Here is a 57,671-nt window from a genome sequence, read left to right as displayed (position 1 = left end):
AACTATCAGCACATCTAAACCAACGACATTAGATAAAAACATGATGTATCAGTCCCCTCCCTTATTATGCTCGTAATGATCAGAGATTCACCACCAACGAAAAAAATTACACAGGGCGGCGAGCATATTTCTTATCTGAACACTCGCTTAAATCGTGGTCATCCGCTCAAAACGACCCTACTTTTGTTGATGCCACCTCCTAAATTATAGCAAAAACATGCAGTGTGTGAAGGCGACTATGTACTTGGTACGATGAATGCCGTGTTTATATGTTATAGAACGCAGACATATAAATTCCGCAAACGGAATCGGCCACAACAGAGCAGTCCATCACTATCAAGGCTTGCATCCGGATCTTATGTTTTAGACTATCCCAAAAATCGAGTAGGAGGGGGCGGCTAACCCCCGTCCTCACACACCACCGTACATGCGGGTCCGCATACGGCGGTTCCAAAAGGTTAACAAAGCTCCAGATAACGAGAAAGTAAACTTTTCAGCCCTTTCGCTTCCCAATAAGAAGTTGGAAGGGCGTTATTTGTGTTCCGAGACATTTCCCAGGCACCTCGGCGGGAATTTGCCATCTTGAAAGCTGCCCAGTCCGGTACGCCAAGGGCCCGTAGTTCGCGCAGACGCGTCCGCACTCGTTTCCATTGTTTCCACAAGCACATTCGAAGTCTTCTGCGAATCCACTGGTCGAATCTCTCGCAGTGCCTCTTGGCAGAAGCTGTCCCGAAATAGCCCATCCAGCCCATCAGGTATCGGTTCAATCGGGAGATTCGCTCTTCCATCGATATGGACCGACTACGATTCGTTAGTTCTCGGACTTTCTCCTTAAACCGGGAGATCGTCTTTGGGGCCAGGCGAATCGTTGCCTGTCTGTTCGACAGGAAGCTAAAACCAAGAAGTCTCCGGTTCCACGGCCTATCCACTGCGCTTTTGTCCCGATTTACTTTCAGTTTCAACTTTCCTTCTACAAAGTGAGTTATCGATTTCAGTACACGTTCCCCTGCTCGCTTGCTTGCGACAAAGATATGGCAGTCGTCCGCGTAGCGAACGAATCGCAGTCCACGCTGGGTAAGTTCTTTATCCAGATCATCCAGCAGGATGTTCGCCAGAAGCGGACTTAACGGGCCGCCTTGCGGCGTTCCTTCCTCTGTCTTCTGGCAAACTCCACCCTCCATGACTCCAGCGTTCAAATAGGCGCGGATCAGTTTCAGGACGCGCTTATCTGTTACCTTCCTTGCCACTCTAGCCATGAGGATGTCATGGTTCACCCGGTCAAAGAACTTTTCCAAGTCCATATCCACGACCCATCTCAAACCGCTTTGGATATAGCGCTGAGCTTGCTTTACCGCATCTTGCGCTCGCTTTCCCGGTCTAAAACCATAACTGTACCAGGAAAAGGTCGCATCCAAGATCGGATTCATCACTTGCAGAAGTGCTTGTTGGAGAAAACGGTCCATCACGGTCGGGATTCCCAGCAGCCGCACTCCGCCTCCGGGTTTGGGGATTTCCACCCGTTTGACTGGCGCAGGTCTGTAAGCTCCCGTCAGAAGTTCGGTTTCCACCGTCCCCCAGTGTGTTTTCAGGTAAGCTTGTAGCTCATCTACTGTTACACTGTCCACACCGGGGGCTCCTCCGTTTTGAACCACTCGTTTGTAGGCAAGTCGAAGATTACCGCCTTCGAGCATTCGTTCCAACAAGTCATTCTGTGCTTCGCGAGAGGAAATGGCGACTTGTGCCGACGAAGAACTCGGCACTCCGGCATACCCTGACGGCTTCACCGCTTCTCTTTGCCGTAAGCTCTCTTCCGAGATATTCTGCTGTCGTTGCTCTTCATGCGAACGCATCGGTTTCCTCTCTCCTTTCGGTTCAGCCCTTCCGGTTTCCGGCGTCCCGTACTCCCGTACTATGGCTTCTGCTGACTCCTGCGGGTTCAGCGTAACCTCTCGGTTACGGTTACGAAGTGACTTCGCGTTTTTTTTCTCCCGCAGGCCTCCCCAGATAAGGACGTCATCTTTCCGCCCGCGCTTGCCCAAGTTTACGGCTGCAGCCCTTGGCAGCTTTGGATTTCGTCATGTTTAGGTGACTCATCCGACCGCAACCGCCTCAAATTGGATTCGTGTACCTCAAGCCGTGCTTTTGCCTCCAGCTTNCACCCTTGCTCTTTGGTAGGCGCTTGCCAGCCCCCATTCCGGACTTTCACCGTATAGATGACGCCCATGCTGGGCGTACCAACAAAAAGGGAAGCCGTACGTATACGGCTTCCCTTTATAAACTCATCTATTACAGTTTCACGATTTTTCCTGTATCTTGAGATTCGAATGCACCCAGGATAACATTCAAGGAGCGCAGACCTTCCTCACCGGAAATGCTAGGTGGCGTGCTTGTAAGAATGGATTCGACAAAATCGTCGATGACGCCGCTCGGAACCTGCTTCTCATTCGTAGCCATGGCACCAACCTTGTAGGTTTCTACCGTACCATCTGTCAGTTCCACGATTACCTCGTCGCCGTTTACGGTACCGATCTGCATGGCACCTTTTTCGCACCATAATACCGTACCATTATCGCCTGCTCTGTAATGCGTCCAACTTGCCATCAGCGTGCCCACGGCTCCGCTCTTCATGCGAACGATGCATGTTGCGTTGTCGTCCACGTCAGTTCCCTCTTTATGAACTGTGCTGATGAAACCGGCCACTTCTACGATTTCATCGTTCAGCAAGTAACGAATAAAGTCTGATTTATGAACGCCCAGATCTCCCATGGCACCCATAATCGCTTCTTCTTTACGGAAGAACCAGCTGTCCCGGCCATCCAAGCTCCAGCCCTCCGGACCGCCATGACCAAAAGATGTACGGAAGGTAAGCACCTTGCCAAGCTTGCCGGAATCCAGAATTTCCTTTGCTTTCACGTGCGGAGGCATCAGGCGCTGATTGTGTCCAACCATCAGGTAAACGCCATTTTTGCGGGCTGCCTCGATCATTTGCTCTCCTTCTTCAGCCGTTGTTGCCATTGGCTTCTCAACCAGCACATGAAGGCCGGCATTCGCTGCCGCGATAGTCATTGGAGCATGCAGATAGTTCGGCGTACACACACTAACAGCGTCCAGTTTCTCATTCTTCAACAAATCTTCGTAATCCGCATAGGCTTTACCGCCATACTGGGCTGCCATCTCTTCTGCGCGTTCCTTCACCGGATCGGCAAAGGCAACCAGTTCTACGTTAGCATTGTCCGCATACTCAGGAATATGTCTACGCTGGGCGATGGCGCCGCAGCCAAATACAGCCACTTTAATTTTGCTCATGGAAAATCTCCTTTTGTGTTGAATTTTTTAGAATTGGTTCAGGTAATTCTGCTTCAGCCAGTTCATGCTGTTCTCCACGCTTTGCAGCGGCGGATTCTGGCATACATCCTGCTCCACGATCAGCCATTCCGTGCCTGCATCGGATGCAGCCTGAATAACTCCCGGCAGGTTAACCGAGCCTTGGCTCAATTCCAATGTCTTCATGTTGCCCTCAGCATCCTTGCTGAAATCCTTCAGGTGAAGCAGCGGCAGTCGTCCTGCGTATTTCGGAATGTAGGCAAGCGGATCTTGTCCGGCAAATTGTACCCAGCACACGTCCATCTCAACTTGTACAGCTTCCGGAGTTGTCGCGGAATACATCGCATCAAATACGAACTGACCATCGACATCTGCTTCGAATTCAAATGCATGATTATGGTAACCAAAAATCAATCCCTGCTTGCGAGCTTCGGTTCCTACTTCCTCCAGGAACGAGAAGAGGTTCTTCCAATCTTCCGCATCTTTACGGTCCTCTTCTGCCACATAAGGGCACATCATATATTTAGCGCCAATGGTTTTTAGGTAGTCGATCTCCTTCTGCAGATCAGCACGAAGAAGATGCAGGCCCACGTGGCTTCCAATCGCCTTCAGGCCAAGCTCTTGAAGAAGCGTTTTCATTTCCTCGGCTGGAATGTCTCCATAACCTGCGAATTCGACTCCTTCATAACCCAGTTCAGCCACTTTGCGAAGCGTGCCACGGAAATCCTGTGCCGTCTCATCGCGCAACGTATACATCTGCAAACCAATGTTCATTCTTCTCATTATAGCGCACCTCGATTCAAAAAATGAGTTATTGCTCTATCTGCTACTATCATACATGCGAATAGGCTAAAATGAACATAAACAATATGGCTGCAACATGAACTATCTGCTTACTTTTTTACTGGGGGTTATTACCATGATGGAAGCAAAGCTGCTGATCTGCGACTATTCCTATCACTTTCAGCAATTTAGCAACAGTCACCGGGGCGGCTTAACCACATATCTGTTCCGTCTTCAAACTGAAGGCTCTTGTGAGATTTACTGCAACGGCATCGAGCATCATGTGCAAGCAGGCGATCTGCTGCTGCTGAGGCCTGGTGATTCATACGAGCTGCGGATAAAGGAAGACGGCGAGGATGGCCGCGTGTCCAGCGGGGATTATTTTATTTTTTGCGACGGCTCCTGGATTGATGATTGGTGGGAACGGACCCACCGTCCGGTCGTGAGTCATATTGGACTCGACGATCATTTGCTGGGTCTGTGGAGACAGATGCTGCTGGAGAAGCGGCGTGGACTTGAAGGAGAAATCGAGGAGCTGACTGACTATCTGCTGCGCAGTCTCTGCCTGTGTCTGGACCGTGCCATTACCGATATTAAGCCGACCGATCGTCTGGCTTTCACTGCTCTACGTTTGAAGCGATTCGTTGAGGAACATGCCACCATCACCTTCAAGCTGGAGGAGGCTGCTTCTCATGTCGGTCTCAGCTTATCCCGGGCAGTTAAACTGTTCAAAGAATATTACGGAAAAACGATGATTCAATATGCTCTGGAGATCCGGCTGAACGCAGCCGTCGAGCGGATGAAATACAGCACCATGACGCTGGAGGAAATTGCGGAAACCTGCGGTTTTGCTAGCTACTCCTATTTTCACCGGGTATTCCGGGCCAACTACGGCGTATCTCCGGTAAAATTTCGGGAACAGGCAACGGTACCTGCCAGGCCCGAACGAGAGAAAGACCCTCGCTGATTTTTTTCTACATTAATATAGAAGGAACCTGCATATAAAAATAACAAACACCCCCTCCGATTCAAACGGAAGGGGTGTTCACTTAACCTTTGATCGATCCTGCCACCATGCCCTTCATAATCTGCTCCTGCAAGATCAAGTAGGCCACGATCGTTGGAATGACGGCAATTGCCATCGCACCCATCGTCAGGCTGTAATCCGTGCCAAAGCCGTCGGAGAATAAGGACAGACTAAGCGGCAGCGTCTTCAAAGCCTGCGTATTGATAAATACGAGGGCGAAGGAGAAGTCATTCCAGAATCGAAGAAATGCCAGAATCGATATCGTTGCGATGATCGGCGTGCAGAGCGGAAGGATCATTCTTCCGAAGATTCCCCACCAACCGCTGCCATCAATCATAGCGGCCTCTTCAATCTCTCTAGGAATCGATGACATGTAGGCCATCGCCAGGAAGATCGCGATCGGAAGCTCAAACGCCGTATAGGGCAGAATGAGCGCACCGTACGTATCAAGCAAGCCGATATTCTTCATCATAATAAACAGAGGTACCAGCGTACTGTGGATCGGAATCAGCAGCCCGGTCGTAAACAGCACAACCACTATTTTCTTGAACCGAAACTCGAATCTGGACAACACATAGGCCGCAAGCACACTGAGCAAAATGGTGAGCACAACAGCGGTTATTGTCACCACCGTTGAGTTCAACATGGCTCTTCCCATATTTCCAAGCTCCCATGCCCGGAATAAATTCTCCGTCATCCACGTCTTCGGCAAGCCGTAGGGATTCGTAAAGAAGTCTTGGTTCGACTTAAACGCGCTTGTAAAAAGCCAATACAAGGGATAGAGCGTAAGAAGCGCATAACCAATCAGCAGCAATTTTACGAATCCGGACAGTCCCTTCTTGATGACACGGCTCCCGGCAGCACTTCCGTTTTCGGTCGTCTGTATATTCACATCGCTCCCTCCTTCATGCTAGCTTGGCTTTCTGCGCGTTGCGAAATAGTTAAGTGCAATAAGAATGGCGCTGACAATCATGATCATTGTGGATACAGCAGAGCCGTAACCATAGCGGTAGACGCTGAACGTACTGTTGTACATATAAGTGGCAAGCAGCTCGGTCGATTGAGCCGGGCCGCCGCCTGTCATGACAATGACATGGTCAAAAGCCTTCAGGCTCCCCGAGATACAGAGCACAATGGTCACAACCACCGTATTCCAGACCATTGGCAGCGTAATCTGCGTCAGCTTGTTCCAGCCTGTGGATCCATCAATTTGGGCTGCGTCGTGGATCTCCGGCGAAATATTTTGCAGTGCGGCAATAAAAATCACCAGATACGGACCAACGTTCGCCCAGTTAATCGGGATCGAGATGGCCAGCATATTTACTTTTGGATCTGACAGCCAGGGACGGGTCCAGGACTCCAGACCGAGCATCTCAAGCACATAGTTGGCAATCCCAAACTGCGGGTGGTAAATATAACCCCAGATGAGACCGACGACAACCGTGGAGAGAACCATCGGCATGAAGACCGCAGACCGGATGAACCTGGAGAAGAACGAATTCTTGAACAATACGATGGCAATTATTAAAGCGATGGGGATCTGACCAATAATGGATGATCCCACCAGAATCAAGTTATTGCGTAGTGCCCGCCAGAATATCGGATCCTTAAACATCTCTATATAATTATCGAATCCGATAAACTTGGCGTCTCCGAATCCCTTCCAACTAAAAAATCCATAGTAGGCGGACCAGAATACTGGAATAATGACAAACACCAGGAACAACAGAAGCGCAGGAAGAAGAGCTATTGCTATAAATCCTTTGCTTCTTACCGCTGTAGGCATGGCAGCCTCCTCCCTCCTAATCCTTATGCAATGATGTACTGTTTCTTATGGAGTAGCGGATCTTGCTTGCGCGTCCTGAAGTTTCTGGGCAACGCCTTCGATGGAACCGCCCATCATGATCTCCTGCAGGCCGTTATTGATAACATCAGCCGCCTCTGCAGACAGATAAGCATCGTATACCGGCGTAATGCCGGTGGTTTTTACCAGATTAAAAGCTTTATAGTACAGAGACGTAACTTTAGACTCATCAATGTCGGTATCGTACATAACCATGGAGTTGCTTTCAGCAATTGCCTTTTGCGCTTCCGGTCCACTCACGGCATAAATCAGTTCAAGCGCCAATTCTTTCGCTTTCCCTTCTGTTCTGCTGCTAAGGGCCAGACCGCCGCCAGCTCCACCAGAGATGGTGCCTGCTTCCCCTTTACCTCCAGGGATTGAAGGCAATGTAGTTACCTCGATATCCTTCATTTGCTCTTCCGATGAGGAAGCCGCAAGGTTTGTCAGTGTCCAGGCACCGCTGATCATCATCGCTGCATTGCCTTGAATGAAATACTGCTCGGCTTGCGTATTGTCGATGCTGTTCGCGCCTTCCTGGAAGGCTTTGTTGTCAACCAGTTCTTTGAAATAACCAAGTGCTTCGATAAACTCAGGATCGGTGAATTTCGCGCCATCCTGTGCTGCCGCTTTTTTGAACCATTCGGTGCCCGTCACGCGGTCGGCAATCGATCCGATAATGGTGGACTGCGCAACCCATGGCGCTTTGTTTCCGAGGGCGATCGGCGTAATGCCGTTATCGTTGAACGTTTTAACCGCCGTCATCATTTCTTCCCAAGTCGTTGGAACTTTTACATTATGTTTGTCAAACAGCGCTTTGTTGTAGTACAAAATCGAAGTGGCGGACATGCCGACTGGTGCAGAGTAGATCTGACCTTCTTCGAACTGGTATGGATCAAATGCTCCTGGCAGGAACTTATCCTTCCAATCGGAATGCGCATCGAGCACCTCCGTAATCGGTTGAAGCAGCTTCGCCTGATGAAGCTCGGCGGAATGGCTTCCTGCATACACGAAGAATACATCCGGCATTTCATTCGCAGCCGCTACTGTACTCAGACGCTGACGGTAACCATCCGGTGGAATGGCTTGCGCATCCAGCGTAACTTCCGGATGATCCTGAGCGAATTGATCGATAAAGCTTCTGACAGACTTCGCACGCAGGTCATCACCGGCAAAGTTATGCCAGATTGTAAGCTTGACCTTCTCCTGGCTACCTTCTTTTCCTCCCCCTGCCTGCTCTTTGCTTTGCCCGCCTCCGCAAGCTGCGAGGACCAGTGTCATCATCAGCAGTACAAGACCTATTTTCCGTTTTGATCTCATGGTCAATCCCCCTTTTAATTTACGAAAATGAAGCATATTGAGATGATTAGCCTAAGTATAAAAGAGGAGATAGCGCTTACATAGGGGATATACTTCAGTCCATAGAGGGACAAAATTCAGGATTTGCCCGATATTCCGACGGCGTTTGCCCGGTCCATTTCTTAAACAAGCGGTTAAAATACTTAATATCCTCATACCCGATTTCATTTGCAATTTCACTAATCTTGGCAGGCGTTTCCCTGAGCAGATTCATCGCTTTTTGCAGCTTGGCCTGCGTCACAAACTCAATGTAATTCTGTCCGGTTTCCTTCTTAAACATCTCGCTAAAATAGTTGGGGTTCATATGAACATGCTTAGCCACTTGTTGAAGCGACAGGCTCTGTCCGAGATGTTCATGGATAAAAGATATCGCCCGCTGGACGGGACTCGTGGTTGACACCATATCGTGGTACTGCTTCATGATCACTCCCAGAGATTCCATCAGCACTTTCTCCGGTGTCCTCGTCAGCTCACGGATATCATATGTCTCTTCCACGGTAACCGGACTGGTGTAGCCGATCGATGTCGCCGATCGTATCAACCAGCGCTGTGCCGAAACGATCAAAGAGTGCAGGTAGGACTGAACCGAGGCAGGCGTAGCCTGGCTTTGACTCCGGATCCGTCTCAATAAGTCGGCAATCCAAGTCTGCAGCTCGGGAGATTGTCCTGAACGCAGGAGAGAAGATAGCTTGGTTTCTTCCTCTATTGAGCAAACTGTCCGGATTCCATGGCGTCCTTTGATCTCTTCATAACGGATAATCTGATCCGAATGCAGCAGCCACTCGTAAGAGCTGGCTTCTAATGCGGTACTAAGTGCAATATGCAGCTCTTGCACACTGGAAACCGTCCGGCCGCAAGCCGCTATTATTCGACAACCTTGCTTGGATTCTATATTCCGTATTGCGGAAGCTACCCGATCCCACTCGCGGTTCGGTTCTGTTCGTCTCAATAGAAGCAGGGAGCCATGCCACTCCAGCCATGCTCCGCCAACTTCTTCAGTCAGTTCCGTCCCGAGTACGCTGTGCTGCTCCCCAATTGTCAGTTCCCCCTTCTCCTCAAACGGATACACAGACAGTATCCAAATCTGAAGTGCCGAGCCCATCAATTCCAGGCACAGCTCAGGGTACCGCTCCCACAATTCATTACTGGCGGAGTCATCCAGCGATTTTCCGGAAGCAAGCAGCCTTCTCAGAAACCCTCGATTAACCACTTTCTCCTGCTCTTCTTGCTTGGCTTGGTTTAGCTTTTGCAGCAGCAGCCGCTCTCTCGCTTGGACAGCAGCCTCGATAATTTCCCCGGGTCTGCTCGTCTTTAGCAAATAATCGCTCACGCCTTCCCGCATCGCCTGCTGTGCATATACAAATTCGTCGTATCCCGAGATGACAATGACCTCGATCTCGGGATACTGCTGCTTGACTTCACGCGCCATATCCAGCCCGCTCAGGCCCGTCATGCGTATGTCCGTAAATATAATGTCAGGCATTTCAACCGGAATACGCTGAAGGGCTTCCTCCGCTGAAGCCGCAGGTGCCAGCACAGTAAAACCGTTATCTGCCCAATTGATCACTGTACTCAGGCCATTCCGAATGATCACTTCATCATCAACGATCAGTACCTTCAATGTCGCCATCCCCTTTGTCGGAAATTTCCGATTGTTGAATTTCAGGTAAATCAGGTATTGTAAACATCACCCGCGTTCCGGCATCCTCCGTGCTCTCCACACGCAATCCCGCATCCTTGCCGTAATGAAGGAGCAGCCGTTTATGGACATTACGCAGTCCATAGCTTCCGCGTTTAGTTTGGCCCTTCTCATACTGGAGCGGATTTTCAACCAACTGCTCCTGAAGCCAATCCAGGCGCTCCGCCGACATTCCGATGCCATCATCCTCCACCATAAAGTGGATTCCATCCTGTTCGCGGTGGCCGCGAATCGTAATCGTTCCCATTCCGTCACGGCTCAGAATGCCATGCAGCATGGAATTTTCGACCAGTGGCTGCAGCAGCAGCTTCAGCATGGTGTGCTGATACAGTCCCTCCTCCACATGAACCTCAAACTTGAATTTATCCGGATAGCGGATGGTCTGGATATTTACATAATGTCGGACATGCATGATCTCCTGCTGAATCGTGCAGTATTCCTGACCATTATTCAGGCTGAATCTCAGAAAATCGCTGAGCGATCCCACCATCTCGGCAATCTTCACATCCTGATTCATCAGTGCCAGCCAATGGATCGAAGAGAGCGTATTATAGAGAAAATGCGGATTGATCTGTACTTGCAGCGCATGCATATCCGCTTCCTTCTTCAGCGATTCGTTCCATTTCACTTCGTCCGTGAGCTTCACAATCCGGGAGCTGAGCCGGTTATAGCTGATGATCAGCTGACCAACCTCATCAATGGTTTTGACCGGCAGTGCAGGCAGGGGCTCTTCCGGGCTTGCGTTCTTGAGGAACTTTGTTAATACAGACAAAGGATTCGTTATTTTCTGGATCAGGAAAAGAACCAGAATAATGACAAGCAGAATGGCTACACTTACAGCAACCACAGTTAATTTGATGAAATACTGGTTCTGGGAGCGATATTCCTGAGAGGGAATAATACCGACCAACTTCCAGTTTACGCTGGACATTTTCTTATATAGAATGGTTTTCTTATTGCTTCCCTCGCCATAATCCATATTTCCGCTAAGTCCGTTAAACTCTTGAATCGAAGGATAGTAATCCGCCAGCGTCATATTGGTCTCCATATCGGGCGGTCCTGCAATAATCCGATTGTTCTCGTCCAGAAGAAGGACAAAACCCGTTTTCTCCAGTACAGCCTGCCTGAATTGATTGGCAATAACGGCTTGATCGAGATTGATCTGCAGATTCCCGATTGGCTTGTATTTATCCGTGCTCCGAATCGGTCTGGCCAGCGTGATGACCTTCCTTACCCCTTCAAAGGTCCACTGCCGATGAACGAAGGACCACCATTTCGGGTGCTGGTCATAATAATCCGGGATCTCCTCGGTAATATTTCTGAATTCGGAGCGCACTAACGACTTGTGCGAGATATGATCTTTACTGCCAAGCGGCTCAATAATGATGTTGGCAATATAGTCCTTGGAAAAAGCCAAGTTCGTGAGGAAATTGATAATAGTCGTCTGCTGGACGTAATTACTCTCTTCCGTCTTGAGATAGGCTTGCACACCGGTATGACCAATGAGAAACAGCGACATATTCTCTACATCCTTGACCATGGTGTCCAGGTAAGCTTCCAGCTGACGGAGAGTGTTCATCCCTGTGATCTTCGCCTTTTCCTCAGTTAGGCTCTTCGCTATGTTAAAAGAGAAAATCCCCAGAAACAGCAGCGGCACCAGCGTAGCAATAATAATCAATATGGATAATTTATGCTTCAGCGATTTCCCAAGCCATTGTTGCATACACGCTCCCCCGTTCAATGTCCATATGGTATGGGCTTGTCATATTTGTTAACATTGAATGCGTTTACTTTTTTGATTTTTTTGATCCAAAGTGAAAAAGGTGTCAGATTTATTAACTATCTTAGAGGAATCTTTAGACTCAAGTAAATGGTAATAAAGGCCTATAGAGAGGGATGAAATTGTTCAAATCCAGGTTGGTTGCACAGCTTGTCATCTATTGAATTTCGAGCTTTAGAAAATGGGAAAATAACGTTTATTTTCAAATATGGACAACGAAAAAAAGGCGCTGCAGCGCCCTTTTTGTTCATGAGACATGTCATTCTACCAAAATACGTTTTCTTCTTATATACTTTATAAAATATTATTCATGACGAAAAACTCAAATGCATGTATGTGTAGTTCTCATGATTCATGGTATAAACCGTTATCGCCCTTCATCTAATGGACTGTATTCCATGGTATCCACCACAAACCGGTTCAGATCCTCCTGATACCGATAGGTCATCTTAAGATCGCCTGCAAAAGTGCCAATGCTTACATTGACCGCGGCCCTTGTCTGAAGCTTCCCGTTTACTAGACTATGATCAATCACGGCCCCATAACCAATCTTGTCAAATATATAGCTCTTATCTTCGGAGTCATCCTCAAATTTTTCGAAACTTTCCTTCCCGTCAACCGTTATCTTAACAATGAAGTGATCAGCATACTTCTCGATGCTGGATTGCACATAAGTCGATACGGCCTGCTCTAATGATTCAACAGGAATTTCCTTCAGCGTCTCTGCGTCTACAATGTGCATTTCCCCAAGATATAGGCCCGTTCCAGTCCCATTTACATAGAACACAACCACTTCCGGCTTGCCATCGCCCGTAACATCCTGGTAATGAACGATAGGTTTACGTGTACCGTCTCCCCCATGCCATTCTTTAAATACCCGCTTCCTCCCTTCTACCTCGACCACCATGCCTTCATATCTTCCATATTTAGTGACCTTGAAAGGGTAAAGCTTCACATAACCATTCTCCTCCGAGGTCGATACGTCGACCTTCGGCGTATAGAGGTAGACCATGCTCTCCTGCTCATCCCATCCTGCCTGTGCATCATACAAATCCGCTATAAATCGAATAGGAACCATAACATGCCCGTCCTTCAAGTACGCGGGAGTGGATAGTGAATATACCTTGCTGTCTCCCTTCGCCTTCCGGCTTCCCATTTCTAACACGACTTGATCGGCACCCGTGCTGATGGTTACCGTCTTGGTTTTGTTGTTCCAATGCAGCCCCATGGATTTCAGGTAATACTTCATAGCTTGCAAAGGAACCAATGTGGTCTGGTCCTTGATGACGTAATCGACATCGAGCGTAACCATCCAATGATTAATATTTAGTTGTATTTCCTGCTTCGGCGCTGCACTGGCCTGAGCCTGCACCATTGTACTCATTAGCATGGTGAATACTACAGCACTGCTTGCGACCTTTTTTGTCCATTTCCTTGTTCTCATAATCTCTGATTCTCCTTGGGGATCCAAATATATATCTAACTATAACTTAGACGTATCGCGACTGGGAGAAGTTTGTCGATTATTCAGAGAAATGGGCAAAAAATAAATCTCCTTGTAACTGTAACTTTTCTGACATGTGCCTGGTTTGAATAGTTTATGTTGCAATAACAAATCATCACATAATTTCTTTTGTTATGTTAAGGTTGTTATATTATGGAATTTCAGCATGGAAGCGAAGCTGGCGTTCATCCCGGATGGACACTATGGATATGTCCTGGATCAGGATGAGCCAGCCCCTGTATCCGGGCTCCTGAATAAGACCATGCTGTCGCTTGATCTTAAAGCTGAGGCAGCAAGAATGTTTGCTATCGGTTTGCAGTAAGAATAAAGCCTTGGAGGGAGGTGAGCTACATGATGAGCACGGGGAGTTCCATATTCAGCATATGGCCCATGTTGTTTTTCATCATCAATGGACTATTCATGCTGCTTGGATTATATGCATTGTATCTGCTTATCAAATTGATGATTCGAGCCATAACTGCACTGGAAATTTATATTGATGAGAAAAGAAATCGGCGATTATGAAGATGGACTTAGTTTGGGCCACTAAGGAATGGCAATCAGCAAAGGCCCCGGCTAAGTCAGAAGGTGCTTGCGGCCAACAGCCATCCGAGTATGCACCGAACCACGCACCGTACACACAGGGCATATTGCTCACAGTTTACAGAATCAGACGTCTCCTGTTCCAGTCCTTCGGAATGGGAGACTTTTGCGTGTTGTGATATGCAGCAATTGTTTCCATGACCCTTCCTCCCCAAGTTCGGCTTTACCTCTGACCTTATGATCCACTTGGACATCCAACATGATCCAAAAGCCGGCTTGCCGGCACAAGATCTCCTGCTTGTTTCTTCATCTATAGGAATGTGATAGATTAAATGGATACTCAGAATTATTTTCTCTTAGGAGACAACCAATAATGAATCCAAACCTAACTTTAGATGATATACAATGGCAGGCGCTTATTCAGCAAACCGCCAGTTATTTCAGCGATCTGACGATCAAGCGGGGATTTCAATATTACAAGCAAGGCCGCGTTCATGATATGGAGTATTCGGACGCTTCCGGCATCCTAGAAGCCGCTGTGGACGGAACGGAAACCTATCATGTCCAGCTTCACCCTGCTGCCCTGGAGGAGAGCGAATGCAGCTGTCCCGTTAATGTGGGATGCAAGCATATGGTTGCGGTTCTGCTTGATTATGCCCAGCTCCAGGGTCGTTCCATCCATGCTCTGGTTAATGCGCATTCCACTACGTATGCCGCGAGCTCTACCTATGACCGAAGCGAGCCTAATCTCCGTTACACACAGGAACGGCCGTCTCCCGGAGCATCGGGCTGGAGAGCCAAGGCAGACCGTCTGCCTGAGCTGCCCATCTCTGCATGGCATGAGTTATTTGAAGTTTGCACGGCTTCGCTGGGGACCAATACGCAGAATTCATTTTACGCCAAAAATGCTCTTGCCTCCCTCCATCACATCAGACCACCGCTGCCGCCGGATATGGACTCTTTATATGAGCTTCATGCCCATTTATTCGTTCTGGGGAAGCTCATCAAACAGCCGACCAGTGCCTGGAATTCTTCCGGCTCTTACATCGGCTATCACACGCAGGTTGCTGCAGATCATATCCAGGCTAGTATCGAACGCATCTTCAAGGAAGGATTGGAGGGCAGCGAGCCCAAGGGAGCCTTTGGGCAGCGGCTGTCAGAGACCAATGTCCTTGTGCGGCAGAGTATGCTGACAGAACCTAGGAATCGTAAATTTTACACCCAGGTCTACATGCAGCTCTGGATATACTGGATCTACCCGCTTATGAAAACAAGTGAAGGTACGATCAGAGAAGAATTAGAACAGCTGCAAGCAGCCGAAGCTGAATATGGCAGCGCCCTCTCGCGTGCCTCCTGGTATATGGCGCAGGGACTAATGTCCTTCTACCTCGGTCAAGACGAACAAGCATGGAGCCTGATCCGGGAAGCGGATAAGGTCAGCATTCTCCCCCCGGCAGCCGTGCTCGGCTTCTTCGGCATGCTGCATTCAGGGCAGCAATGGGACCGCTTAGCCCGCTGGCTTCCAGAGATCGGCCCGCTCCTTGGCAGTCATCGCAGCGAGCATCTGGGCAGCTATCAATTCTACTGGGATGCCGTAATTCAGCATCGGCCGGAAGTGGCTGAGCGGATGTGGAGCAGTCTGGCCGACATGCTTCCTTACTCGAAGGACATCTACCAGAATGCCTTGATCACACACGGCAGATGGCGGGAATGGATTGACTATCAGTTAAGCACAGGCCGGGAACCGCTGGAGTTTCGAGTTGGCGAGCTGGCGCCGATTGAGAAGAATGCACCCGAGCTACTGCTGCCTTTTTACCATCAGGCCGTCGAACGATACATCCTTCATAAGAACCGGGTCGGCTATAAAGCAGCCGTCAAGCTGCTCAAACGGTTGGCCAAGCTATACAAGAAGCTCAAGCAGCAGGAGCGCTGGGATGTATTCATCATCTCCTTGTCCGTTCGCAACAGCCGGCTTCGCGCATTCCAGGAAGAGCTTCGGAGAGGAAAGCTGATATCATGAGCAAACATACCGAAACCATCACCGTCCATATCGCATTAAGCGAATATGGAGATGCCGTAATTTACGGGTCTACCGTCATGCGGGGTTACGTATCCGGACAGTACCTAAAGCACCGTTTATTCGCGTGGCACGAAGCTTCCTTCTACGGGACCGAGCTTACCGTTCAATCCGTTCAGGATATGGAAGTGGTCATCCTGCCTTCCGAGCAAGTCATACCGTTCTTTGCGGATGGACGGCTGCTTGAACATATTGAATGGGTATGGGACGAGGATTGCCTTCCCTTCATAGAAATGGCTCCTTTGCTGGCAGCTTGTATTCAGAATAAACAATATGCACCCAGCTTAAGTGCCTTCAAGTCAGGCAAGCTGCAATGGGTCTGGGATGCCGAGACTTTCACGGCCGACGAACAAGCCCGCCTCGCCATGCTGAACGGAGATGAGATATGGGAGGAAGGCTTACGGGCTGCCTTCTCGGCTGCCGTACAGGAGCAGTATTACGGCAGCGAAGAAGCGGCGGCCGACCTGCGCAGAGAGTACCCTCTGCTCTTCTCACAGAACCGTACCGCAGCCGAGGGCATGGACGACAAGTCCTGGCTGATCGCCATCGGGTGGCGGCCTGACACGGCTCCGTTCCGCCCCCTGCTCCAACTGCTTGAGCCGGACGAAGAAGAAGCCGAATGGCGTCTTCGGCTCGTGCTGCAGGACAAGTTGGATGCCGCAGCGCTTGCTGCCGTGCGTCTGGACGAAGCCGGGCATGCATACGGATCATGGCCGGAGACATGGACGGATCATGTTATGGAGCGATCTTCCGGCTGGCTGCAAGGCTTGCAGGCTGCACTGCCAGAGCGGGTGCTTCACGCTCCGGCTGAAGACGTGCTCGGAAACCCTCTGACTGACGAGGCAGCGTGGCAATTTCTGACGATCGACAGCCAGCGGCTGCTTCAGTCAGGCTGGCTGGTGCTGCTGCCCGCCTGGTGGGAAGCCGCCAGCAGGAAGAAGCCCAAGCTGCGAGCGAAGGTACGCTCAGGTGAAGGCGAGGGCGCGGAGCGTAACAGCGGCGGTTCTCTGTTCGGTCTGGATGCACTGGTGAATTTCGATTGGCGCATCGCGATCGGGGAAGCTAACCTCTCCGAGACTGAATTCGCAGAGCTTGTTGCCCGAAATGAACGGCTTGTACGATTCCGGGGTCAGTGGATACCGCTGGACCCTGCACTGGTCGCCCAGATCCGCCAGATGATGGCGGGCGTAGACCGTGAGGAAGGTCTATCGTTTCAAGATATTCTGCACCTTCATCTGCTCGGAAACAATGATGATTCAGAGCAGCACCAGCAGGATGCTGAGGAAACGCGGGATCCGGAACGAATCAAGCTTGAAGTGGAGCTGAACGAGCATTTCGTGAAGCTTATCAGCCAGCTCAGCCGGCAAAGCGAATGGCCGAGCCCCCTTGTTCCGGCCGGACTGAAGGCCGAGCTGCGGACATACCAGCATGACGGCTTTGCCTGGCTCGCCTTCCTGCGGCGATACGGCCTTGGGGCATGCCTTGCCGATGACATGGGTCTAGGCAAAACTGTACAGTTTATCGCCTACCTGCTGCACGTGAAGGAGACAACGCTGGAACGGAAAGAAAAGCGCCTCCCTTCCCTGCTGATCTGCCCTACCTCGGTGCTTGGCAATTGGCAGAAGGAGCTGGAACGGTTTGCCCCTTCGCTCCAGGTCATGCTTCACTACGGTGGGAAGCGCAGCAGCAGCGAGGATTTCTATCAAGAGGCTTACCAAGTGGACATTATTCTTACATCCTACGCGACGGCAACGCTCGATCAAGAGATGTTAAGAGATATGAAGTGGGAAGCGATTGGCATCGATGAGGCCCAGAACATCAAGAACGCCGATACCAAGCAATCCGCCGCGGTGCGCAGCTTCCCGGCAAGACACCGCATAGCGCTAACCGGCACACCGATTGAGAACCGGCTGTCCGAGCTGTGGTCGATCTATGACTTCATTAACCCCGGTTATCTCGGCAGCCTGCGGGCATTTAATCTCCGATTTATCCAGGCCATCGAGAAAGACAAGAACGAGGAACGTACAGCCGATCTTCAGAAGCTGATCAAGCCCTTCATGCTCAGGCGCAAGAAGAAGGATCCTGCGATTCAGCTTGACCTGCCGGACAAGAACGAGATGAAGACCTATATCCATCTCACGGCCGAGCAAGGCGCCCTGTACGATCAGACCGTGAACAGCCTCCTGGAACGCATGCAAAAGCTTGAGGGCATTGAACGCAAAGGTGCCATTCTGGCAGCACTTACGCAGTTCAAGCAGCTCTGCGATCATCCAGCACTGCTGACGAAGGAGGCCCTCCCGGAACTGCCGGGAGGAGGTGGCTTGCTCGACACCGAAGCCGTCATCAACCGTTCGGCCAAGCTCGAGAGGCTGCTGTCCATGGTGAAAGAACTGCGGGATGAGGGCGAGCGCTGCCTGATCTTCACCCAGTATATCGGTATGGGCGAAATGATGCGGCAGGTGCTGCATCAAGAGCTTGGGGAGCCCGTTCTATATTTAAACGGCAGCACGCCCAAGCGGACGCGCGATCGCATGATCGAGCAGTTCCAGTCCCACACGCTGCCGCCCGAGGAGCAGCCGAATGTCATGATCCTCTCCATCAAGGCCGGCGGCGTCGGCCTGAATCTGACCGCCGCCAATCATGTATTCCACTTCGACCGCTGGTGGAACCCCGCAGTCGAGAATCAAGCGACTGACCGGGCTTATCGAATGGGACAAACCAAGGATGTCCAGGTCTACAAGTTCATCTCCATGGGAACCCTCGAAGAACGGATCGATGAGATGCTGGAGAGCAAACAGCAGCTGAGCGATCAGATCATCGCCAGCAGCGAAGGCTGGATTACCGAGCTGTCTACCGATGAGCTGAAGGATCTCTTCACGCTGCGGCGGGATTGGGCTTGATCTGTATATCATGGAGAAACGGGGCGTTGAACGCAGGCATCTGCTCTCCGTGTCGTAAAGCGGAATGCCTGAAGATTCCTGGGCCGCTTCCAAATATCGTTCTATAACAATATCGTAAGCAAAAAGCCCCGTGGCGGACACGGGGCTTTTTCGTTTGGAGAAATTGACGGGTACGTAAAATTCTAATTGATTACACGAATGAAAGCATGAACGGCCAAAATAATTCTAAGGTTTGAGCGTGTTTAAGTACTTTTACTTGGGTAATCCGGTCAATGTGAAGCACTTTCGCCTCGTTCACTTGGGCAATCCGCCTCAAATTGGGGACTCACCGGATAGTTTCATCCGCCCCGGCAGTCCCCGCTCCATCGCTCACTTCTCCTCCATCAGCTGCCGCAGCTTTGCTTCCGTTGTTGTATCGGGAGCAGGCGTATAGATGCTGCACCGCAGATCATCCGTTCCGTACACTTTCAGCGATGTGAGCTCATACACCATTTTGCCGGCCTTGGCGTGACGGAACTCTAAATGCACCTCAGGGGCATAGCTCACCTGGCTCTGCTCCCACATGCGGTTAAAATCGGGATGTCCGTTCTTCATCTCCTCCAAAAAACGATCATACCACTCATCCTCAACATACTGCCCGTAGTAGGACCTGAACATGGACAGGAATCCGCTGGCGAACTGCTCCCAGTTCACCGCCAAGCGTTGAAATTCCCTGCGGGTAAAGAGCAGCCGAATCATATTCCGCTCCTCGGGCGGGATGCGGTCAAAATCAAGAAACACATACGCAGCCGCTCGGTTCCACCCCACGATGTTGCACATGCGATCTGATATCATAACGGGACAATATTTCAGCTCAGTGATGATTTTTTGCAGAGACGGGCTGATCTGAACCGCTTCGTGTTTAACCGTGTACGGCTCTGCCCCGCTCTCTAGCGCCAGGGAGTACAGATATCTGCGCTCGTCCGCGTTCAGCTGCAGTGCGCTTGCGACGCAGTCCAGCACGGACGACGACACCTTGATGTCGCGTCCCTGCTCCAGCCAGGTGTACCAGGTGGTGCTGACACCGGCCAGCTGGGCAACCTCTTCCCTGCGCAAGCCCGGCGTTCTTCTTCGAGTACCCGGCGGCAGACCGACGGACTCGGGAGAGATTTTGGCACGCTGCCCTTTTAAGAAAGCGGACAGTGCTTGAAGCCTAACCTGGGAATTCATCTAGTAAGCCATCTCCATTCATTTAGGATAGCAGTATTTATACTAGGATAAACGGTATCTTGTAATAGGATACTACACGTGACATTATAACCTTAAGATTGACAAGTTATAAAGTCTTAAGGAGGCTGTGGATCTATGGAAAGAGTCGTTATTACAGGTATGGGAGTCATATCGCCGCTGGGCAATGACGTGGAAACGTTCTGGTCCCGGCTTGTACAGGGAAAATCCGGTATTACACATATAGAAACAATCGATACATCGAGACAGAAAGTACAAATTGCAGGCTCCGTGAAGGAGTTTGACGCAAACGCGCTGTTCGGCGCGAAGGAAGCCCGGCGTATGGACCGCTTCTGCCAATTTGCACTGGCTGCGGCGGATCAAGCTGTCATCCAGTCGGGCCTTGATCTTGATCAGATTGATCATGAGCATATGGGAGTCTACGTAGGCTCCGGCATCGGCGGCATCCAAACCTTGATGAATCAGAGCAGCACACTGTCATCTCGGGGTCCCGAACGGGTCAGTCCAACCCTGGTACCTATGATGATTCCCAATATGGCGGCAGCGCTCATCAGCATTAAATATAAGGCGCTGGGTTCTACGCTTGCCCCGGTTACGGCATGTTCGATCGGTAATACGGCGATTGGCGAAGCTTTCTTTAACATTCAGACAGGCCGCTCCGACATCATTATCGCGGGAGGCTCCGAAGCCGCGCTGACAGATATCTCGCTGGCCAGCTTCGCGAATGCCACTGCACTGTCCTCACGTAACGATGAACCTGGCCGGGCGAGCCGGCCATTCGATACAGACCGCGATGGATTCGTCATGGCGGAAGGTGCCGGCATCCTCGTCCTGGAGTCGCTCTCCCATGCCTTACGCAGAGGCGCGGTCATACTGGGAGAGGTCATTGGTTACGGTGCCAGCTCAGATGCCTATCATATGGTCGCTACACCGGAAGACGGAAGCGGCGCCGCAAGGGCAATGAAGCTGGCCCTGTCTGAAGCGAAGCTCTCCCCGACCGATGTGGATGTCATCAGCGCCCATGCTACAAGCACGGTCATCGGTGACCGTTCAGAGACAGCAGCTATCAAGCAGGTGTTCGGCGAGGAGGCGTACCGCATCCCGATAACGGCCAACAAGTCGATGACCGGGCATATGCTGGGCGCATCTGGCGGCGCGGAAGCCATAGCCCTCGTCAAATCCTTGCAGACAGGCATCATACCGCCGACGATTAACCTTGAACATGCCGATCCAACCTGCGATCTGGACTATGTGCCAAACGAGGCGAGAAACGCCGAGCTCCGGATTGGCATGTCGAATTCCTTCGGCTTCGGCGGACATAATTCGGCGATTGTTATCCAGAAATATGATCATGAGTAACCATGAGTCCCGGACTCCAGTGAAAACTGGGGTCTTTTTCTTGTTGCGATTCTGGAAGGATGGGCTGAATAATGAGACAGAAACGCTTTTTAAATTTTTTTTCGCAGAATCAAACTTTTTGAAAGACTCGCACGTCTTGCTTCCGTAAGGCAATTGCAATTGATGGTTACCCGCGCGGGCCCAAAGGAGTGTCATATTTACATGAGAGGCGGCCGGAAGCTTGAGAAGCTTCTTATCCAATGCATAACCGAAAATCAGGACAGCGCCTATAGGCTGGCTTACAGCTACGTCAGAAATAAAGAGGATGCCCTCGATATCGTTCAGGACGCGATCCACAAAGCATTTTTATCCGTGGAAAAACTAAAGCAGACGGGTTCATTAAAAAGCTGGTTTTTCCGAATTATTGTCACAACCTCCCTGGATCTCATACGAAAACAGAAAAAAGTCCAGGTCATGGACGATGAGAACCTGGAGTTCATATTACCCGGCAGCCATGATCACTATCCAAATTTGGATCTGGCTCAGTCCCTGGACGATTTACCTGACAAATATCGGATCATCATTATTCTCCGGTTCTTCGAAGATATGAAGATTGACGAAATTGCCGAGGTGCTCCACGAGAATGTCAGCACGGTAAAAACGAGGTTATACCAAGGACTGCAGAGACTGCGGGTGAACCTAAGCGAGGAAGATCAAGAGGAGGCACAACGATAATGCATGACAAGCTGAATAGGATGAAAGAGCAGTACGAGAGCACTCCTATTCCCGATGAATTAAGCTCGATTGTCAACAAGACCATAGCAACCAGACGAAGAAAAAATAGAGCTTTACCCTGGATCGCCAGCGTTGCCGCTGCCTGCGCATTGCTGTTTGCCGGCGTGAATGCGAGTCCCGCCTTCGCCAAAGCCATGTCCGATGTGCCCGTTCTGGGCGAGATCGTCAAGGTGATGACCATTCGCGAATATGCCGAGCAGGACGATAACACGGCAGTGCATATCGAAACGCCCGGCATAACCAATCTGGGTAATACGGAGCTTGAGCAAACGTTGAATAACAAATACCTGGAAGAAAACAAGAAATTGTATGAAAACTTCAAAGACGAAGTTGCCCAGCTCAATCAAGAAGGCGGCGGACATCTGAGCCTCGATAGCGGTTATGAAGTGGTCACGGATAATGAACAGCTGCTGACGCTTTTACGCTACGTGGTGGAATCTGCCGGAGGCTCGGCCGAATCCAGGCAGTATGATACGATCGACAAGATCAACCATTTGGTAATCACACTGCCAAGCCTGTTCAAGGATGATTCCTATATCCAAGTCATCAGCGACAATATCAAGGAGCAGATGCGCCAGCAGATGCACGATAATCCGGATAACATCTACTGGGTTGAACAGCCTGGAGTGGAGCCAGAGATACCGGAAGATCTATTCCAAACGATCGACAAGGACCAGAACTTCTATATTAGTCCAAGCGGCAAATTGGTCATCAGCTTTAACGAATATGATGTAGCTCCCGGTTATATGGGCGTCGTGGAATTTACGATCCCAACGGAAGTGATCCAAGATCTGCTCGTCAGCAACGAGTACATCCGATAGTTTCAACAGTGCAGAACTACTATTGCAGATCGTTCTTCTGATCCCTTCTGCCCTCAGATTCTCGTTAGAAGTTTTATTCATTACAGATAAACAATACAGACATCAAATCATAAGCCTGGAGGTAATTACGATGAAAACAATGAAACATACAACCCCATTGACCAAAACCCTAGCAGCTGCCGGATTAGCGGGTGTCCTGATGATATCCGCTTCGGGTCTGCCATCCACTCATGTCCATGCCGAAAGCAAAACTGCCGCGAGTACGGAACAGGTAAAGGCTCCTGCCATGGCACTCCCACTGGTCACGTCCAAAACATTGCAATCCAAGGAGAAATGGCTGGAAACCGATATTCAAATTCCTGTATTTCAGGGCCTAGCCGATGCCAAATACCAAGATCAGTTGAACGACATCATCGAATCCCATGCTAATAAAGATATTGCCAAATGGGAGAAGGAAGCGGCCGAAACTGCAGCAAATGCGAAAAAGAACGGTTATACCATGCGTCCATATCAGCTGACGATCAACTACGAGCTCACATCGGACGGCACGGACAACAGTCTGATCTCCCTCAAGGTGATCACGGAAGGCATGGGAATGAACAATGGCGATCCCCGCGTGGATACGTATAACTTCACAAACGAAGCCGAAGCCCAGCTCGTGACGCTTGAGGACCTATTCGGGAAGAATTACCAATCGATCGTCGATACAGCGGTCAAAACCGCGATTGCCGCGGATCAGGACAATTACTTCGCGAACGAAGACGGATTCCAGGGCATCAATGCGGAACAATCTTTCTATGTAGCAGACGGAAAAGCTTATATCGTATTCCAAAAATACAGCATCGCCCCAGGATCGACAGGAACGCCGGAGTTTGCCGTGAAACTGCCGGGGAAAGCATCCGCAGAAAAGGTTGTTTCGGCTGTATTGAAGTCAGGTGCGTATTACAAAGATAACAACGGCAACATTATGATTCCGGCAGCCCATGTGCTGCGCCAGCTTCAATTCGACGTGAAGTGGAACGGTAAGAACAAAACCGCCGAAATCTCCAAGGGTGCCGTCTGGAGTTCGGTGACACTGAATAAGGATGCCTATGCTTTTGGTAAAATGGCCCCGCACTCGCTCGGCTCAGCTCCCGTCATGAACAAAGGCCATGTCTATGTTCCGCTTGCTTTCCTAACGGATGTGCTGAACCTGAACGCGGAGCACGGCAAGCATGGGGAGATTACGGTGACAGCAGCAAAATAACCTTTTCCTACGCAATCCAGCGTTTAGCTTAACGTACAGGGCAACAAAGCCCGGACAACTGATCAGCAGCATGCACGCAAGAAAAGAGGCCCTCTCCAACACGGAGACGGCCTCTTCTTATATCAATAATAGGGAAGATTGTTAACAATATCCCTCTGCCAATGCTTCTCCAGCCCTGCCGCCCCATTCATCGTCCATCAAAAACCGGGCTCGAACATCCTCTCCTTCACGCACAAAAGTCAGACGGTAATATACTTCTTCATCCTCACAAATCTCAAAATACAGCGCATAACGCCCTTCTTCCAGCGGAAGCTTAATAACGGCGTTCGACATGACGGACAACAGCTCCAGCTTCCCGGGATCCAGAACGTCAAACGGTACGACCATCCGCCGCTCCGTGTTCGGATCTTCCGTGAACGTCTCTTTCAAGGCTAGCTTTACCCAAGCGCCGAAAGCATCGTCAGGAATCGGATCAAAGGTTAGATAACCAGGATGGATGACCGCCCCCTGCTTGATATTGATTTCTCCCCACTGACATAACTCCTCATCAAAATCTCGCGAGCGGACTTGAATCTGATGATGCGAGATGGTAAGGTCAACCTCTTGAGTCAATTTCATATGCTGCATGGTACGACACCTCGTTTTCACAAAATTCTACTTAAGCTGCTCCACCTGGATCGTGGCCAGCCTGCGTTCCTTATCCACCTGAACCCGCATGCTAATGCCCAGCTTCTCCTCAAACAACCGGGTGACATTTAAGTACTTGTCCTCCACGACTCCCGATCCTCCTTGTCCATTGGAGCGTGTCATGCCTGCGGTGATAATCTCTTTCACCATATCCCCATCCGCCTTGGCGTGCGGATCATATGTAAATACAGGCTCCTTACGATGGTCATAGAAGATATATTCCTCACGGTATTCTTTTGCGTTCGGATATAATCATTCTCCAGGTTTTCATACTGGACCCTCCCTGCCAAGAAAGGATTATCCTCCGAAGCCTCTACCTCGAACTGCCCATACGCCAATTGGAACAGCATATTAAGATCGGACCCGTCCAGCCTGTAGTATAACGGTCGAAGTTCCCCCCTGCTTATCGGTGGCGGCGAAGCCGGCCAGCAGCGGCCAAGCATCCACTTGTTCACCATCCACATCGACGGCCAGCTGGTATTTGGTTAGGACCATCTCATTCTGGAAAAGCCCATACGTGCGCGCAATAAAGTATTCCGGCATCAACAACGAGGCTGCAATCAGTACGGTCACGCCCCATAGAATTCGTTTGCCTTTCATGCTGTCACCTCCTCTGGCTGATTCTTCATCCGACTCCTAATGGACTACCTTTAGGACAAGGTTATTGGGCATTAGGAGTGCTTATATGCTTCAGCGTTACTTAGTAGTCCACCTCTTCAATATCCGGGCGTACATGCTATGTGGCATCCACAAACTCCAGCTTTCCGAACCGCGAGGGTATATGGTAATTGACCTCTCCGGTGGGGCTCCATGCCTGATATTCCCGGTTGCCTTGGGTGTCCTCGTCAATGCGGTAAAAATTCATGTTCCAGCTTTGCCCCGCCTGCGGCGGATGCTGAAAGTTCTGCGCCGGAATGTGAATCTCGTAAACCAGATTTCCCTTACCACCGTTCTCTACCATGGTCAGAAGACCGGTAAGATCCCACCGGGCATCACTGTCCGTGATCGACTTTTGCCCATCGCTTTGGATCCGCGCATCAAATATAACATTGTTCGGGCTTACCTCAAGCTCGATATATTCCAAACCCTCTCCTGCTTCATCTATAAACAGCTCCACGACATCCTGCTCATACAGCGGATCATCCCGATGCCGATACTCCGAGACGATATGGGAATCCTGGCAAACAAACTGCACGTAGAAGCATTCGGAGCTCCAGCAGGCACGAACCTCCGTCGCTTCCTTTGGGGCAAGCCCCGTAACGGTGTCGCTCAGGGCCACAGCTTCATAGCGGCTCCAATCGATACTCCCCCGATTCTCTCCCTGCTGAAGATATATGGCGGGCTTGCACTGGTAAATAGCGGTATAACGCATGATGATCCCTCCGAGACATTCTCAATTGTTGTCATGATATCCTCTATGATAAGTCATACAGATTCGGTTTGCTATTCCGTGGTAAGAATAAAGAAAATCAGGAAATCCCATCATTTTGCTCTCTATCCCATAGTGAAATAAAGGACATGCTGTGCTACAATAAAAAAATTGTAAACTCTAGGGAGGGTTATGGATTCGCTATGCTCATAATTGGTATCGCCGGCGGCACCGGATCAGGTAAAACGACGGTTGCCCGTTCTGTCATCAACCGTCTTGGTTCAGATAAAGTGACATTCATTTCACAAGATAACTACTATAAAGACCATCAAGAGCTCAGTTTTGCGGAACGTGAAGCGATCAACTATGATCATCCATTCGCTTTTGACAATGGGCTGCTCATCGAGCATCTCGGTGTTTTAAAAAGCGGACAACCCGCCTTCGCTCCGGTCTATGATTTTACTGCTCACGCCCGTTTCACGGATCAGACCATCGAGCTCAAGCCGAATAAGATTGTCATCATTGAAGGTCTGCATGTGCTGTCTGATGAGAATCTGCGCAAGCTGCTCCACATTAAAGTATTTGTGGATACCGATCCCGATGTGCGCCTGCTCCGCCGGGTCGTACGTGATATTGAGGACCGCGGCCGGACCATTCAGTCGATCCATAATCAGTATTTGACAACCGTCAAGCCGATGCATGAGGCATTCATTGAACCGTCTAAGAAATACGCCGACCTGATCATTCCTGAAGGCGGAGAGAACGAAGTTGGCATTCGCCTGCTCTCCATCCTGACTGAGAAATATTTGAGCGGCGATCACACCTTATCAGGTGAATAATACCTTAATGCCTTGCCGAGCCAAAATTTTCGGCCATTTGGGCAGCAACATAGAAGAACACCCGTTTACCTGCGATTGCAGGTAGACGGGTGTTTTGGCATTTTTTCGTTAGTATCTCACTTGAACATATTCTTGAGCACCATCATCAGGTTGGCAGGCTTCTCTGCCAGCCGCCGGGTAAAATACGGGTACCACATCGTTCCGTATGGCATATAGCACCGAATCCGGTAGCCATCCTGCGCAAGCGCGGCCTGATCGTTCATCCGCAGCCCGTACAGCATCTGAAATTCATAATCTTGTTTATCTATGCGGCTCTGCTCGGCAAATACCTTTACCCAGTCGATGATGTGGTCATCGTGAGAGGCAATCGCGACGTAGGCTCCCTGATCGAAATGTAATTTGACCAGCTTCTTATAGTTATTCACGACCTCCCGCTTCAGCTGAAAAGCAATGGTTGCCGGCTCCTTGTACGCCCCCTTCACGAGCCGCAGGTGAACACCTGCTTTTATCAAATGCTTGGCGTCCTCCTCCGTTCGGAACAAGTAGGCCTGCAGCACGGTGCCTACATTGGTCAGCCCTTCTTTATGGAGCCGCAGCGCCATATCGATCGTCGCCTGGGTATACGGTGAATCCTCCATGTCCAGACGGACGAAATTACGATGCTCTTTCGCCCTTCTTACCACCTGCTTGATGTTCTCATACGCCTGTTCACGGTCCAAGGCCATCCCCATTTGTGTTGGCTTCAGCGATATGTGAGATTCTACACCCCGCTTCGAGATCCCCTCCACAAGCTTTAAGTATTCTTCACGGTAACCGGCTGCTTCGTCCAGCGTACGGATCCCTTCGCCCAGATGATCCAGCGTGACGAGAATTCCCTTCTCGTTTAGCCTCTCAATTTCATCCAGTGCTTCATCGAGCGTATCTCCGGCTATAAAGCGGCCCGCCAGCTTTCGGCCATACTTGATCGATAACCACTTCACGATTTTATTACCAGATATCGTCAAGATCACTTTGCGGTAAAGCTCATTTCCGTCCATAGGGCCCCCCTTAGAGGTAAGATGTGCAAAATGCATGAAGCGACTATCCTTTGTCAATATGCTGATCGAACCCGAGTGTATTCGTTTCCATATGCTTTAGAAGGAAAACTTAAAACGAATATTTCAGACATTCTGAATTTTATTAAAAATGCACCTATCTTAACTCATATGCAAAAATCATGACGCCATGCAGGGACACATACATATCTAACATAGTGTTTTTACACCAGGAGCTCACTCACATCCAAACTCATTGAACAAGTAGGACCAGCGATGAAGTGCAACATATCTCGTGAAGGAGGGCCTCCCCATGCGCATACCTTTTCGGAATGAACCATTTCTGGATTTCAGAAATGAGCAGAACAACAAACGATACGAGTCTGCCCTTACGGCGGTCGAAGCCGAGCTTGGCAGGACCTATCCGCTCGTTATTGGCGGTAACTGCATCCAGACAGAGCACACGGTTAAATCGTTCAATCCATCTCGGAAACAACAAGTCATTGGGATTGTTTCTCAAGCGGATGTCTCACTTGCGGAGCAAGCCATCCAAACAGCAGCACGCACCTATGAGATATGGAAGCACATCGATCCGAATGAGCGGGCGCGATACCTGTACAAGGCTGCAGCAATCTTGAGACGACGGAAGCTCGAATTCTCCGCGCTGATGACCCTCGAAGCCGGCAAAACGCGTGCCGAAGCGGATGCGGATACAGCCGAAGCGATCGATTTCATGGAATTTTATGCACGTGAAATGCAGCGCTTGAGTGCACCCCAGACGCTGACAGTCCACGAAGAGGAAGAGAATCATCTCTATTACATCCCGCTTGGCGTTGGCATCATCATTCCACCGTGGAACTTCCCGCTCGCGATTATGGCCGGCATGACAGTGGCGGCTATCGTCTCCGGCAATACGGTTGTGCTGAAGCCCGCAAGCACCACCCCAGTTATCGCTGCCAAATTCGTGGAGCTTCTGGAAGAAGTCAGCCTGCCACCGGGTGTCGTTAACTTCCTGCCTGGTCCCGGTCAGGAGGTAGGTGACTATCTTGTGGATCACCCGCTGACAAGATTCATCAGTTTTACGGGTTCCCGCGACGTGGGATTGCGGATTCAGGAGCGCGCGGGAAAGACGCAGCCGGGGCAAAAATGGATCAAACGTGTCATAGCCGAAATGGGCGGAAAAGATACGATCATCGTGGACAACGAAGCCGATCTGGATCTCGCTGCGGATGCTATCACTGCGTCTGCTTTCGGCTTCTCCGGACAGAAGTGCTCTGCCTGCTCCAGAGCCATTGTGCATGAGGATGTCTATGATACCGTGCTGCAGAAGGTGGTCGATCGCTCCAAGAAGCTGGTGATCGGGAACGCTGCTCATGCTGAGGTACAGGTAGGGCCTGTCATCGATGAAACAGCCTACCGTAAAATTTTGAAATATATCGATATTGGTAAAAGTGAAGGAAGGTTGGTACTCGGGGGCCTTCCTGGAGACCCGGAGGGGTATTTTATTCAGCCGACAATTTTTGCTGATGTGGACAGTGCTGCACGTATTTCTCAAGAAGAAATCTTCGGCCCGGTGGTCGCCTTCACGAAGGCAGCCTCTTTCGCCGAAGCAATCCAATTCGCCAACAACACCGACTATGGACTGACGGGCGCAGTCATCTCGAATAATCGCGCTCACCTAGAGCAGGCCCGGCGGGAATTCCATGTCGGCAATCTGTACTTGAACCGGAAGTGCACCGGTGCACTGGTGGGCGTTCACCCATTTGGCGGCTTCAATATGTCTGGAACGGATTCCAAGGCCGGCGGCCGCGACTACCTACTGCTGTTTACACAGGCGAAGGTGGTATCAGAGCGATTTTGAATACGGCATACCAAAAAACCTCTCCATGTAAATGGGGAGGTTTTTTATGTACTGCTGCTTGGGATGAAACTCACAGACTGCCTTCTGAAGATAGAACTGGCTAAACCTTGCGAAGTCCTTAATTTATTATTTTCGTAACTCTTAAAGAATAGCTTCCGTTATATGTAGTAGTAAAGCAGCCATGAAGAAGATGATCGTCATGATGTCTAATTAATACTTCGTTAAAAATTTTATATACCTCAAATCGCATTTAAATTTATATACCTTGGAGGAGAAAGATGAGAATCGTATGGTTTGTAGTCATTCTTTCAGTCTTGGTAACCGGTTGTCATATTCAAGAATCGACACCTCAAACGATTAGTGATACAGTGACTCCTTATTACGTTAGTGAAACGAAAGATGTACCTGATGATACCATTCTAGTAGAAAACTTAATCGATGAGATGGATCAGGGGACATTTGAGTATCATTCAGGTGAATGGGGGAAATTTGTTGTTAATCCCAATCAACGTGAATTTAACAGAGGCGATGTGGTGTACATCGAAACACCTAAAGAAGAACTTAAAAGCAAACCTCCGCAAATACCGGAGGCTAAAATTTTACGGATTGTCGGAATGCCAGGAGAAAGGTTAAAAGTAAAGAAAGGTCACGTTTTTATCAATGATCTACGTCTTGATGCTTTTTATGGTAGCGCAAGGAATCACGGAATGAACGAGGAAGAATATATGATATGGGCAAACGAGAATGGGGAAGATCCTCGTCGGTTTAATGATTATTTTCATCAGAACGTTAAAGAAATCGCAATTCCCCAGGAACATTATTTTGTTATAGGCGATAATTGGTGGAGAAGTGTCGATAGTTTTACATTTGGCCCGATTCACAACAAGAATATGGTAGGTACAGTTATTGGGTATAAAAAATAAGCAGGACAGCTTCGCCTATATGATAAGATCAATCATCATAGGCCTACCATTATACATCAGACATCGGTACCGCTTCATCATATCGCACGGCACGGAAGCCCCGTCGCTCACTTATCTCGTTCAAATCCTTCCGTGTAAGAAAGGATGCCTCCTGATCCCGCCCCCGTGCCAGCTCCTCTCCATCCACTTCAGCATTACCGCACTGCACCATTTCCTCTGAATACAGTGCCGGATGGGACAAGAAGAAGTACTGATCATCCGACAGGCTGCCAAGTACCCTTTCAAACGACTCGATTTCACTTGGCACACCGCCCGGGAAAAAGTTGTAATAATAGCGGTGGTTAATCAGTCCCTTCGCTTCCATCCAGCGGTCCAGCTCTTGTTGCAGGCCCGGAATAAAGCGCTCCGGCAGCATATGGGAATCGGCATAAGAGATGTTGAAGCCTGCAGCAGTTAATTTATCGAGCTGGGCGTCGCACTCTGTAAGGATCTCCTCCAGGGAGGGCGGATGATGTTGAAACAGACTCGGATGCTGATAGAAATATCCGGCCTGATCGACAAGCGAAGGAACCTGTTCCTTCACGGCAACAGGTCCCCAGCGTACGTTATCCCACTCGGCGTTCAGCGTCATATGAAAGCCGAAGCAGATATCCTTGCGATGTGCCAACAGCTGCGCGGCCTCAGCAAGATAAGGGCCGGGCGTCATAATGGACACATTTTTGATAAATCCCGCCTCTATCGTACGGGCAATCGCAATATTGGCGGAACGGCTGGAAGCGTAATCGTCTGCTCTCGTAATGATCCGCTTCATTTCACCGCACCTGCTGCAATCCCTTTGATGATGTATTTTTGCGCGAAAATATAGAAAATGACAACCGGAATAATGGTCAGCGTCAGGCCAGCCATTGCCTGGTTCCACACAATTGTGAACTCTCCGAAGAAATAGAAGGTCGAGAGCGGAATGGTCCGCAGCCCTTTGTCCGACAGCGTCAGCGATGGAAGCAGGTAGTCGTTCCACAGCGCAATGACGTTCAGGATCGCGATCGTTACACTGATGTTCTTCAGCAGCGGGAACACGATGCGCCAGAATACCCCCAGCTTGGAGCAGCCGTCAAGCGTAGCCGCCTCTTCCAGTGCGATCGGCACCGATTTGATGAACCCGTGGTACAGGAAGACCGCCATACTGGACGTAAAGCCGACGTTCATATAGATCAGACCCTCATGGGTATTGAGCATCGGAATGTGCAGATTGGTACGTATCCAATCCATTACCTGCATCAGCGGCATCATCAACGTCTGGAACGGAATCAGCATGGTGGCCACAAACGTGAAGAAAATGACCTTGCTCAGCTTATTATCCGTCCGTACCAACATCCATGCTGTCATGGAGGCGAGTATGATGACGATAATCACCGAGATGATGGTGACATACAGCGAATTGCCCAGTGCGGTGAAGAAATTCATCTTCTCCATCGCCGATTTATAGTACTCAAAACTGAAGGATGTTGGAAGCGCAAGCGCATTCTCATACAGCTCGGCACGAGTCTTAAACGAGTTAATCAGCATGATGAAGACTGGAGACAAGAAGACCAGTGCAGCGAGGAACAGCAGGATATCGAGCAGCCATTTTCCTGATTTCTTCATTACATCTGCACCTCTTTTCTCTTCGTAATGATCACTTGTGTCAGCGTAAGTCCGGCAACAATCAGGAAGAAGATGATCGCTTTGGCCTGACCTAAACCATAATTACCGTAAGCAAAAATTTCATTAAAAATATTCATGGCAAACATCTCTGTCGCATTGCTCGGACCGCCCTTGGTCAACGACAGGTTCACGTCATAGATTTTGAACGCCCCGGACAGTGTCAGGAACAAGCAGATCGTGAACGAAGGCATTAACAGCGGGAACACGATGCCCTTCAGGCGCTGCCACAGGTTGGCACCATCGACCTTGGCCGCTTCCATTAGTTCATCCGGAATACCCTGGATACCCGCGATGTAGATGATCATGGTGTAACCTGCCAGCTGCCAGGTGAATACCGCAACGATCGCGTACAATGCAAACTGTGGATGCAGCAGCCAATTAAAGAACACGCTGCCAAATCCAGTTTTCTCCCCCAGGAAGCCGAAAGCATCCGTAAAAATAAACTGCCAGATGTAACCGAGAATCAAACCGCCGATGAGGTTGGGCATAAAGAACATAGTCCGAGCCGCGTTTCTCGAGCGGAGCTTTGTCGTCACAAGCAGCGCAAAGGCAAGTCCCAGCACATTGACGCAAACCAGCGCCAGCAGCGTGAATTGGACTGTATGCCAAGCCGATGACAAGAATCGATCGTCCTGGAACAGCTGCACGTAATTATCCAATCCTACGAATACTTTGGGATTTGCCGGAATGCCGTCCCATTTTACGAAAGAATACACAACCCCGATGATGAACGGGATGATCACTACCGTCGTAAAAATAAACAGAAGCGGCACCGTAAACAGGGCAAACCAGGCTTTATCCTTTCTGTTGCTCATCATTCATACCTTCTTTCCGTCCGATTGATTCCTGCAAGGCGGCATCAAATCTTGAATTCATGTTAGAAAAAACAAAAGCCTAACGCTCATTACAGAACGTCTGAGGCTAGGCTTTCGATATGATGGAATTGTTATATCAGATGATTCCGTTTGGCCTCGATTATTTCGATGCTTTCGCCCACACTTCATCGAGCTTCTGCAGGAACTGCTCGCCTGTCATGCTCGGATTCATGAAGAACTCCTGCGTAGCCGGAGCCAAGTCGTTAGTGACGATACCCGATGGGAAGTAGTTCAGCGCCCAAGTGATCGTCTCACCCTTCGTTGTAGCTTCATGCACCGCTTGTGACAATGGATCCAGGTCCCCTGCTTCAATATTCGTTAATGCCGGGATGAATTTAAAGTCGTCTACGATGGCTTTCTTGCCAGTGTCGCTGGTAAAGAGCCAGTTCAGGAAAGCATTCGCGGCTTTGACTTCGTCAGCATCCGCCTGATTGTTTACGACCCAGTAGCTCGCTACACCGACGGCGATTTTGTCATTGCCTGCGAGCGGGAATGGCATCATGCCGACCTTGGAGCCGAAATCACCGAAGTCTGCAAGCATGGAGTAACTCCAGTTACCCTGATGCACCATAGCCGTTTTTTCCGTAGCGAAATCGCCCATCTGGCTATCATACTTCACTTCAAGCGGGTTCTTGGTGTTCGCCTTGATTGCGTCCATGAATTTCGCCCACTCTTGGAACTCCTTCGTATCAGCCATCTTCACTTCGCCCTTGTTCAGCTGATCGATATAGGCGAGTGGATCGGGTTGAAGCGCAAACGGCGTGTTGATGATATGTGCGATCAGGAAGTAAGCCTCCTGAGACAAGCTCAAACCGTTCTTGCCATCAGCCTTCAGCTGCTCCAATGTCTTGGTGAAGGAATCCAGGTCTTTTACGTTAGCCGGATCCACCAGATCCTTGTTGTATACAAGACCGAAGCCTTCTACACCGTATGGAATGCCGACGGTCTTATCGTCAACCTTCAATTCCATATCAGGTGCAATGTTCTTAACAAACTCTTCGCCGCTCAAATCGGAGAAATAAGATTTCAGCTTCTCGGATTCCGGGCCTGGAGCCACGCTGAATATCGTCGGTCCCTGGTTACTTCCGAGCTTGGCTACCAGCTGCTGCTGATAAGCGTCGCCAGCGGCACCCCATACTTCGACCTCATTGCCCGTTTCTTCTTTATAAGTTTTAACCAGGGCTTCAAGAGGTTCTGTAATTTCGACTTTCGATTGGAAAAGTGTAATTTTCTTTAATTTGTCTCCTCCAGATCCAGATGCGGATCCGGAATCTTTGTCAGATGTACCGCCGCAGGCTGCAAGTGTTGCGATCAAAGCTGTTGCGGTCAGCACGCTTAGTACTTTTTTTACTCTCTTCAAGTGACACGCCTCCCCTTAAGGACTCTTTAAAGTAAAACGTTTACAAACCCATCATAGGGCCGTTTACCTAGAATGTCAATAAAAAATGTACACGTTTTCATAAAAATACTAAGTAAAAAAACTAGTAAAATGTTTATTATTTTACTAGTTTCAAACATAAAATTTATCTCACTGATTTTCGCCACTGGATTGTCGCGTTCAGTTTAAAGGGTTCCTTGCCCGTTGTTCCCTTAATCATCTCAAGCAGCTCCTTCGCCGCAAGATAACCGCTCTCGTATCGAGGGATCGCAATTGTTGTTAGGCCAGCCATCGCGGCCGCATCCGAATTATCGAATCCAGTGATGGAAATGTCCTCGGGTACTTTTATCCCGTTCTCTTCCAATGCCTTGATCGCACCCAGCGCCATGTTGTCATTGGCGCAGACCAGCACTTCTGGCAGGGCATTGCTTAGAATCAGGATTTTAGCAGCCTGATATCCACTTTCTTCACTGTAGTCGCCATGGAAGTAATTACGGCGATCAAATGCGATGCCATTCTTTGAAAGCGTATCCATAAACCCGGCAAAACGTTCCTTGTGATCCAGGGTAAACTCCAGTCCGCCGATATAGCCAAATGTTCTGAACTGTTTATCCACGAGCGCCTGAACCATTTCACACATGACCGGATAGTTGTCCACGATGACACTCTTGGTGTTCGCGTACTCGTTATCGATAATCCGGTCCATAAGAACGACGGGGAATTGCGGCGTGGCCACGGATATTAAATATTCGTCCGTCATGTTCCGATCCAGACTAATGGTACCGCTTGCAAACTTGCTGCGCATAAAATTCGTGCTCGATTTATTCGTGCAGATGATGAGGTCATACCCATTCTCCGTGAGACAGTGGCTGATGCCCTTGATGATTTTTAAATAATAATCGCGATCAAAGTCGCTGAAGACGAAAATAATGGTATTGTTTTTATCGGATTTAGAAGACTTATGCGGGAAATAGCCGTGCTCTGAGCATAACTTCAGCACTCGCTCCCTCGTCTCCGCGCCTACATTTTTGCGTCCGTTAAGCACGTTGGACACTGTAGACACCGAAACCTCCGCGAGCCTCGCAATTTCCTTCAAACCACTCATTAAACTATCCCCTCTCCACAGGCGTTAGTAAATTTAATATAACATGGATTTAATTTTAATAAAATTTACTTATTCCATGTGGAGAGATATTTTCTTTGAAAATTAGCCAAAATCATGAACTTCCCTTACCTTCTCAAATGTCCTTAATCAAATTTAACCCGGACACAAAATAAAGAAACCGTCTCTTTCAAGAGTACGGTTCCTTTATAGACATCCTAACCAACGTTACGGTCTGCTTGATGGCTGCGGTAAAATCTTTAACATCTCAGCGGCGGTAATAAACAGCCGCTAGGCTGCCTTCATCGAGGCCGCTTCCTCCATGCCGCTTGGAATCATATTTTTGCGTCGGTAGATGGAGAGAAGCAGGCCGACGGCTGCCATGTCCAGGATTTGATTGGTTCCGCCGTAAGAGAGAAAAGGTGGATCCAATGTAACCGTTGGAAGAATCCCTAATCCCATGAGCAGCGGCCATAACAGCCGAAAACCAAACACAACGATGAGTAATGTAGCGATATGCTTCGCATAAGAATCTCTATGGATCGTAGAAATACTCCATATTCTTACCAGAAACAACAGGATCAGTATTCCTACCACCAGCCCGAACAACCAGCCGAAGCAATAAATGAGGTATGGAAACACATTATCGTACAAGACATATGGAATCCTGGGTACAACTTTACCAAAACCTTGCCCGAACCAGCCGGCAGCTTGGATGGCATCGGCGTTATTCCCCATATGCCACATCTCACTATCTGAAGGGTTTCTAAATTCTCTCCATCGCAGAAGTAAATGATCCGTCCGGGTGATAAGAAAAGTCGCTAAGCCTGCGAGAGGCAGTACGGTGATCATTGCGAATTGCTTGATGGATTTCCTTGTTCTCCACGTCAAGACCAGGAATCCAATCAGGTAGATGTAAGTATAGATAATAGAACCGCTTATGCTATAGAGAATCACAGGCAGAACACCACGATAGAGAACGCTCCAAACCATCTCCAACCGCCCCCATAGATTGGCTGGTTTCATCCCTGCCAGAGCGATTAGAAGCGGTATCAATGAGAAAGTGATAATATTAACTCCAACGTGGCCTATATTGATGTAGGTAGTTCTGATATCGTGTAACTGCCCGTAAACCGTTGAAGCGGCCATAAGAATAACGATGAAGAGAAACACAAAAGCCGAGTATCTTTTAAGCTTTTGATAATTCAGAAAATAAAAACCGATCAGGAGTGAACCCCCAATCCCGAAGTAAAATAACTTCCTCTCTATAAGGTTTACGGAATAACTGTCATCCGCGTAATAAACACTCAACATGCTAACCAATCCAATGATTAAAAACAGGGCGAGCATAACGAGCAATTTCCAATCCATCTGGGGCCTGTGAGCCAACTGCATGTTTTTACCGATATCTCCCGGGTCCCCCATTTGTTTAATCGCTTCCTTTACAGCAAACTCTTCAGAATGCCCCTCCAGCATAAACATTTCCGCCCGTTCCTCAATATGACCCAGCAGTTCCTCACGAATCTCGGAATGCATCTGCCTCGTACGTACTTGCTTGCATACCAGATCCATAAATCGCCGGACATCTATATTATCCTCCACAGATCGCATAGGGTTCCTCCTTGACCAGAATGTAAGGTATCGTACCTTATGATAAAAAAAAGATAACCCTATCAAATTTCGACTAGAGTTATCTGATCATCATGTAAGTTAAAAACAGCAAAGGTTGTTACGATAATCTGTCATATTAAGTTAGGTTGTCGAAATAACACTTCACTAAGCCACTTCCTTCATAGAGGCCGCTTCCCCCATACCGCTTGGAATCATATTTTTGCGTCGATAGATGGAGAGGAGCAGGCCGACGATGGCAAAATCCATCATATGGTTGAATCCGCCATACGAAATAAAAGGAAGATCCAAACTGACAATGGGTACCACTCCCAATCCCATAAGAATTGGCAGGAGTAAGCGCAACCCAAGAACAACGATGACACCGGTCACAATATTTTTTCCATAGGAATCATGAAGGACATTGGATATGTTCCACATTCTGACGAGGAACAAAAGAACGACCATTCCGACCGCAATGCCAAACAACCAGCCGAAGCAATAAATCAAATAGGGATATATGGAGTCGCTGTAAACGTACGGTATTCCCGGATTGGGCGCGGCAAACCCTTGACCGAACCAGCCAGCAGAAGAAATGGCATCCGCAATGACCCGCATGAAATAACCGCCGTCCCCCTCACGGTCTGTGAGTCCCTCCAGTCTCCACATGAGATAAAACCTTTTTGTAAATAGAATATAGGCTAATCCTAAGAACGGAAGCACCGTCAGCGCAGCAAATTGCTTGACATTCTTCTTCGAAGTCCAGGTCAGCACCAAGAACCCAAACACGTAAACGAATAAATACACCATGGAGTCACTCCAACCGTACAAAAAAACAGGCAGAACACCCCTATACAGAATTTGCAGCACGCCCTCCCACTGCCCCCACTGGCTTGCAGGCTTCATGCCTGCCCCAGCCAAGAGGAGAAGGAAAACGGAAACCGTTCCCAGCATGGGAATCATAATAGGCCCGAAGTCAAGATAAAGGTTGGCCCCGTTAGTAATGGTCCCAGCAAACTCCGTCCTCGCCATGAGGCAAAGTGTGATAAAAAACAGAACTCCGGAGTATTTCTTGAGCTTCCTGTAATCCAGGAAATAGAGTCCAATGAGGAAGATCAAGCCTATACCGAAGTAAACTAACTTTTTTATAAATAAGCCTGACAATCTTTCTGTCCCTGCATAATCTACACTCAGCGCCCCGAATAGCCCAATCATCGACAGTAAGACCAGCAAGACGAGCAGCTTCCAATCTAACTGAGGCCGATGGGCCAAATGTAGGCTTTTCCCGATCTCCTCGGGAGCCCCCATCTGTTTCACCGCTTCCTGTACCGCTGGTTCCTCGGCATTGCCTTCGAGCATTAAAAGCTCTGTCCGCTCTTCAATATGGCCGAGCAGCTCTTCGCGAATCTCCGGATGCATGGCTCTGGCCCGTACCTGTTTGCACACGAGGCTCAGAAAGTCTTGAACAACCTTGTATTCTTCAACTGGCCGCATCCTAACTTCCCTCCCCAATAACGGTATCCACAGCTGTACGGAACCTGACCCACTCCTTGGTCTTCTCACGGAGCTGCTCCCTGCCGTGCTCGGTAATCCGGTAATATTTCCGTTTGCGTCCATCATGCTGGCTCCAGGAAGATTCCAGCCAACCTTCCGCTTCGAGCGTGTGTAGGATCGGATATAACGTGCCTTCCTTCATCAGGAATACCCCATCCGAGCTTTGTTCGATCTCCTTGATCAGCTCGTATCCGTACATTTCTCGCTTGTTCAACACGGTAAGCAGCAAAATGACAGTGCTGCCTTTCAACAGCTCTTTGTTAATACTCATTCCTCTATCACTCCAATACCTAGATATACTATGTATCGTAAATCTATGTATGAGTATAGAATAACCATCTCTACATTGCAACGAGTGTTTTTTCGAATCGTTTGCAATTTATGCCCCCATCCCCGAAACAAATCAGCACGCCGAAAAGCCCGGCAGCTTCTGCCGCCAGGCCATAGATCAGTTATATTAATTTTACCTTTGAATCTTATCTCGATTCTACTGTATCAGCAGCATAGATCGCAAAATCCTCGGCATGACGCTGCAGCTCTTCATCGGTCAGCTGCATGGCATTATGAACCGCAAATACTGGCAGGTACTTCACACCCACCAGGCTGGCTGTCACTTCAAACGGCCGTGTCAGCTCTTCCACCGAATAACGGTTGTATCCTTCGCTGCCATAAGCTTCTTCCGTTCCGCCTGTTGTAACCGCAATGCCCCATTCTTGTCCATGAAGCTTGTCGCCTCCCGGGCCATATGCCCACCCGAAGGTCAGCACTTCGTCGAACCAATGCTTGAGCAGCGGCGGCGAACGGTACCACCAGAAAGGGAATTGGAATACGATGCGATCATGCTCGAGCAGCAATTGCTGTTCAGCTCCCACATCGATCTGTCCATCGGGATACTGCTGATAGAGGTCATGCACCGTCACTCCATCCCTATGCCTCACTGTCTCTGTCAATTTGCGGTTGATCCGTGAGCCTTCTTGCAGACCCGGATGCGCGACGATCACGAGCGTTTTCATGTAGGATCTCCACCCTTTCTTCTCCTGTATGATTACCCAAAAGGTATCAAGACTCGCCAATTCGCGAATATGAGAAATGTCACAGGTAGCATGATTCGTCTGTGATACTGTAGCAAGGAACATAACGGGCGGAACAAGTACGCCAAGGGAGGAGGACCAAGAATTTGGCCCTAGTTATTCACAATGTTAAGCTGGCCCCCGGTATTTATCGACTTACCGTTCAGGGCAGCTATCCGGCACGAATGGGACAGTTCTTCATGCTTCGCTGCTGGGATACCTATCCTGTGCTGTCACGGCCGATCAGCGTCCATGATCTAACTCTGGATTCCATATCCTTCTTATATCGCGTACAGGGAACGGGTACAAGGCTGTTGTCGGCCCTCCAAGCAGGTGACCGGATTCAACTGGAAGGCCCTTTCGGACAAGCGTTCCCTGACCCTCAAGGCCGGACTGCACTGGTGGGAGGCGGCATAGGGATAGCCCCGATGCTTCTGGCAGCCAGGGGAATCTCAAGTGCCAGCGTATTTCTGGGATATTCCGGCTTGCCATTCGGAGTAGATGGCTTCAATGAAGCAAGCCATGATGTGACTGTCAGATCCGGCGGAACCATCGTAGATGATATAGACCCGGGCCGTTATGACACGATATATGCTTGCGGGCCTGTCGCTATGATGCAGAGCCTTGCTCAAAAAGCCGAAGGATCCAGCGCCAAGCTCTATGTATCCATCGAAAAACGAATGGGCTGCGGCATCGGAGCATGCAACAGCTGCACGTTAACGACCGCAGGTACGAACCGCAAAGTATGCACCGATGGCCCCGTATTTCCGGCGAGGGAGGTGAACTGGAATGATCTCCATCGATTGTGAACTGGCAGGCGTCCCGTTGTCGAATCCAATCCTGGCAGCTTCAGGCACATTTGGATTCGGGAAACCCTATGCGGACCTGTATCCGCTGCGCAAACTCGGAGGCATTGTATCCAAAGGATTAACCTTGAGCCCCCGGCCCGGCAATATCGGCACACGGCTCTACGAAACACCGTCGGGCATCATGAACAGCGTCGGTCTTGAAAATCCGGGCATTCGGGCTTTTCTGGCACAAGAATTACCTGAGATGACCTCGCACGAAACCGCGGTTATTGTCAACCTTGGCGGCGGCACGCTACGAGAATACGTGGAAGGAGCCGAGCTCCTTACCGAGGCCAGTCAGGCACTAAGTGCATCGGGAAAACGAGCGGTCGACATGATTGAGCTCAACATCTCCTGTCCCAATATCAAGGAAGGCGGACTTGCCTTCGGCATTGAGAATGAGCAGGCACAAGAAGTCGTCCGTGCAGTCCGAAAAGCGACGTCTCTGCCTCTACTCGTCAAGCTCTCTCCCGGAGCGAAGGATTTGAAGGAAATGGCCCGTATGTGTGAGGCCGAAGGCGCGGATGGTCTCTCACTGATCAATACGATTCAAGCGATGGCTATTGATATCCGGAAGCGGCAAAGCGTATTTGACAGAGCCTATGCTGGACTATCCGGACCTGCCATCAAGCCGATCGCCCTGCGAATGGTTCATCAGGTAGCAAGGTCTGTTTCCATCCCGGTCGTTGGAATCGGCGGGATCAGCAGCGCTGAAGACATCCTCGAATTCATCATGGCGGGCGCCACAGCCGTACAGATCGGCACCTATAACTTTATCAACCTGCGGGCCGGTGATACCCTTGCTGAAGAACTGATTCAATTAATGGAAACCGAAGGCATTCATTCCCTGGATGACATTCGAGGCATCATCTAACCTCATGACCTCTTCATAAGGCAATAGCATAACTCTCCTGAGCTTGGTTGGATCGATGCCGATTGTGATTTTTTTCACCGATAACAATACGATTAAAGACTACAATGAACTCAAGAACATATTTGTGAACTAATTCACAAATTAATAGGAGGAAAAACAGAATGAAAAGGACACTCTCTCTATCTCTTTCCGTCATGCTGATATTTGTACTGCTGGCAGGTTGCGGGGGCAACGGCGACAAGGAACCGGTTAATACAGATAAGCAAGCAGAGAGTCAGAACACAGATAACACAGAAAATGCGGCACAAGAAGGGGCAAATCTCCAAGACGGATTATACTACGCTGAAGGCGAATATGCAGAAGACTCCGGCTGGAAGGAACTCGTAGCCATTAAAGTTGAAGGCGGTAAAATCGTCAGTGCCAACTGGGATGGACTTCATAAAGACGGCGGCCTGGACAAAAAGACTGCTTCCGAAAAAGGCCTTTACGGCATGAAGGAAAAAGGCGGTGCTCAAGCGGAATGGCATGAGCAGGCAGCCAAAATGGAGGAGTATCTTGTGGCTCAGCAATCCATTGACGGCTTAAATGTGAATGGCGAGGGCTACACGGATGCCGTGTCCGGCGTATCCATCCATGTCAGCGGATTTACAGAGCTGGCAGCCAAAGCGCTGACAGCAGGTCCTGTTGAGGCAGGAGCATACAAAGATGGCAACTATCATGCGGAAGCAGCTGACTTCGACGCTAACTCGGGCTGGAAAGAAACCGTCGACATTACCGTTATCAACGGCAAGATCGTCGCTGTAAGTTGGAACGGCATTCATAAAGACGGCGGTACCGACAAGGTTACCCGTTCCAAATCCGGTGAATACGGCATGAAGAACGGCGGAGCTCAATCCGAATGGCATGAGCAAGCACATCAAGCCGAGCAGTATCTGATTGAAAAACAAGATCCGCAAGCCATCGTCACAAGTGAAGATGGAAAAACCGATGCGATTTCCAGTGTGTCCATCCATGTCAGCGGATTTGTAGAATTGGCAGCAAAAGCACTTGAAGGCGCGAAATAAGCACCAGCGATCCATATAAGACAACTATGCCTTGAGGGGAGATTCGCATGAAACAGATTATCGTGCTGGGCGGCGGATATGGCGGTATTCTTACCGCCAAGAAGCTGGCTAAACGACTGCGCAAACAGAAGGATTTGCGGATAACACTCATTGACCGCAAGCCGTATCATACCCTGCTGACTGAACTGCATGAAGTGGCCGCTAACCGGGTCGAGGAAGATTCCATCAAAATTGACCTGAAGAAAGTGTTCTCCGGGTTCCGCAATGTAGATGTGGTGCTGGATGAAATCGGCGGCATTGACTTTGAAGGTCAAACGCTTAGCGGTGATAAACAAACCTATCATTATGACTATCTGGTTATCGGAACCGGCAGCAAGCCTACCTTTTTCGGTATTCCGGGCGCTGATCAAAACGCTTTTACTCTATGGTCCTATGAAGATGCGGTACGCCTGAAGGAACACACCTTAAACATGTTCCGTAAAGCGGTCCTTCAGCGTGATCCACAAGTCCGTAAGGAAATGCTGACCTTTGTCGTGGTCGGCGGCGGATTCACCGGTGTGGAGATGATCGGTGAGCTGGCAGAATTCACTCAGCAATTATGCAAGGAGTTCCATGTAGATCCGAGTGAAGTTACCCTTCACGTAGCCGATATGGTTGACAAGATCCTGCCGATTTTGCCTGAACCATTAATACGCAAAGCTGAGAAGCGGCTGCGCAAATTGAACGTCAATATCATTACAGGCTCCAAGATTACGGAAGTGAAGCCGGACGGCGTTACTGTCGGCGGCAGCGACATCAAATCCAGAACTGTCATCTGGACTGCAGGTGTTGAAGGTTCTGACGTTGTAGGCAGCATGGATGTCGAGCAAAAAGGACGCAAACGGATTCTGACTAACGACAAGCTGCAAGTCCCTGCTCATCCGAACGTATATGTTGTAGGGGACAATATTTTCTACATTCCTGAAGGCACGGCTGCACCCGTTCCTCAAATGGTGGAAAATGCCGAACTTGCGGCTCCAGTCATTGCGCATAACATCGTAGCTGAACTATCTAACAAGCCGATGAAATCCTATAAACCGACGTTCCACGGTACGATGGTTTGTATCGGCAGCCGCTACGGGGTTGCCAACGTCGGCGTGCCAAACCATATGTTCAAGCTTAGCGGCTTCCCCGCCATGCTCGTCAAGCATATGATCAATATGCTCTATCTGTTCCAGGTATGCGGCTTCAATAAAGTGTACCATTACCTGCTGCATGAGTTCTTCCACGTCCGGCACAACCGGAGCTTCGTGGGCGGACACCTTGCCAAACGGTCACCGAATTTCTGGCTCGTACCGCTGCGTATTTTCGCGGGATGGATGTGGTTCTCCCAAGGATGGGACAAGCTTCATAAAATAATAAACGATCCGGATAAGGTCTTCCTGATTCCTGCCAAAGCCGTCGACGGCGTAAGCGCAGCTTCTGCTGCCGGTGATGCTGCAGGTGCCGGGGCAGCTGACGTGGTATCTGCTGCATCGACTTACACCCAGGAAGCGGTCACTGCTCTGCCGGTGCCGGATTTCATGAAATCGATCGTCGATTGGTCCATGAACCTGATGTTCTACACTGGCGACGGCGGCTATACTTCGCTCGCTTACGTATTTCAGACCTCGATGGTACTGGCCGAGCTGGTTGTCGGCATTCTGCTCATCATCGGATTGTTCACGGCACCTGCTGCTGTAGTCAGCGTTGCCATGGGTGCCATGGTCTGGGTATCGGGAATGGCGCCTAACGAAATGCTATGGTATCTGGCCGCAGGCATTGCTTTAATCGGTGGATCCGGCAGCACATTCGGGCTCGACTATTACGTGTATCCTTGGTTGAAGAAGGTATGGAAACGAATACCGCTCGTCAAGCGATGGTACGTATACACGGACTAAACGTCCACTATTCAATGTAAGTATTGCCTATCCTTTTGTCCTTATCGGTTCGCAGTATAAGCTGTTTACGCCTGCATGTACACTCTAATCAACACGAGCCTTCCGGAAGGAGTCAATTAAGATGGATATGAAGCTGTTACAAGATACGATCGACCTGCTTCGGTCGCATATCGATTCCGGAACGGATATCGATTGGATGGAGATGGATAATCGGCCTGTGAGAGACATCGCCGACATGCTCAATGCTTATGAACTTGCTTATTCCCGTAAAATGACGGTGCTGGCATGCTGTATGCTCATTCATACCGCATTAGATCGGCACGGTAAACTGCAGGTGCAAGACAACGAGAGATTGACGCGCATGCTGCTTGACGGCGACTATTTGACTGGTCTGATGTACCGCATTGCCGTCAAGCGGAAGGAGTGGAAGCTGCTGTCCCGGCTTCTCCCTTTTCACAAGCGCATGCAGCTGAACCTGCTGAGAAAGGTACCACCCGAAATCCTGCTGAAGGAGCTGAAGCACGAAGTGCGCAGCTATCTCGAGCAACGGAGCGCATAAGGAGTTACCTAAGGGTAAAGGAGCGATGATAAAGATGAATATTCATAACCGGATAGGAATGGATCTTGCTTCCTTCGACCGCTTGCTCCAGGAGGTGGTCACGTCGGATCGTGACCTTACTCCCCCTTCCGTTGTGCTAAGCAGCGTCATGGATCTGATTAACGCTGGCGGCAAGCGGCTGCGGCCGCTCATGGTAGTAATCGGCAGCCGCTTCGGAGATAACGACAACGATTCGGCCGTGATGAAAACCGCCGTACTGCTTGAATATCTCCACATGGCCTCGCTTGTACATGATGATATCATCGATCAATCCGATATGCGGCGCGGCAGGCCAACCCTGCATGAGACCACTGACATCCAGACAGCTGTTCAGATCGGCAACTATATGATAGCCCGCGCCATTGAATGGGCCGCTCATTCAAACGGCGAACCGGACGGGAGCAGCGAAGATGTTTCTGAAGAAGAAGCCTACCGGTTAGCCGAGCTTGCAGCACTGGTAACCGAGCTTTGCATGGGTGAATACGATCAGCTGCATCATCGCTTCAACTATGATCTGACGATGGAACAATATTTGGAGAAGACACGCTGCAAAACAGCCCTGCTGATGGCCCATTGCCTGAAAGCAGGCGCGGAAGCAGCGCATGCGGATCCCCCTATTGCTGAACGACTCTTCCAAATCGGAGAGGCCATCGGCATGGCGTTTCAAATCCAGGATGACCTGCTCGATTTTACGAAGCCCAAGGAAGCGATTGGCAAGCCGGCAGGCGCTGATCTGCGAAACGGAAACATTACCCTGCCCGTAATCTATGCTCTGAACGATCCTGCCCTTGCACCGAAGATCAGGCAGCTCGGCCCCCACTCTTCGGAGGCTGACATGGATGATGTAATCATTCATATTACCGTAAGCACAGCAATCGAGCAGAGTGAACAGCTTGCCCGCTCTTACGCTGAACAAGCCCAGCTCATGATCGGTGAGTTCGCCGATCACCCGGCCCAGCAAGATTTACAGGCCTTGCTCCAATATTTTCTGCCCTAACCCAAAATCCATAGACTAAATATGAACAGGGATACATCCATCGCGGATGTATCCCTGTTTGACATAAAGAGAGATTAACCTAAACAAGTATTTTGAAAAATCAGAGCATTTGGGCAGTATTTCAAGATAGCAAGTTTCATTAGAGGATTGGTATCTTTAAAAGAGGCCTGAATATCGATTGTTGAAAGAATGAAGTGCAGAGGGTTAGTTTTTTATATTTCTATATTTGGAATATCTAATTATCAATTAAATCTATAACTTCGGAAATTCCTTTGTTTAAAGATGAAATTGTAAGCTTATATTCTGATTTCGTAACAAACTCCTTAGGATAACTCGTAATATTATACAAACTTACATCTTTAGTAGAATTTGAAGTTAATTGGGCATTTATTTTCCTTAGTAATACATTTATTTCCTTCCAATTTTCAGGAAGCTTTGAGTTATTTCGTTGAGTAAAGAAATATCTATTCAACTTATATATCATAATTTGTAAATTTTCATTGGTATCAAGTATGTTATTAAGTTCATGATTATATTCATTGCTGTCCAAACTTCTAATCAGAACTTCTAAGCTGGAGTAACTATCATTACTGGTGCCTAATAAATATCCCTGTGATAATAAATATGCTTCATTTGGTTTAATATACTTATCATTTTCCAGTTCCATTAAAAATCTATAGGCGCCTTGAATATGACTAGAATAATTAGTAAATACATTATAGTTATATTCATTGTCATAAATCCATTGAGAAGTTACAGGGGGATTGTTCCTATCGATTTGGTTTGCTACAAAGAACTGTATTAGATTTGAAAACACGACAACTACAGTGGTAATTATGATAATCAAATATCTTTTTTTCAATTCGGTAAGTTCTCCTCCTCTATTCATGGTGTTTTATTTACAAAAAATAAAGTAAATGGAAAAATATATTTCCATTTACTTTATTATATTCATTCTGTTTAAATTTTAAAGTGTAACATTAGCAGATGCCGCTCTTGGCCAATAGAGACTAAATCGTATGAGGCAGGAAGGGTTCATAAGCAGCATTTGCAGACAGAGTTGCTACCTTTTCAACTTGTACCCAAGCATAGTATCTTCCACTGTCTTTTGTAATGTAATTAGTAAGAATAATGAAAGCTCTAGTGCTGTTTCATCCACCTGGTTCTGAATAACCTTTCCTTCAAGCCATAAATTACAGCAGCGCGGCTGCGGCTACAGGCAGCAGGAACAACGCAATAAACAGCGTATCCGCCCGCTTCCATACATGGACCCGATACCTGCTTCGCGGCGCACCCAGCCGGAAGCCTCGGGCTTCCATGGAATCGGCAAGCCCGATAGCTCGCCGGAACGCGCCTGTCGTTACAGGCACCAGCAGGGCGATGATCAGCCGTGCCTTCTCCTTCAGCGGCTGCGACGACAAGTCCAGTCCTCTGGACTGCTGTGCCTTCCACAGCCGCTCAGCTTCCTCGAAGATGGTCGGAATGAACCGGAGGGCAATGCCGAGCATCAGCACCAAACGATCAGTCGGCACGCCGATATAGGTCAGCGGCCGCAGGAGGCTGCCCAGTCCCTGGGCCAGCTGCTCCGGCTGGGTCGTGAAGGTCATCACCGCAGCCAGCATAATGAACAGCGCCATACGTGAAGCGGACACGATACCTTTTTCCAATCCGCCGGCATACACCTTGAAGGCGCCCACATCCAGCAGTTTCCCGCCGCCAGCATCATACAGGATGTGAAATGCCAGGATGAACAGCAGCAGAAACATCAGCGGCTTCATGGCTCTGAAGTAATAGCGGTACGGGATACCCGTAGCCCGAATTACCACGGCCGTGAATAGCAGCAGCGCCAGCACCCCCGCATATCCATCTACCAGAAACACGGCAACCATAAACAGCGGCATGGCAGCTGTCTTGGCACGCGGGTCCAGACGGTGAATCCACGAGTCACCTTCCATATAGCGGCCCAAGATGATCTTTCGCTTCATCCTCGCTTCCCCCTTCACCTTAAGCTTTGCCCTTCCTACAATTCAAGCTGTCCTGCGTACCAATCTGCCAGCGCCGCTGCATCCGCCGGCATCTCCGCAGGCTGTACTCCAAGCTGAGCTGCCAGCTTGCCCGCCATCCGCATAGACGATGGAGCCATCAGTCCCGCATGCTCCAGTACCTCCTGACGGTGCACCAGTTCCCGAGCCGTTCCATGAAATATGACTCTGCCGTCCTTGATCACAACGAATTCATCCGCATAGGCTGCAACTTCCTCGAGCCGGTGGGTGACGATGAGAACGGTCTTGCCTTGGCCCCTCGTTAATCCGTGCAGCCGCTGCATCAAATCCTCGCGACTGGCTGGATCGAGAGAAGCCGTAGGCTCATCCAAGGCGAGAATCTCGGGATCAGCCGCCAATACCGCGGCCACGGCCGCTTTGCGCATCTGACCCGAGCTGAGCTTGAAGGGACTCTGCGCTAGCAGCTCCTCATCCAAGCCGACGAAGGAAGCCGCCCTGCGGACCGCTTCGGCAGCCTCGTCCTTGCTCCGCCCGAAATTAAGCGGCCCGAACAATAAATCCTTCTCCACTGTCTCTTCAAACAGCTGCAGCTCGGGATATTGAAACACCAGGCCGACTCTTTGCCGCAGACTGGCCGGAATTTTGCCCTTCTCAGCTGAATCGAGGCGATAGTCCAGTATGCGAATCACACCCTCATCCGCCCGGATTAATCCATTCAAATGCTGGAGGAACGTCGATTTGCCCGAGCCCGGCGCACCGAGGACGGCAATCATTCGGCCTTCTTCCAGCTTCAGATGAAAACCATCGAGGCCCAAAATGGGGGTCATCCCCCGGTCCCGGTAGCAGTAAGATACCTCTTCGAATGATATGCCCATAACGCTTCCAGCACCTCCTTCTCCCTAACCAGCTCGCCGATATCGATCCCCCGCGCCTTCAGCTCCCGGCATAGCTGGAGGGCAAATGGAGCCTTCAGCCTGCAATGCTCGAGCAACTCTTCCTGCAACAGCAGTTCTCCGGGACTGCCGTCCGCCGCGATCATCCCGTCATCCAGCACGATCATCCGGTCAGCCTCGGCCATCTCCTCCACGTCATGGGTGACGGATATGATCGTGTACCTGCCCTCGTCATGCATGGCCCGCATCAGATCCAGCAGGTCTCGCTTTGCCATCTCGTCGAGCATGGAGGCTGCTTCATCCAGCACGATGATGGCAGGCTCCATTGCCAGCACGGCAGCAATCGCCGCCCGCTGCTTCTGTCCTCCGGACAGCGTTGCCGGGTGTCGATGCCGTAGATGAACAATGTCCAATCGCTCCGCATACAACCGAATCCGCTGCTCCATTTCCTCACGGTTCAGGCACAGATTTTCCAAACCAAACGCAATGTCATCCTCTACAGTCAGACCGACAAACTGATCGTCGGGATTGGCAAACACCATACCGATATGACGGCGTATCTCACCCAGGGTGCAGCCGTTTTGTTCCACTCCATCAATTAGAATGCGTCCTCGGGTCATCAGAAGCAGTCCGTTCAGAAGCCGAATCAGCGTGGACTTGCCCGCCCCGTTTCTTCCTGCAATACATACCCACTGACCATGAGGAATTGCCAGGGAGACATCCTTGAGCACATTCGTACAGCCCTGTCCGTAATAAACATGCTTGAGTAGGACGGCATGCTCTGACTTGTCGGTTGTGCCCATGTTCTAACGCCTCCTTAGCTTTCCGTATGAAACATGCCGAACGGATCGATACGCCGTAAGGATTCAATCAGATGCTTAGCAGCCCATCCGACAAAAATCCCAGTCACGATCCCCGCCCCCAGCAGGAATGGCAGATAATAATAGATCTTCGTGGTTCCCAGCACCAGCGAGGCTGCCGTCAATTGGCCTACATTATGTGCTACTCCTCCTGCTATGCTAACACCTGTTAAACTGAATTGAGTTCCTCCCAGCCTGAGCATGACATACATGACCAGATAACTGGCAAGGGCGCCAAACATACTGAACAGAAAAGTCGAGAAGCTTCCCAGTATAAAGGCTGTCAGCAAGGTCTTTAAGACAATAAGCCACAGGGCATCTCGGCCCCCGAGACAAACCAGACAGGTCAGCACCAGGATATTGCCCAGGCCCAGCTTTGCGCCGGGAATCGTCACTGCAAACGGAATCAGGGCCTCCACAATGCCAAGCACTACTGACAAGGATGCGCAGATGGATATCACCACCAGCTTGCGAAGCGCATAAGGATCAGTTGACAACGGCATCCGGCTCACTTCCTTCGGTTTGTTCTCCGATCACTTCGACGAACACACGATTGGGTAAACATACGATGGTTTCATGCACATCATGGATGTGACCAAATCCCACGCAGAGCTGATCGGGGCAATCAGACTCAATCATCTCAATCCCCCCGCGTGAGACTCTCAGGAGGTTATATCCCCGCTCTGTCCGAATTTCTATATCTCGCGACTCTTCCGTAAGCGCCACGGTATCATAATGCTTGCCATTCACTTCTATTACGGCATAGGTACCCTGTGCCGCTCCGTCATCCCCTACAAATTTGGAAATCCCAAACCAGGCAACAGCAACGATCAGTACGAGCGCTATTCCAATATCTCCGCGTTTCATCAGCATCTCTCCAGTTCGCTTTGCTTATCTTCATTATCAGGGCTGCGGCAAGGGCCAGAAATGATTTTTCTCACATTCAGAAGGGGGCTGGTCTGATACGCTGATATCATCGGAACTCGTATGAGAATGTATCAGGAATAAAAAGAGGAGGCACTGTCATGCACAGGAAGCTGCTTTCCTACATCAGCCTATTCACCATGCTTACCCTGCTGCTGGTTGGTCCTATGGGCTGTGCATCCACAGCGGATCAGAAGACTGCCGCCACCATTGAACCGGCAACCGAACGTTATTTTATATTCGATACCATTGTAAGCGTCCGTGTGTACGATGATCGGATGACCTCACAGCATTTCGAAGAAATAGGCACACAGCTCGAGAGGATCGATCAACGAATGAACCGGCAGCTGGCAGGCAGCGAGATTGACCGAGTGAACCAAGCCGCAGGGAAAAAGGAAGAAAGCGTATCTGACGATACATTCAAGGTCATCCAGACTGCCATTGATTACGCTGCAGCCTCCGGCGGGCATTTCGAACCAACCATCGGTCCGCTTGTAGACCTCTGGGGAATCGGCAGCGAGAACCCTGCCGTACCGGCAGAGGATGAGTTAAGTGCCGCTATGCAGCGAATGAGCTACAAGGATGTGGTCTTGAATCCGCAAACGCATTCCATTCTGTTGAAGAAAGAAGGAATGTCGCTGGATCTGGGAGCCATCGCCAAAGGGTATGCGGCGGATGTTATCGCTGATTACTTACAGCAGCAGGACTTCCACTCAGCCATCATCGACCTCGGAGGCAATATCCTTGCCATGGGCGCGAAACCGGATGGTTCACCCTGGAATATCGGCATTCAAGACCCGGGGGAAAAGCGAGGCCAGCACCTGGGCACACTGAAAGTCGTCAACAAGACCATCGTGACTTCAGGCGTATATGAACGTTTCTTCGAAGCAGATGGGAAATTGTATCACCATATTCTGAACCCCTTTAGCGGGTATCCGGTCGATAATGACCTGCTGAGCGTCACGATTGTGACTGACACATCCATGGATGCTGATGCCATGTCGACGTCCGTATTCTCACTTGGGCTCGATGAAGGACGACGATTCATCGCAAGCCGGGGCGATGCCGAGGCTATTTTCGTCACCACTGACCATCAAATCTACCTTACCTCAGGTCTGACCGATACGTTCAAATTGACCAATGAGGACTATCAGCATGCGGAATAATAAACTTACAAAAAGGAGTAGATTGTATGAAACAGAGCAGGAGTACAAGGTCCAATTCAAGGAACGGAGGGCTGTATCCGGCAGCCACTTCCTCTGTCTATTCACCGGCGAACCTTGCCTTAATCCGGGAAATGGCCGAGCCTGTTCTATTGTTTACCGGTGATTATCTATACGAGGAAAACGATCGTGCGGATCAATTGTATTTGGTAAACCGGGGAAGCTTGAAAGTATCCAAGCTGCTAGAGGGGGGCATGTCTGCCACCCTCTCGCTACACATTCCCGGCGATTTGTTCGGAGAACCCAACTCTTTGAGAGGAGCCGTCCATCAATTCGAAGCTAAAGCTTTGGAAGATAGTGAGATTGGGGTCATCCCCCAGGAAAAACTGGATACAATCATACGCAGCAACGGAGATTTCGCTGTGGAATATATGAGTTGGATGGCGCTAATGCAGCGCACGACACAGAGTAAATTGCGCGATCTGCTGCTGCATGGCAAATCTGGTGCCCTGTGCTCTCTATTGCTGCGGCTTCACAATATGTACGGCACAAATGGAACAGGCAAGGACGCAAGGTCCATGATTGGTAAGCGAATAACGAATCTGGAAATGGCAGAAATGATCGGCTCTACCCGGGAAAGCGTAAATCGTATATTGAACGAGCTTAAGGATAATGGCGTGATTTCAACTGAACGAGGACGCATTATACTCAATGATCCGGACTATTTACGCAACATTTGCCATTGTGAGTCTTGTCCCAAAGAAATTTGCCGAATGTAATAGGAGCTTCACGCCACAGGATCTTCTGCCAAGCCCGCCCCTCCTGCGCCTACCTCATGTTTATGCTCACCGATTTCAGGCACCGACTCTATCGCTCTCGTCCAATAATCACATGAAAAAAACGCTAATTTCTAGTGTATTATGACCCCGGTTTGAACGTTATGATAGAATTGTCCTCCGCAGCATCTGCCTGCACTGATGTTTTGGCTGCACGGATATCTGAGAGCGTTTCCATACCAAATCATACACAGAAAAGAGGTCCTGCTGATGAATTTTCCATTCCAGAATCCGGATCTCCCGCTGGAACAGCGGGTTAGCGATCTTGTATCCCGTTTGACACTGGACGAGAAAATCGAATTAATGTGCCAATACCAGGCGGAAATCCCCCGCCTAGGTGTGCACAAATATAAACATGGCACCGAGGGCACACACGGTGTGGCATGGCTTGGCGAAGCGACGGTGTTCCCGCAAAATACCGGCCTTGCATGTACCTGGAACCCTGAGCTGATGCGGAAGATCGGATCGGTCATCGCGGATGAAGCCCGCGTATACTACCAGCGTGACCGGGCCATCCATGGACTCACCATCTGGGCACCCACGGTGGATATGGAGCGTGACCCTCGCTGGGGGCTTACGGAGGAAGCCTATGGCGAGGATCCCCATCTGACTGGAGAACTTTCTACCGGACTTGTGAAAGGTATGCAGGGAGATCACCCCTTCTACTATAAAACGGTGGCCACCCTGAAGCATTTCTACGGCAATAATAATGAAGTTGACCGCGGCAGCGCATCGGTAAGCATTGATCCGCGAAACAAGCGCGAGTATTATCTGAAGGCATTCGAAGCACCATTCCGCGTAGGCAAAGCCGGTTCCATGATGACCGCGTATAACGGCATCAATGGCATCCCCTGCAACCTAAACCAGGAAGTGAACACCATCGTCAAACAGGAATGGGGCATGGACGGCTTCGTTGTCGGAGACGCGGGCGACGTGCTCGGCACTGTTATGGATCATCAGTATATGTCTTCTTATGCAGAGGCTGTTGCCGGCTCCGTCAAAGCCGGTATCGACAGTATTACCGATGATCAGGACATCTCCTTCCGTGCTCTTCGCGACGCATTAGAGCAAGGATTACTTGAGGAGCAGGATCTGGATCATGCCCTGCGTAATACTTTTCGCGTCCGCTTCCGTCTAGGGGAATTCGATCTTGAGCAGCGGAACCCTTACAGCCATGTGCCCGAGTCGAAGCTATGCGCACCCGAGCATGCCGAATTATCTCTGCGAGCAGCCCGGGAGTCGATCGTACTCCTGAAAAACGACGGATTGCTGCCCCTTAAGCGTGATCAGCTGAAATCCGTTGCCGTCATCGGACCGCTGGCTAACGAAGCATATACAGATTGGTACAGCGGCACGCCTCCATACCGGATTACGCCGCTGCAGGGCGTGCAGGAGAAAATGCAGAATCGCAGCGTCCATTTTCATACGGGATTAGATCAGATACGTCTTCGTTCTGCTGTTAGCGGTAAGTATGTGTCCTTATCTTCAACTGAGAATGGCGGACCGCTTATAAGCACGGCAGAAGCTTCCGAAGCAACTGTGTTCGAGCGAAATGACTGGGGCTGGGGCTCAGTGACGCTTCGACTTGTCGATAACAGCAAATTCGTAACGGAAACGGAGACGGGACTACACGCAGCAGCCGATGAAGCTCGCGGCTGGTTCGTGAAGGAGGCCTTCGGCTTTGAAGCGCTGCCGGATGGAAACTTCATCATGACAAACTGGGAGGGCAAGCCGATCCTAGTGAACGAGGATGGACAACTGGTGGTTGGCCGTACCGGGGAGGCAGGAACGCCATTTACCATTGAAACGGTTCAGAATGGCATCGATGAGGCATCCGCTGCGGCAGCATCAGCTGAAACTGTCCTAATCTTCGTTGGAAACAGTCCGTTCATTAACGGCAAGGAAACGATCGACCGTCCTGACATTACCCTTCCTCCTGCTCAGCAAGCCTTAATTCAGGCGGTGTACGAAGCCAATCCCCATACCGTGGTTGTCATCGTAGGCGGGTATCCGTTCGCCGTGAACTGGGAACAGGAGCACGTGCCATCCATTCTCTATACATCCCACGCCGGGCAGGAGCTGGGCCATGCGGTAGCCGATGTGCTGTACGGAGATTACAATCCGGGCGGCCGTTTAAACATGACGTGGTATAAGTCAACTGAGCAGCTTCCGGACCTCATGGATTATGACATCATCAAAGGGAAACGGACCTATCAATATTTTGACGGAGACGTGCTGTATCCGTTCGGTCACGGCCTCAGCTACTCCTGCTTCCACTACAGCGGTCTGTCGCTAAGTCAGCCGGAAATATCTGCTGATGGCAGTGTCATCGTCACTGTTGACGTGAGGAATGAGGGGCCGCTGGCCGGCGATGAGGTGGTTCAGCTCTACGTAAAAGCCAACTCCTCCCGTGTCGTCCGTCCTCTTAAAACGTTAAAAGGCTTCCAGCGTATCCATCTGGCCCCTGGCGCTTCGGAAACGGTCAGCTTTGAGCTTAAAGCGGAGGAACTGGCGTTCTGGGATGTCACCCGGGACCGCTATTGCGTTGAAAAGGGAACTTATACGCTCATGGCGGGGCCGTCCTCCAGCCAACTTCAGGAAACCGCAGTCCTTCAAGTCGATGGTGAAACGATCCCTCCACGCATACTGCATGAGCCTGTCCGAGCGGTGAATTATGATGACTATCAGGATGTCTTCCTGGATGAGTGCCGGGAAGGCGGCGAGAGCATTCGTATAACCGGCGATTCCGGATGGATCGCTTTTCATGACGTGGATCTGGGCGATGCTTCGAGAATGTTCGAAGCCAGAGTAAGCGGGCATATCCAAGGCGGTGAGGTCGTCATTAGGACCGGCAGCCCGGATGGTCCTGCAGCTGGAAGCTGCAACATTCTGCCGACCGGCGGACGCCAAGCTTGGACAACGGTCCAAGCGGAGCTGACGGGATTAACGGAACGAGCCGACGTCTTCCTTATTATGAAAGGCGAAGTGCAAATCAGCTGGCTCCGCATCGTTTAAGCCATCGGTAGTACCCCACTATGGACATGCTTTTAATATGCGTGTGCAATTGAGCTGTCAGCAGCTTCAAACTTTGTAGATATTCATAGAACATCTGCCCTTCTTTTATAGCGGGGTCAGATGTTCTTTTTTGTTAAAATGAAATCAACAGTAATTGGACACGGACTTTAGCCCTTCCCTGTATTTAGGTAAAAACTGCAAAAAAGATGAACCCTTTTCAAGGGTCATTTGTTTATTAGACATAACAAGAAGAAAGGAGTGCCTTGGATTGACGGAACGCGAGTTATTCGATGCTTACAACAAGGATGTGTACCGCACCTGCTACTACATGCTGCGGAACGCGCAAGATGCGGAAGATCTCTGCCACGACGTTTTTGTCACCGTATTTCGTCAAGATTGGAGAAACGTTGAGCATACACGCGCCTGGATTATGCGCATCGCAATGAACCATTGCTTGAACCTGCTTAGAAGGAATCAGACCCAGCGGGACAAGCAAAGCCAGGTCGAGTGGCTCCACGAGCAGACCACCGCATCGGTTAAATCCGTAGACACCATCGTATTGGAAAAGGCAGCGGCGGCGGAATGGGGGAAATTACTGCGGCAGCTTCCGGATAAGCTGATGGCCGTTGTCACGCTCCGCTATATCGGTGAGATGTCGATGGCGGAAATCGCCGAAACACTGAAGATCCCTGTAGGGACGGTTAAATCAAGGCTCCACAAAGCATTGAAAATCATGCGCAAGAAACTTGAACATAATCACAGCTTCTGGCTGAAGGGAGAGAACCAATATGGATCGTTTTGAGAACAATCTGAAGGACCAGATGAAAACGGCGAATAACGTATCATATCCAGATTTTGATCGGATGTGGAGCAGTATCCAGCAGAACGAAATGAAGATCGCCGCTGGTGATCCTGTTCCGCTTCGTCCACGCAAACATAAACGTATTGCGATCATCACGGGGATATCCGTCGCCTTGATGGCAACGCCGGTCTATGCAGCTCTGAACTATGACTGGTCCAATCTTCTAACTTACAGAGCTGGTATCCAGACCGCATTGGAACAGGGGCTTGGCCAGACGATTGAGCAAACCGTGACAAAGGATGGCATAACCTTAACGGTCCATACGGCGTTTATCGATGAGAACCGGACGGTCCTGCTTTACAGTCTCGATCCTGGATCACGGGCTGGTGAGCAAGTCGCCTTTGATCATATTGGGCTTAAAGATAAGGATGGCCGTACCATTGAGGGCCGTGACTCCCATCAGTGGAACGAGAAACTGGGCGTGTTCCAAGGGTATTTTGAAACCGATTGGGTCGCTGACGGCCAGATAGCGGATATTGAGTTTGCCATGGAGAATATCCATTTTACCGGCAATGGCACACAGTCCCTCAACTACGACCCTAGTAACT

53 protein-coding genes (1 of these 53 running past the window's edge) are annotated in these 57,671 nt (G+C 49.8%); 23 read left to right on the top strand and 30 right to left on the bottom strand.

What is annotated here, in order from left to right; all coding sequences use genetic code 11:
* Positions 1 to 458: 458 nt before the first annotated feature.
* From ltrA to AM231_RS22465, 3 genes are all read right to left on the bottom strand, one after another.
* Positions 459 to 1,850 carry a group II intron reverse transcriptase/maturase gene (gene ltrA / locus AM231_RS22480; RefSeq protein ID WP_082341794.1) on the bottom strand — a complete coding sequence of 464 codons (1,392 nt, stop codon included), beginning with the start codon at positions 1,848 to 1,850 and terminating at the stop codon, positions 459 to 461.
* A gap of 436 nt (positions 1,851 to 2,286) precedes the next feature.
* Positions 2,287 to 3,306 (bottom strand): Gfo/Idh/MocA family protein, encoded by a 1,020-nt coding sequence (locus tag AM231_RS22470; RefSeq protein ID WP_054404603.1) that lies wholly within the window; start codon positions 3,304 to 3,306, stop codon positions 2,287 to 2,289.
* Between the two features lie 27 nt (positions 3,307 to 3,333).
* Positions 3,334 to 4,107, bottom strand: a complete 774-nt coding sequence (locus AM231_RS22465) for a sugar phosphate isomerase/epimerase family protein (protein ID WP_054404602.1) — start codon at positions 4,105 to 4,107, stop codon at positions 3,334 to 3,336.
* Between the two features lie 139 nt (positions 4,108 to 4,246).
* Between AM231_RS22465 and AM231_RS22460 the strand changes: the two genes are divergently transcribed.
* Positions 4,247 to 5,074, top strand: coding sequence for a helix-turn-helix domain-containing protein (locus AM231_RS22460; protein WP_054404903.1), 828 nt, complete (start codon positions 4,247 to 4,249; stop codon positions 5,072 to 5,074).
* A gap of 82 nt (positions 5,075 to 5,156) precedes the next feature.
* Here the strand turns inward: AM231_RS22460 and AM231_RS22455 are convergent, their stop codons facing one another.
* The 6 genes from AM231_RS22455 to AM231_RS22430 form a co-directional block, all read right to left on the bottom strand.
* Positions 5,157 to 6,026 carry a carbohydrate ABC transporter permease gene (locus AM231_RS22455; protein ID WP_054404601.1) on the bottom strand — a complete coding sequence of 290 codons (870 nt, stop codon included), beginning with the start codon at positions 6,024 to 6,026 and terminating at the stop codon, positions 5,157 to 5,159.
* Between the two features lie 18 nt (positions 6,027 to 6,044).
* A complete protein-coding gene (locus AM231_RS22450; protein ID WP_054404600.1) occupies positions 6,045 to 6,920 on the bottom strand; it encodes a carbohydrate ABC transporter permease in 876 nt (291 codons plus the stop codon).
* Positions 6,921 to 6,965: 45 nt separating this feature from the next.
* A complete protein-coding gene (locus AM231_RS22445; RefSeq protein WP_053490280.1) occupies positions 6,966 to 8,294 on the bottom strand; it encodes an extracellular solute-binding protein in 1,329 nt (442 codons plus the stop codon).
* 94 nt (positions 8,295 to 8,388) lie between these two features.
* Positions 8,389 to 9,963 (bottom strand): response regulator transcription factor, encoded by a 1,575-nt coding sequence (locus AM231_RS22440; RefSeq protein WP_242615278.1) that lies wholly within the window; start codon positions 9,961 to 9,963, stop codon positions 8,389 to 8,391.
* Entirely contained in the window at positions 9,935 to 11,755 is a 1,821-nt protein-coding gene (locus AM231_RS22435) for a sensor histidine kinase (protein WP_054404598.1), read from the bottom strand. Before AM231_RS22435 ends, AM231_RS22440 begins: the two co-directional genes overlap by 29 nt.
* A 424-nt stretch (positions 11,756 to 12,179) precedes the next feature.
* Positions 12,180 to 13,256, bottom strand: coding sequence for a copper amine oxidase N-terminal domain-containing protein (locus AM231_RS22430; protein WP_054404597.1), 1,077 nt, complete (start codon positions 13,254 to 13,256; stop codon positions 12,180 to 12,182).
* Positions 13,257 to 13,482: 226 nt separating this feature from the next.
* On the opposite strand from AM231_RS22430, the gene AM231_RS29255 reads away from it, so the two are divergent.
* From AM231_RS29255 to AM231_RS22415, 4 genes are all read left to right on the top strand, one after another.
* Positions 13,483 to 13,638 (top strand): hypothetical protein, encoded by a 156-nt coding sequence (locus AM231_RS29255; protein WP_165593457.1) that lies wholly within the window; start codon positions 13,483 to 13,485, stop codon positions 13,636 to 13,638.
* 29 nt (positions 13,639 to 13,667) lie between these two features.
* A complete protein-coding gene (locus tag AM231_RS29250; protein WP_165593451.1) occupies positions 13,668 to 13,841 on the top strand; it encodes a hypothetical protein in 174 nt (57 codons plus the stop codon).
* Positions 13,842 to 14,232: 391 nt separating this feature from the next.
* A complete protein-coding gene (locus AM231_RS22420) occupies positions 14,233 to 15,879 on the top strand; it encodes an SWIM zinc finger family protein (protein ID WP_242615277.1) in 1,647 nt (548 codons plus the stop codon).
* Positions 15,876 to 18,836, top strand: a complete 2,961-nt coding sequence (locus tag AM231_RS22415) for a DEAD/DEAH box helicase (protein ID WP_054404594.1) — start codon at positions 15,876 to 15,878, stop codon at positions 18,834 to 18,836. Before AM231_RS22420 ends, AM231_RS22415 begins: the two co-directional genes overlap by 4 nt.
* 369 nt (positions 18,837 to 19,205) lie before the next feature.
* Here the strand turns inward: AM231_RS22415 and AM231_RS22410 are convergent, their stop codons facing one another.
* A complete protein-coding gene (locus AM231_RS22410; RefSeq protein WP_054404593.1) occupies positions 19,206 to 20,045 on the bottom strand; it encodes a helix-turn-helix transcriptional regulator in 840 nt (279 codons plus the stop codon).
* 135 nt (positions 20,046 to 20,180) lie between these two features.
* On the opposite strand from AM231_RS22410, the gene fabF reads away from it, so the two are divergent.
* The 4 genes from fabF to AM231_RS22390 all read left to right on the top strand — a co-directional run bounded on the left by fabF (position 20,181) and on the right by AM231_RS22390 (position 24,263).
* Complete coding sequence (gene fabF / locus AM231_RS22405; protein WP_054404592.1) at positions 20,181 to 21,422, top strand: beta-ketoacyl-ACP synthase II; 1,242 nt, start codon at positions 20,181 to 20,183, stop codon at positions 21,420 to 21,422.
* 201 nt (positions 21,423 to 21,623) lie between these two features.
* Positions 21,624 to 22,136, top strand: a complete 513-nt coding sequence (locus tag AM231_RS22400; protein ID WP_053494011.1) for an RNA polymerase sigma factor — start codon at positions 21,624 to 21,626, stop codon at positions 22,134 to 22,136.
* The gene (gene rsiV, locus AM231_RS22395) at positions 22,136 to 23,017 is read left to right on the top strand and encodes an anti-sigma-V factor RsiV (RefSeq protein ID WP_054404591.1); all 882 of its coding nucleotides are present in this window, start codon (positions 22,136 to 22,138) and stop codon (positions 23,015 to 23,017) included. Before AM231_RS22400 ends, rsiV begins: the two co-directional genes overlap by 1 nt.
* A 130-nt stretch (positions 23,018 to 23,147) precedes the next feature.
* Positions 23,148 to 24,263: a stalk domain-containing protein gene (locus AM231_RS22390; protein ID WP_054404590.1), complete on the top strand. Its 1,116-nt coding sequence runs from the start codon at positions 23,148 to 23,150 to the stop codon at positions 24,261 to 24,263.
* Positions 24,264 to 24,404: 141 nt separating this feature from the next.
* Here AM231_RS22390 and comJ read toward each other — a convergent pair whose 3' ends face one another.
* The 4 genes from comJ to AM231_RS22375 form a co-directional block, all read right to left on the bottom strand.
* Positions 24,405 to 24,890, bottom strand: coding sequence for a competence protein ComJ (gene comJ / locus AM231_RS22385; RefSeq protein WP_054404589.1), 486 nt, complete (start codon positions 24,888 to 24,890; stop codon positions 24,405 to 24,407).
* A gap of 27 nt (positions 24,891 to 24,917) precedes the next feature.
* Positions 24,918 to 25,100, bottom strand: coding sequence for a hypothetical protein (locus tag AM231_RS30095; RefSeq protein WP_242615276.1), 183 nt, complete (start codon positions 25,098 to 25,100; stop codon positions 24,918 to 24,920).
* A 201-nt stretch (positions 25,101 to 25,301) separates the two neighbouring features.
* Positions 25,302 to 25,550, bottom strand: a complete 249-nt coding sequence (locus AM231_RS30090; RefSeq protein ID WP_242615275.1) for a hypothetical protein — start codon at positions 25,548 to 25,550, stop codon at positions 25,302 to 25,304.
* Positions 25,551 to 25,686: 136 nt separating this feature from the next.
* Positions 25,687 to 26,322: a carbohydrate-binding family 9-like protein gene (locus AM231_RS22375; protein WP_054404588.1), complete on the bottom strand. Its 636-nt coding sequence runs from the start codon at positions 26,320 to 26,322 to the stop codon at positions 25,687 to 25,689.
* A gap of 200 nt (positions 26,323 to 26,522) precedes the next feature.
* Here AM231_RS22375 and udk point away from each other — a divergent pair, with 200 nt between their 5' ends.
* A complete protein-coding gene (gene udk, locus AM231_RS22370) occupies positions 26,523 to 27,158 on the top strand; it encodes a uridine kinase (RefSeq protein ID WP_053490295.1) in 636 nt (211 codons plus the stop codon).
* A 116-nt stretch (positions 27,159 to 27,274) separates the two neighbouring features.
* Here the strand turns inward: udk and AM231_RS22365 are convergent, their stop codons facing one another.
* Positions 27,275 to 28,195 (bottom strand): proline dehydrogenase family protein, encoded by a 921-nt coding sequence (locus tag AM231_RS22365; RefSeq protein ID WP_054404587.1) that lies wholly within the window; start codon positions 28,193 to 28,195, stop codon positions 27,275 to 27,277.
* Positions 28,196 to 28,505: 310 nt separating this feature from the next.
* Here AM231_RS22365 and pruA point away from each other — a divergent pair, with 310 nt between their 5' ends.
* Together pruA and lepB are read left to right on the top strand one after the other, a co-directional pair.
* Complete coding sequence (gene pruA, locus AM231_RS22360; protein ID WP_054404586.1) at positions 28,506 to 30,053, top strand: L-glutamate gamma-semialdehyde dehydrogenase; 1,548 nt, start codon at positions 28,506 to 28,508, stop codon at positions 30,051 to 30,053.
* A 278-nt stretch (positions 30,054 to 30,331) separates the two neighbouring features.
* Positions 30,332 to 30,976, top strand: coding sequence for a signal peptidase I (gene lepB / locus AM231_RS22355; RefSeq protein WP_054404585.1), 645 nt, complete (start codon positions 30,332 to 30,334; stop codon positions 30,974 to 30,976).
* A gap of 49 nt (positions 30,977 to 31,025) precedes the next feature.
* Here lepB and AM231_RS22350 read toward each other — a convergent pair whose 3' ends face one another.
* The 9 genes from AM231_RS22350 to AM231_RS22310 form a co-directional block, all read right to left on the bottom strand.
* Positions 31,026 to 31,787 (bottom strand): polysaccharide deacetylase family protein, encoded by a 762-nt coding sequence (locus AM231_RS22350; protein ID WP_054404584.1) that lies wholly within the window; start codon positions 31,785 to 31,787, stop codon positions 31,026 to 31,028.
* Positions 31,784 to 32,620, bottom strand: a complete 837-nt coding sequence (locus AM231_RS22345; RefSeq protein WP_053490301.1) for a carbohydrate ABC transporter permease — start codon at positions 32,618 to 32,620, stop codon at positions 31,784 to 31,786. The genes AM231_RS22350 and AM231_RS22345 overlap by 4 nt, the downstream gene beginning before the upstream one ends.
* Entirely contained in the window at positions 32,620 to 33,495 is an 876-nt protein-coding gene (locus AM231_RS22340; protein ID WP_054404583.1) for a carbohydrate ABC transporter permease, read from the bottom strand. The genes AM231_RS22345 and AM231_RS22340 overlap by 1 nt, the downstream gene beginning before the upstream one ends.
* 160 nt (positions 33,496 to 33,655) lie before the next feature.
* Entirely contained in the window at positions 33,656 to 34,915 is a 1,260-nt protein-coding gene (locus AM231_RS22335; RefSeq protein WP_054404582.1) for an ABC transporter substrate-binding protein, read from the bottom strand.
* Between the two features lie 163 nt (positions 34,916 to 35,078).
* A complete protein-coding gene (locus AM231_RS22330; RefSeq protein ID WP_054404581.1) occupies positions 35,079 to 36,038 on the bottom strand; it encodes a LacI family DNA-binding transcriptional regulator in 960 nt (319 codons plus the stop codon).
* Positions 36,039 to 36,326: 288 nt separating this feature from the next.
* The gene (locus AM231_RS22325) at positions 36,327 to 37,646 is read right to left on the bottom strand and encodes an FtsW/RodA/SpoVE family cell cycle protein (protein WP_054404580.1); all 1,320 of its coding nucleotides are present in this window, start codon (positions 37,644 to 37,646) and stop codon (positions 36,327 to 36,329) included.
* A 165-nt stretch (positions 37,647 to 37,811) separates the two neighbouring features.
* Positions 37,812 to 39,137, bottom strand: coding sequence for an FtsW/RodA/SpoVE family cell cycle protein (locus AM231_RS22320; protein ID WP_054404579.1), 1,326 nt, complete (start codon positions 39,135 to 39,137; stop codon positions 37,812 to 37,814).
* Position 39,138: 1 nt separating this feature from the next.
* A complete protein-coding gene (locus AM231_RS22315) occupies positions 39,139 to 39,468 on the bottom strand; it encodes a PadR family transcriptional regulator (RefSeq protein ID WP_054404578.1) in 330 nt (109 codons plus the stop codon).
* Between the two features lie 205 nt (positions 39,469 to 39,673).
* Positions 39,674 to 40,210, bottom strand: coding sequence for an NAD(P)H-dependent oxidoreductase (locus AM231_RS22310; protein ID WP_054404577.1), 537 nt, complete (start codon positions 40,208 to 40,210; stop codon positions 39,674 to 39,676).
* 164 nt (positions 40,211 to 40,374) lie between these two features.
* On the opposite strand from AM231_RS22310, the gene AM231_RS22305 reads away from it, so the two are divergent.
* The 6 genes from AM231_RS22305 (at position 40,375) to AM231_RS22280 (ending at position 46,567) form a co-directional block, all read left to right on the top strand.
* The gene (locus AM231_RS22305) at positions 40,375 to 41,076 is read left to right on the top strand and encodes a dihydroorotate dehydrogenase electron transfer subunit (RefSeq protein WP_054404576.1); all 702 of its coding nucleotides are present in this window, start codon (positions 40,375 to 40,377) and stop codon (positions 41,074 to 41,076) included.
* Complete coding sequence (locus tag AM231_RS22300) at positions 41,057 to 41,989, top strand: dihydroorotate dehydrogenase (RefSeq protein ID WP_053490310.1); 933 nt, start codon at positions 41,057 to 41,059, stop codon at positions 41,987 to 41,989. The genes AM231_RS22305 and AM231_RS22300 overlap by 20 nt, the downstream gene beginning before the upstream one ends.
* Before the next feature lie 161 nt (positions 41,990 to 42,150).
* A complete protein-coding gene (locus tag AM231_RS22295; protein WP_054404575.1) occupies positions 42,151 to 43,053 on the top strand; it encodes an FMN-binding protein in 903 nt (300 codons plus the stop codon).
* A gap of 47 nt (positions 43,054 to 43,100) precedes the next feature.
* Positions 43,101 to 44,972, top strand: coding sequence for an FAD-dependent oxidoreductase (locus AM231_RS22290; protein ID WP_054404574.1), 1,872 nt, complete (start codon positions 43,101 to 43,103; stop codon positions 44,970 to 44,972).
* A gap of 121 nt (positions 44,973 to 45,093) precedes the next feature.
* The gene (locus AM231_RS22285) at positions 45,094 to 45,531 is read left to right on the top strand and encodes a hypothetical protein (RefSeq protein WP_053490313.1); all 438 of its coding nucleotides are present in this window, start codon (positions 45,094 to 45,096) and stop codon (positions 45,529 to 45,531) included.
* A gap of 34 nt (positions 45,532 to 45,565) precedes the next feature.
* Positions 45,566 to 46,567 carry a polyprenyl synthetase family protein gene (locus AM231_RS22280; RefSeq protein WP_054404573.1) on the top strand — a complete coding sequence of 334 codons (1,002 nt, stop codon included), beginning with the start codon at positions 45,566 to 45,568 and terminating at the stop codon, positions 46,565 to 46,567.
* 235 nt (positions 46,568 to 46,802) lie between these two features.
* Here AM231_RS22280 and AM231_RS22275 read toward each other — a convergent pair whose 3' ends face one another.
* The 6 genes from AM231_RS22275 to AM231_RS22250 all read right to left on the bottom strand — a co-directional run bounded on the left by AM231_RS22275 (position 46,803) and on the right by AM231_RS22250 (position 51,190).
* Positions 46,803 to 47,429, bottom strand: coding sequence for a hypothetical protein (locus AM231_RS22275; RefSeq protein WP_054404572.1), 627 nt, complete (start codon positions 47,427 to 47,429; stop codon positions 46,803 to 46,805).
* A gap of 331 nt (positions 47,430 to 47,760) precedes the next feature.
* Positions 47,761 to 48,552, bottom strand: coding sequence for an energy-coupling factor transporter transmembrane component T family protein (locus AM231_RS22270; RefSeq protein WP_054404571.1), 792 nt, complete (start codon positions 48,550 to 48,552; stop codon positions 47,761 to 47,763).
* A gap of 35 nt (positions 48,553 to 48,587) precedes the next feature.
* On the bottom strand, positions 48,588 to 49,445 hold the full coding sequence (locus AM231_RS22265; protein ID WP_054404570.1) for an ATP-binding cassette domain-containing protein: 858 nt from the start codon (positions 49,443 to 49,445) through the stop codon (positions 48,588 to 48,590).
* Positions 49,394 to 50,266 carry an energy-coupling factor transporter ATPase gene (locus AM231_RS22260; protein ID WP_054404569.1) on the bottom strand — a complete coding sequence of 291 codons (873 nt, stop codon included), beginning with the start codon at positions 50,264 to 50,266 and terminating at the stop codon, positions 49,394 to 49,396. Before AM231_RS22260 ends, AM231_RS22265 begins: the two co-directional genes overlap by 52 nt.
* Positions 50,267 to 50,280: 14 nt before the next feature.
* Positions 50,281 to 50,826 (bottom strand): Gx transporter family protein, encoded by a 546-nt coding sequence (locus AM231_RS22255; RefSeq protein WP_054404568.1) that lies wholly within the window; start codon positions 50,824 to 50,826, stop codon positions 50,281 to 50,283.
* Positions 50,810 to 51,190, bottom strand: coding sequence for a NusG domain II-containing protein (locus AM231_RS22250; protein ID WP_054404567.1), 381 nt, complete (start codon positions 51,188 to 51,190; stop codon positions 50,810 to 50,812). Before AM231_RS22250 ends, AM231_RS22255 begins: the two co-directional genes overlap by 17 nt.
* Positions 51,191 to 51,348: 158 nt before the next feature.
* Here AM231_RS22250 and AM231_RS22245 point away from each other — a divergent pair, with 158 nt between their 5' ends.
* From AM231_RS22245 to AM231_RS22225, 5 genes are all read left to right on the top strand, one after another.
* Entirely contained in the window at positions 51,349 to 52,413 is a 1,065-nt protein-coding gene (locus tag AM231_RS22245; protein ID WP_054404566.1) for an FAD:protein FMN transferase, read from the top strand.
* Positions 52,414 to 52,439: 26 nt separating this feature from the next.
* Complete coding sequence (locus tag AM231_RS22240) at positions 52,440 to 53,189, top strand: Crp/Fnr family transcriptional regulator (RefSeq protein WP_054404565.1); 750 nt, start codon at positions 52,440 to 52,442, stop codon at positions 53,187 to 53,189.
* A gap of 267 nt (positions 53,190 to 53,456) precedes the next feature.
* Positions 53,457 to 56,261, top strand: coding sequence for a glycoside hydrolase family 3 protein (locus AM231_RS22235; RefSeq protein WP_054404564.1), 2,805 nt, complete (start codon positions 53,457 to 53,459; stop codon positions 56,259 to 56,261).
* Between the two features lie 268 nt (positions 56,262 to 56,529).
* On the top strand, positions 56,530 to 57,063 hold the full coding sequence (locus AM231_RS22230) for an RNA polymerase sigma factor (protein ID WP_054404563.1): 534 nt from the start codon (positions 56,530 to 56,532) through the stop codon (positions 57,061 to 57,063).
* Positions 57,050 to 57,671, top strand: the 5' portion of a protein-coding gene (locus AM231_RS22225) for a DUF4179 domain-containing protein (protein WP_054404562.1). It continues 1,025 nt past the right edge of the window; the window shows 622 of its 1,647 coding nt (coding positions 1–622); it begins with the start codon at positions 57,050 to 57,052; its stop codon lies beyond the right edge, outside the window. The genes AM231_RS22230 and AM231_RS22225 overlap by 14 nt, the downstream gene beginning before the upstream one ends.

The sequence above is a fragment of the Paenibacillus solani genome (assembly GCF_001277345.1).
Lineage (GTDB): Bacteria > Bacillota > Bacilli > Paenibacillales > Paenibacillaceae > Paenibacillus_AQ > Paenibacillus_AQ solani.
Note: the sequence above shows the minus strand (reverse complement) of the source record. Positions and strands in the feature narration are given on the sequence as shown.

Excerpts from the sequence above, each read along its gene's own strand:
- ltrA (WP_082341794.1), bottom strand. The coding sequence starts at position 1,850 with ATGCGTTCGCATGAAGAGCAACGACAGCAGAATATCTCGGAAGAGAGC.
- AM231_RS22470 (WP_054404603.1), bottom strand. The coding sequence starts at position 3,306 with ATGAGCAAAATTAAAGTGGCTGTATTTGGCTGCGGCGCCATCGCCCAG.
- AM231_RS22465 (WP_054404602.1), bottom strand. The coding sequence starts at position 4,107 with ATGAGAAGAATGAACATTGGTTTGCAGATGTATACGTTGCGCGATGAG.
- AM231_RS22460 (WP_054404903.1), top strand. The coding sequence starts at position 4,247 with ATGGAAGCAAAGCTGCTGATCTGCGACTATTCCTATCACTTTCAGCAA.
- AM231_RS22450 (WP_054404600.1), bottom strand. The coding sequence starts at position 6,920 with ATGCCTACAGCGGTAAGAAGCAAAGGATTTATAGCAATAGCTCTTCTT.
- AM231_RS22445 (WP_053490280.1), bottom strand. The coding sequence starts at position 8,294 with ATGAGATCAAAACGGAAAATAGGTCTTGTACTGCTGATGATGACACTG.
- AM231_RS22440 (WP_242615278.1), bottom strand. The coding sequence starts at position 9,963 with ATGGCGACATTGAAGGTACTGATCGTTGATGATGAAGTGATCATTCGG.
- AM231_RS22435 (WP_054404598.1), bottom strand. The coding sequence starts at position 11,755 with ATGCAACAATGGCTTGGGAAATCGCTGAAGCATAAATTATCCATATTG.
- AM231_RS22430 (WP_054404597.1), bottom strand. The coding sequence starts at position 13,256 with ATGAGAACAAGGAAATGGACAAAAAAGGTCGCAAGCAGTGCTGTAGTA.
- AM231_RS29255 (WP_165593457.1), top strand. The coding sequence starts at position 13,483 with ATGGAAGCGAAGCTGGCGTTCATCCCGGATGGACACTATGGATATGTC.
- AM231_RS29250 (WP_165593451.1), top strand. The coding sequence starts at position 13,668 with ATGATGAGCACGGGGAGTTCCATATTCAGCATATGGCCCATGTTGTTT.
- AM231_RS22420 (WP_242615277.1), top strand. The coding sequence starts at position 14,233 with ATGAATCCAAACCTAACTTTAGATGATATACAATGGCAGGCGCTTATT.
- AM231_RS22415 (WP_054404594.1), top strand. The coding sequence starts at position 15,876 with ATGAGCAAACATACCGAAACCATCACCGTCCATATCGCATTAAGCGAA.
- AM231_RS22410 (WP_054404593.1), bottom strand. The coding sequence starts at position 20,045 with ATGAATTCCCAGGTTAGGCTTCAAGCACTGTCCGCTTTCTTAAAAGGG.
- fabF (WP_054404592.1), top strand. The coding sequence starts at position 20,181 with ATGGAAAGAGTCGTTATTACAGGTATGGGAGTCATATCGCCGCTGGGC.
- AM231_RS22400 (WP_053494011.1), top strand. The coding sequence starts at position 21,624 with ATGAGAGGCGGCCGGAAGCTTGAGAAGCTTCTTATCCAATGCATAACC.
- rsiV (WP_054404591.1), top strand. The coding sequence starts at position 22,136 with ATGCATGACAAGCTGAATAGGATGAAAGAGCAGTACGAGAGCACTCCT.
- AM231_RS22390 (WP_054404590.1), top strand. The coding sequence starts at position 23,148 with ATGAAAACAATGAAACATACAACCCCATTGACCAAAACCCTAGCAGCT.
- comJ (WP_054404589.1), bottom strand. The coding sequence starts at position 24,890 with ATGCAGCATATGAAATTGACTCAAGAGGTTGACCTTACCATCTCGCAT.
- AM231_RS30095 (WP_242615276.1), bottom strand. The coding sequence starts at position 25,100 with ATGGTGAAAGAGATTATCACCGCAGGCATGACACGCTCCAATGGACAA.
- AM231_RS30090 (WP_242615275.1), bottom strand. The coding sequence starts at position 25,550 with ATGAAAGGCAAACGAATTCTATGGGGCGTGACCGTACTGATTGCAGCC.
- AM231_RS22375 (WP_054404588.1), bottom strand. The coding sequence starts at position 26,322 with ATGCGTTATACCGCTATTTACCAGTGCAAGCCCGCCATATATCTTCAG.
- udk (WP_053490295.1), top strand. The coding sequence starts at position 26,523 with ATGCTCATAATTGGTATCGCCGGCGGCACCGGATCAGGTAAAACGACG.
- AM231_RS22365 (WP_054404587.1), bottom strand. The coding sequence starts at position 28,195 with ATGGACGGAAATGAGCTTTACCGCAAAGTGATCTTGACGATATCTGGT.
- pruA (WP_054404586.1), top strand. The coding sequence starts at position 28,506 with ATGCGCATACCTTTTCGGAATGAACCATTTCTGGATTTCAGAAATGAG.
- lepB (WP_054404585.1), top strand. The coding sequence starts at position 30,332 with ATGAGAATCGTATGGTTTGTAGTCATTCTTTCAGTCTTGGTAACCGGT.
- AM231_RS22350 (WP_054404584.1), bottom strand. The coding sequence starts at position 31,787 with ATGAAGCGGATCATTACGAGAGCAGACGATTACGCTTCCAGCCGTTCC.
- AM231_RS22345 (WP_053490301.1), bottom strand. The coding sequence starts at position 32,620 with ATGAAGAAATCAGGAAAATGGCTGCTCGATATCCTGCTGTTCCTCGCT.
- AM231_RS22340 (WP_054404583.1), bottom strand. The coding sequence starts at position 33,495 with ATGAGCAACAGAAAGGATAAAGCCTGGTTTGCCCTGTTTACGGTGCCG.
- AM231_RS22330 (WP_054404581.1), bottom strand. The coding sequence starts at position 36,038 with ATGAGTGGTTTGAAGGAAATTGCGAGGCTCGCGGAGGTTTCGGTGTCT.
- AM231_RS22325 (WP_054404580.1), bottom strand. The coding sequence starts at position 37,646 with ATGCGATCTGTGGAGGATAATATAGATGTCCGGCGATTTATGGATCTG.
- AM231_RS22320 (WP_054404579.1), bottom strand. The coding sequence starts at position 39,137 with ATGCGGCCAGTTGAAGAATACAAGGTTGTTCAAGACTTTCTGAGCCTC.
- AM231_RS22315 (WP_054404578.1), bottom strand. The coding sequence starts at position 39,468 with ATGAGTATTAACAAAGAGCTGTTGAAAGGCAGCACTGTCATTTTGCTG.
- AM231_RS22310 (WP_054404577.1), bottom strand. The coding sequence starts at position 40,210 with ATGAAAACGCTCGTGATCGTCGCGCATCCGGGTCTGCAAGAAGGCTCA.
- AM231_RS22300 (WP_053490310.1), top strand. The coding sequence starts at position 41,057 with ATGATCTCCATCGATTGTGAACTGGCAGGCGTCCCGTTGTCGAATCCA.
- AM231_RS22295 (WP_054404575.1), top strand. The coding sequence starts at position 42,151 with ATGAAAAGGACACTCTCTCTATCTCTTTCCGTCATGCTGATATTTGTA.
- AM231_RS22290 (WP_054404574.1), top strand. The coding sequence starts at position 43,101 with ATGAAACAGATTATCGTGCTGGGCGGCGGATATGGCGGTATTCTTACC.
- AM231_RS22285 (WP_053490313.1), top strand. The coding sequence starts at position 45,094 with ATGGATATGAAGCTGTTACAAGATACGATCGACCTGCTTCGGTCGCAT.
- AM231_RS22280 (WP_054404573.1), top strand. The coding sequence starts at position 45,566 with ATGAATATTCATAACCGGATAGGAATGGATCTTGCTTCCTTCGACCGC.
- AM231_RS22270 (WP_054404571.1), bottom strand. The coding sequence starts at position 48,552 with ATGAAGCGAAAGATCATCTTGGGCCGCTATATGGAAGGTGACTCGTGG.
- AM231_RS22265 (WP_054404570.1), bottom strand. The coding sequence starts at position 49,445 with ATGGGCATATCATTCGAAGAGGTATCTTACTGCTACCGGGACCGGGGG.
- AM231_RS22260 (WP_054404569.1), bottom strand. The coding sequence starts at position 50,266 with ATGGGCACAACCGACAAGTCAGAGCATGCCGTCCTACTCAAGCATGTT.
- AM231_RS22255 (WP_054404568.1), bottom strand. The coding sequence starts at position 50,826 with ATGCCGTTGTCAACTGATCCTTATGCGCTTCGCAAGCTGGTGGTGATA.
- AM231_RS22250 (WP_054404567.1), bottom strand. The coding sequence starts at position 51,190 with ATGAAACGCGGAGATATTGGAATAGCGCTCGTACTGATCGTTGCTGTT.
- AM231_RS22245 (WP_054404566.1), top strand. The coding sequence starts at position 51,349 with ATGCACAGGAAGCTGCTTTCCTACATCAGCCTATTCACCATGCTTACC.
- AM231_RS22240 (WP_054404565.1), top strand. The coding sequence starts at position 52,440 with ATGAAACAGAGCAGGAGTACAAGGTCCAATTCAAGGAACGGAGGGCTG.
- AM231_RS22235 (WP_054404564.1), top strand. The coding sequence starts at position 53,457 with ATGAATTTTCCATTCCAGAATCCGGATCTCCCGCTGGAACAGCGGGTT.